The following is a 56057-nucleotide window of genomic DNA, read 5'->3' on the forward strand; positions in this document are numbered from 1 at the left end:
GTCGGTATCCGGGATTTCCCCGATCGCCACCCGGATTTTCCCGCCAGCGGGACTATATTTAATCGCGTTATCGAATAAATTCACGAAAACCTGTAACAGCCGCGAGCGATCGCCTTCTAGTATCCATTCCCCCTCTACCGGTCGTTCTCGGGTAATATTTTTTCGTTCCGCTAGGGGGGTGACGCTCTGCCACGCGGTCTCGATCGGTTCTTGGAGATCGAGGGCGGTATACTGGAGCGATCGACCGGAATCCGCCTGTAAATCACTGATTTCCAACCAATCGCGCACGAGGGAAATCAAGCGTTCTACCTCTCCGGCCATCTGTTCGATCCAGCGTCGTTCGGGATCTTGCAGGCGTTTCCGCAGGGTTTCGACGGTTAGGGAGATGGAGGTGAGGGGAGTGCGTAACTCGTGGGTGAGGTCGGAGAAAGCGCGCTCGCGAGTACGGGATAATTCGACGAGAGGCTGTTGATTTTCGATAAAAACGCCCACTTCCCCGTTCGGGAGGGGATAACCGTATCCTTTGAGGGAGACCGAGCGATCGCCGGACGGATCGGCGATGGAATTGGTGGGGTAGAATGTCCAGACGCGCTCGCGTTGGTTCTGGCTGTCGCGGGTTTCTTGGATGAGTTGGTCTAGTTCGTAGGAACGGACTAATTCGAGGAGGAGACGCACCTGTTCCGGTTGCCAGCGATCGAGGGTGAGCAGTTCGATCGCCTGTCGGTTACACCAGAGGAGTTGATTATCGGCATCGACGTGAAGATAGCCGACCGGCGCGCGATCGAGCAGGGATTTCTGAATGGCGAGGGTTTCCTCTAACTGCCGCGTTCGTTTTTCGAGAAACTGCAACTCGCGCCGCACGAGAGAGGTGACGGGAAAACTTCTTGCCAGCGTACCCGCATCGGACTGAGCGGTGAGTAGACGCTTTAATTCCCGATTCGAGCGGGAGATCTGCCAGTAACAGATCGCTAACCCCAAGACGATACCGAGAATAAAAGCGAAAAAAGTCATCGTTCGCCGGATTTTTACCGAAGTTGAATTCTTTAAATTCTATCGGTAAATCTCCCGATCGGGGGTTCGCCGATCACCCGAAACGATACCCGAAACCGCGGACGGTGATCAGGTATTCCGGTTGGCCGGGATCGAGTTCCAATTTCTCCCGTAACCAGCGGATATGAACATCGACGGTTTTCGTATCCCCGAGGAAATCCGGCCCCCATACCTGTTCGATTAACTGCTCGCGCGACCAAACCCGACGGGGATAACTCATAAATAGGTCGAGAAGGCGGAATTCTTTGGGGGAAAGGTTGATTTCTTCCCCGCGGACGATGACGCGACATTCTTGGGTGGAGAGGGTGACATCGCGATATTTCCGGACGGGGGCCGCGGACCCGGAAGTGAATCCCTGACGGCGGATCAGCGCGCGACAACGGGCGATCAGTTCCCGCATACTGAAGGGTTTGGTGAGATAGTCATCGGCCCCGACTTCTAGGCCGAGAACCCGATCGGTCTCGCTGGCTTTGGCGCTGAGGATGAGGATAGGGATGATATTCCCGTGATGGCGCAGGAGACGACAGATATCGAGGCCGTTGATGTGGGGTAACATGACATCGAGAATCACCAGATCGAGACGGGATTCGAGGTTGGGGTTATCGTTATTTTGAAGGATTTCCAGGGCCGATCGTCCGTCCTTGACACCGATCGCCTCGTAACCTTCTTCTTGTAGCGCGAGAACGATCATGTCCCGGATGAGATCTTCATCTTCGACAATTAAAATCCGATGGGGGGTAGGGAGGTCAGAATTGGGGAATAGGGCGGGATTGTCGAGCGTTAACATAAAATGATGGAATGGCTCCTCTTAGGTGATCCCATATCAAACTGTACCCGAAAACGGGAGTCGGAGGGAAATGTTATTACAATTATCTACCTGGCCCGAGGTGGAATCCTATTTAGAAAGATCCCGAGGGATTATTATCCCGATCGGTTCGACGGAACAACACGGGCCGATCGGTCTGATCGGTACGGACGCTCTCTGCGCGGAGGCGATCGCGAAAGGTGTGGGGGAAGCGGTCGCGGCGATGGTCGCGCCGACGTTGAACGTGGGGATGGCGTTACATCATACGGCGTTTCCGGGGACGATCTCCCTGCGTCCGAGTACGTTGATCGCGGTAGTTCTAGATTACGTGACCTGTCTGGCCCGCTCGGGATTCGATCGCTTTTTCTTTATTAACGGTCACGGGGGGAATATCGCCACGCTCAAGGCCGCTTTTTCGGAAACTTACTATCATCTGGAGTCGATCGATCGCGAGGTGAAATGTCAGGTGGGGAATTGGTTCGCGTGTCGATCGGTCTATCAACTGGCGAAAGAGTTATACGGGGATAAGGAGGGTTCCCACGCGACACCGAGCGAGGTGGCGTTAACGTGGTATCTTTACCCGGATTTTATTAAAAAAGCTTCGATGTCGGAAACGGTGGCTTCGGGTTATCCGATTTACGGTTCGCGCGATTTCCGGGAACATTATCCGGACGGACGGATGGGATCGAGTCCGGATCTGGCGACTCCCGAACACGGACGGCGGTTTTACGAGGTGGCGGTTAAGGAGTTGAGCGAGGCTTATTTACAGTTTATGGGTTAGATGGGGGGATTAGGAGTTTTCTGCGATCGAGATGAGATCTCCGCTTCGTTTAATCCGATTGCCCAAGGTTAGCCCCGTATCGGGGAACTGGCAAAACACCAATCGACGATCTGTTGTCCCAGATATTCCCATTCGGTGCGTAAGTCTGTATCGACCATTTGAGCGATTTTGTGAGGATCTTGTTTTTTCAGCCACTCGATAGAATCTTCTAAAAGTTTAGCTCCGAAACCACTGAAAATATAACACTCACATTCATCTTTTTTTACATTACATTTCCAATCCTCAATACATTCTTTGGCTATACGACTGGATAAAGTCGGTATGCTGCCGAGTTTTTCTTGCCAGAATTTTTTTATGGCTTGATTAGATGAGTTAGCAAGATGGAAAAATTTAGAACCTTCTTTTAGATGTAAGAAATTTCTAACTTCAATTCCAGAACTATCCGTGATAGATTCGAGAATTTCTAGGGCTTTACTACGTTCACGATTGGACTGACAAACCTCGGACAATATCGAGTTTGGTATTAAATTTTCAACCGCTCTAACCTTTAAAATAATAAGCTGTGTAAAAACAAGATTGATATCATCGATCTCTTGGATTTTTTGAGCGGTACCACCTAGATTAGCACTGGGTGAAAGTCTATCACTATCGACAATACAGAGACATAAATTTTTTCTTGAATTTTGATTTTTTTGATATTCAATGGCAATTAAACTGCCTCCTGCTCCTATCGGGGTGTAATCGATCGGTACACTCTTTAATTGTTTCCAGACACGAAAAACTTTCACGATAATTTCGTAAAATTTTGTATCTATATCATGTTCACACAGAAGGATTGTTTTTTGGATTTTAGCGGAATCATTAAAAAATCTCGCTGGGACTTTGATAATCTGTTTTCCTCCAGATAATTCTAGTTTTGGTTCTGGACAAGGTTCGAGAACTTCGATATACTTCGATACGACTTGAAGATTGGCATTAAATTCTACAGAATTATACAATTTTTGATAGATAGCTCGCTCATTCGCCGATAAATCAGCGCATTCCAGAACTGGCTTCAATGTTTCTTTCTTGGCGATAACTTTATGTTTTCCCTCTTTGATAGCGATCGCTAAATATCTCAGAGCTTCTACAATTTCCTCATTTAAGTTTTCGGTCAACGATCGATCGATTTTAATCAGCATCCTTTCTCCTTTTAACTATCCATATCCATTTCAAAAAATCCTAACGGCCAATCGACTAGATAGCCATCCTCATCAAAATGAGAGGTTTTTACCATAACGTTTCCTGATTGATGTTCGGTCTCGAAGAGAACGATATTAATATCATCCGCTTCAATTTTTTTCTTAGCGACTAAATCGCCTAACTTATTAATCAAGGTTTCGCTGTGGGTTTCTATCACTAAACGAAGATCGATTTCGTTATCCTTGGCCGCTTGAATGGAATCAACAAAAGCATTCGTCAACATTCCTTGTAGACGAGGATGAAGATGTAGTTCAGGTTGTTCAATAGCGAAAATAATAGGACTAGGGGCATTAAAGAAACTAGCGAGGACAGGAATGCCAGGAATTTGATACAAACTAGCTGGATTAGATGAAATCTTTCTCTTGATTTTTCGGTTTTTACTGAGTAGCCATAGTTGGGTTATCACGGGAAGAATTTGAGAGAAACCGAATCCAGTATCAACGATATTAATCCCATCTTCAGTTTTGGGTTTATTGCCTCCAGGGAAGAATGATTTAATTTTGAGAGACACGAGATCTAAGGTTTGAGAAAGAATGACTTCAAAGCCAAAATGCTGACGAGTCCAGCCTCGAAAATCCTGTAATTCTTCCTCCGTTAAACTGCGAATAAACATGAGCAAATTTTGACCACTAGGATCTAATTCATCTACAACAAGATCTTGATTTCTGTTATATCTAAAAATCGGATTTCTAAATGGGGCTATATAACTTACTTGTCTAAAAAAATCGCCTAAAGTGATATCACATTTTTCAAGAATGATTGGCAAAAATTTAGCGATTAATAAATTTTTAATTTCTTGAAAATCAGAATTTGTTATTTGCCAAGAAGAAATCTTTTGAAGGTTTAAAATATCAATATATCTATTTTTTTTAATGTCTTTTAACATGGCTTCAGAACTGCCGAGTCCTACAGAAAAAATAATTTTAGCAATGTTCTCCGCCGATTCTTCTGCCGATTCTTCTGCCGATTCTAATGATGTGTCGCGAGGTAATATATTTTTTATTTTTTGTTCCAATAATTTAACAATAGAAAAAAATACAATTGTTCGTCTCCAGCGAGAGTATACACGAAACATCTCCGACTCACGATCCTCGTTCAATATCTCTTTTATTTCTACGAGAAAAGGTAATAAGTTTTGACTGTCGGTTTTTCTAAATAACTGTTTACCTGTAAGTTGAAGGATATTCAAATCGTTAATTTCAAATCTTGATAAATAACCATCTTCTTCAAAATCCACTTGAACCTTGGAATCATTTAAATTTAAAATTATAGATTGTATTGTTGTTGATTGGGTATTACGAATTTCCGCAAGTTTGAGTGTCAATGATACGCTAATATCCTCTAAAATATTATTAATGGGAATCGGGTCAAACCCGAAGAAATCATAAGAACTACCAATATCTTGTTCGATCAAAAAATTAAATGAGAAGCTTATCCCTTCCTCGGCGTTATTTTGATGGGCATTCTCATAATTGCCAAAGTCAACTAGGCGACCATTCCATAAAATCGGGCCGGTGGTTCTAGTTTCTACACTCTGTTTCAGCAAGGGAAAAAGACGGAGAAATGTACTTTTGCCCGAACTGTTCTCACCGAGCAGGACGGTGATGGGCTTGATTTGAATATCTCCCGTGTCCGATAAACAGCGTAGTCTCTGAACTCGAATAGACTCCATGCTCTTTTCTCCCGCTGACTCTGTGACGCTTTTTCTCCAGGCAAACTTCTAGGCTTCTGTAAATCGCATTAGAAGGATGGCCGGAAACCTTAAACTAGAATCTCGATCGATCTACTTCGAGCATTCTACCCCATTCAAAAGCTGGCGGATCATTCGATTTCAAAAAATTTACAGTTAAACATGGTTTATAAGGGAACACTAACCCACCGCGTAATCCGTATAGGGACGGAGATAGGCGGGATGGAATCCGAGAACGATATCTTCTTTGTCCACTCCCATATCGACCAGTTCTTTCGCAATATCTACATCGGTAAAATTACATTGAATCCAGATTTTATTGTCTTTAATATCAAAGTGCATAACACATCCATAAACTCGTTTCTTTCCTTCCCATCCCATCCGAACTAATTGATAATGATCGTGTTCTGTGTCGAAAATGGCTTGGCTTTCAATCTCGCCGTAAGCGTATGAATAACTGGCGTATTCAGAAATAAGTTCTTTGATTTTATTTCGATAAAATTCTAATTTTTCCATTGAAATATAACTCCTTTTTCTGGATCGTAAACAATTAATTTTAAATTTTGAGATTGAATAATTGTTTGGGCGAATTCAAGCTTAAAAAAGCCATTGTACGCTTCTTCAGGAATTGCTAAATATAAAGTTCGATATGGCTCTTGAATGGTTAAAATTGTTCTATAGTTGATAAATTGACCTATGGCTAAATGAAAATCCGAAATGGTCGAACTTCCTAAAAAACTTTTGATTTCGACGGCGATGGTCTGTCCGTCTTTTTCAGCGGCGATTAGTCTTTCCGCCGCTAGATCGATATACATATCGACTCCACCGAAACTGAGATGGAGAGGATCGGCGGTTATCGTCCACCCGTCCTTTTCTAAAGCGATTCTAACTATACCGTGAAACTTATCTCTAGCGGACATCGATCGCTCCCATCTCTATCGTATCCTTTCCAGAAATCCGGCACGGGGTAAACATTCCCCGTACCGTAACTTTTTTAAGCGCCCTCGCGTAATTTATCCAAGACCGATCGATCTTCTAACGTGGAAGTATCGCCCGATATTTCCTGTCCCGAAGCTAGATTCCGCAGGAGACGACGCATGATCTTCCCGGAACGCGTTTTCGGCAGGACATCGGTAAAGCGGATATCTCCCGGACGGGCGATAATGCCGATTTCCTTGACGACGTGATCCTTTAATTCCTTCGCTAACTCGTTGCTAGAGTCGTAACCTCCCTCCAGCGTCACGAACGCGTAGATTTCCTCGCCCTTGATCTCGTCCGGTCGTCCTACCACGGCCGCTTCGGCTACCGCGGGATGGGAAACCAGTGCCGATTCAATCTCCATCGTTCCTAACCGGTGTCCGGAAACGCTGATCACGTCATCCACGCGACCCATTACCCAGAAGTATCCATCCTCGTCGCGACGGCTACCATCTCCCGCGAAGTAGAGATACTGCCCGTCGCGGGGGGCGATGTGTTCCCAGTAGGTACTGCGGAATCGATCGGGATTTTTATACACCGTTCTCAGCATACTCGGCCAGGGGTGTTTGATCACCAGATAGCCCCCCTCGTTGGTTCCGACGGGATTACCATCGAGATCCACCACGTCGGCGATAATGCCGGGGAAAGGACGCGTCGCGGAACCCGGTTTCGTGGGAGTCGCGCCGGGAAGGGGAGTGATCATGATACCGCCGGTTTCCGTCTGCCACCAAGTATCGACGATCGGGCATTTTTCCTTCCCGATCACCCGGTAGTACCACATCCAGGCTTCCGGGTTGATCGGTTCGCCCACGGTTCCCAGTAAACGCAGGGAGGAGAGATCGCGCGCGTTGGGAAGTTCTTCGCCCATTTTAATAAAAGCGCGGATCGCGGTGGGCGCGGTATAGAAAATATTGACCCGATATTTCTCGATCACGTCCCAAAAACAACCGAGATTGGACGGTCGTGGGACTCCCTCGTACATTACCGTCGTCGCGCCGTTGGATAGGGGGCCGTAGACGATATAGCTATGGCCGGTAATCCAGCCCACGTCGGCGGTACACCAGTAGACATCAGTATCCTTGAGGTCGAATATCCATTTGGTGGTCATGTGGGTGTAGAGGTTATAACCGCCGGTGGTGTGAACGACTCCTTTCGGTTTGCCGGTCGATCCGCTAGTGTAGAGGATGAATAGCGTATCCTCGCTGTCCATCGGTTCCGCGGGACAGTTGGCGGAAACCTGTTTTTGTAAATCGTGCCACCAGACATCGCGACCTTCTACCATCGTCACCGGTTCTTTGGTGCGTTGGACGACGAGGACTTTCTCGACGCTGGGGGCGGCGTTATCGGCGAGGGCGAGGTCTACCTGTTCTTTGAGGGCGACGACTTTATCTTTGCGGAAACCCCCGTCCGCGGTGACGACGACTTTCGCGGAGGCATCGTTTAACCGATCGCGCAGGGCATCGGCGCTAAATCCGCCGAAAACGACGCTATGGGGCGCGCCGATTCGGGCGCAGGCTAACATGGCGATCGCCGCCTCGGGGATCATCGGCATATAGATTCCCACCACGTCGCCTTTTTTCACGCCGAGTTCTTTGAGCGCGTTGGCGAACTGGCAGACCTCGCGATGCAATTGTTCGTAGGTGATGGTACGACTATCGCCGGGTTCTCCCTCCCAGATAATCGCCGCTTTATTACGTCTCCACGTCGCGAGATGTCTGTCAATACAGTTGTAAGAAATATTAATCTTTCCATCGACGAACCATTTCGCGAAGGGGGGTTGCCAGTCGAGAACCCGCGACCATTTCTCGAACCAATGCAGTTCTTTTTCGGCTAGATCCGCCCAGAACGCTTGGGGGTCGGCTTTGGCTCTCTCGTAGAGGGCTTCGTAATCGACGAAGCTTTTGATGGTCGCGTCGCGGGAAAATGCCTCGCTCGGGGGAAATTTACGGTCTTCCTGTAAAACGGATTCGATCGTTACTTCTGCCATAGGTAATGACGGGATAAATTCTCTTGCAATCCAGATTACCGCCTCGCGTTCCCCCCGGCGCTGTTGAAAGGATTTCTTTACCCCCCTGTTAAGGTTGGGAGCGATCGAGTTCCCGAGACTCCCGCGAGCGTTTCTTTCCCGCCCGAATTTCCTCTAGTACAATGGGCGAATAGCGCTTATGGGTGTGAGGGCTAGTTTAGGATGAAAATAACGAACCGAGCCTTATTTTCGGGGATGCCGTGGGTAAAAATAGCGATTTTTCTCGTCGTAACGTCGAGCGTGGCGATCGATAGAATCCTAGCCGGGGAAACCCGTTTACCCTCTCCCCCGGCGCTCAAAAAACCGGCCGCGAGAGCGATCGACCCAAAGCCCGCGGTTTCCCCGTCCCCCCGCTCACGGGAATACGTTTTTCAAGCGCCCCCTTCCGTCCGGCCCGCGACCGTTACCGATAGCCGAACTCTACCGATAAAACCCCCGACACGGGTAATTTCTAAACGAACCCCACCGACGGATCGATCGGACTCCGCGCGACGGGGGATCGTCAGCGATCGACTGTTTCTCGTGCGGGTATCGGCGAGTAGTACGGAGGCTCTAGCCCGAATCCAGAAAATCGAACCCTTCGCTTACATCCGTCCCGACGAGAACGCGATCGATGCCGGCATTTTCCAACAACAGAACCAAGCCGATCGACGGGTGCGAGAATTAGCCTCGATCGGTTTCAGCGCCAAAGTCGTCACGCGGTCCGGCGATTAGCGATCGGCGGTCAGCGAATCACCGTTACCGGCCGGGGAATCGGGAACCCGCGCCAACTCTTCCGTCGAAAGCGGATAGCCGATCGCTGAAAGCTTGGTGCTATCGCTCGTTCGCGCTTAATAAGTCGTTAAATTTCGAGGCTGTTATTCGCAGTATGCTGGGAATGAGCGACAACTATCGAGATCAGAGTTTACATCTATGCTAGAGAAAATCCTATACGCTGACTCCGGAACCGGCCACACCCAGGAAATGCTTCAAGCCTTGATGGATATCCCCGCGTTCCGGAAAGCCACGATTACCATCCTGCACGTTGTCCCCCCGCAAGTCACCACCGAAGCCCTAACCAGCAAGTGGGAAGAGGGAACGCGAGTGCTTGCCAAAATCCTCGAAGAAGTGAAGATCGATCCCGCGAAAGTCTCGACGATTCTCCGTCAGGGCGATCCCAAAGATACGGTCTGCCAGGTAGCCGACGAGATCGGCGCGGATCTGATCTTGATGGGATCGCGGGGACTCAAACGCTTGGAAGCCATCCTCGAAAATTCCGTCAGTCAGTACGTTTTCCAACTGACCAACCACCCGATGCTGTTGGTAAAAGACGATATTTACGTTAAAAAAATTAAGCGGGTGATGGTAGCCCTCGATAAATCTTCCACCGCCGATTACGCTCTCGATCTCGCGCTTTTCCTACTCCGGGATTATCCCGACGCGGAACTGATCCTCGCCCGCGTGAACCCCGACCTGAAACCGGAATACGCGCCCACCAGCCAGCGGGAGATGGAAGAGAATCCCGTTGTCGGCGCGGCCGCGGCCAAGGTGAAACGGATGAACGTTCCCTATCGTTGCGTGGTCGCGGGAGGGAAACCCGGCGAACAACTCTGCAAGATCGCGGAGGATTATAACGTCGATCTCTTGCTGTTGGGATCGCCCGATCGCCGTCCGTCGGTGGCCAAAACGCTACCGGATCTCGATCGACTCCTGGGAACCTCCCTCTCGGACTACGTGCGCGTGAACGCTAACTGTCCCGTCCTCCTAGCCCGAAAAGAAGGCGTGTAAAACGGACAACGGGCGCGAGGGAAAACCCCGCGCCTTGATTTTTGCTAAGATAAAAAAGGTCAACTAGCTTTTTAAAGCGTGTTAACAGTCAGAAATACGGGCTTTTGACCTTCTATCGTTTACCTGATTCCTCGCGGATGTCCGATCCTGGCTCTTCTCAAAGTGGACTCGGCCTGTGGTTCCAACGCTTGAGCGCGGCGGGTTTACTCGCGGGACAAGTGTTCTTACACCTTCTCAAAAGCCGTATTCATCGCCGCAATACCCTAGAACAGATGAACGTGGTCGGGCCGGAGTCCCTGACGATCTCCGTGGTGACGGCGGCTTTCGTGGGTATGGTCTTTACCATTCAGGTGGCGCGGGAATTTATTTTTTTCGGGGCCGGAAGTTATGTCGGGGGGGTGTTATCCCTGGCCCTGACGCGGGAGTTAGCCCCCGTTTTAACCGCGGTGGTGGTGGTGGGACGAGTGGGATCGGCTTTCGCCGCCGAGATCGGTACGATGCGGGTTACGGAACAGATCGACGCGCTGTATATGCTGAAAACCGATCCGATCGATTATCTAGTCATTCCTCGCGTGCTGGCCTGTAGTGTCATGTTACCGATCCTGACGGTGATCTCCCTCGTCACGGGACTGTTCGGCGGTTTACTGATCTCTAAGAGTCTCTACGGTATCTCTTACCCGATGTTCCTGCAATCGGTACAAAATTTCCTCGACGTGTGGGATCTGATCAGCGCCGTCCTGAAATCGATCGTTTTCGGGATCTTGATCGCGGTGATCGGTTGCAGTTGGGGGTTAACCACCACCGGCGGAGCGAAAGGGGTCGGTCAATCGACCACCACGGCTGTCGTTACTTCCCTCCTAGCCATCTTCGTCGCCAATTTTTTTATGTCCTGGCTTCTCTTTCAAGGAACTGGCAACGCGAGAGTCGGATAGGGGGATGGAGGAGATGGGGGAGATGAGGGAGATTAAAGAGAAAAAGCGGTCAGTGGTCAGCTATATCTCTCTTTAGATAGTAGCCAAGACGGAAAAACTCGCTCTTTGAAAGCCTCCTGACTCCTGCTTCCTACCTCCTGCCTCCTGACTCCTGACTCCTGACTCCTGCCTCCACCGAAAATTTCAATACTCAAACGTTTATCGCGATTATGCCGACTATTTTCGAGGTTACGAAACCGTTATACCCGATCGCTTTTTCCGCGATCCGCGGCCATTTGGAAGAAGCGCATCAAGTGCTATTGGATAAACTGAACGCGATCGATCGCTCCCGTCACGGATTTTGGGGCGCGTGGCTGATCTCGCAACTAAACGATACCTTTCAAGTGAACGATCCGCGTTTAGCGGTTAATCTTTGGGGGTTATCCTTTCCCAACCCGCTCGGACTGGCGGCCGGATTCGATAAAAACGGTCTGGGGGCGGGAGTTTGGGATAGTTTCGGCTTCGGTTTCGCGGAGGTGGGGGCGGTCACATTGGAAGGACAGCCGGGCAACCCCACCCCCCGTTTATTCCGTCTTCCCGACGATCGGGCCGCCCTGAACCGTATGGGAGCGAACAATCGCGGCGCGGCGGCTTTGGCCGAAACCCTACAGGCTTGCTGGCGACAACAACCGCGACGGATTCCCATCGGGATCAATCTCTGTAAGTCGAAAAATACGCCCCTAGAAGCCGCTCCGGGGGATTATCTGGGGAGTTTCCGCTATCTGTTCGATCGCGCGGATTATTTCGTCGTGAACGTCAGTTCGCCGAACACGCCGGGATTGCGTTCCCTGCAATCCGGGGAACAACTCGATCGCATTCTCGACACCCTCCAGACGGAAAATCAGGGTAGAAAGCCTTTACTGGTGAAAATCTCCCCGGATCTGGCGTTGGAAGAGATTAAAACGATTCTAGAGCTATCCAAGACCTATCGATTGGCGGGAATCGTCGCCACGAACACCACGATCGATCGATCGGGACTGAAAACCCGCGTCCTACCGCAAACCGGAAAATCGATCGAGGAGGAAGCCGGGGGAATTAGCGGCCGACCCCTGCGCGAGCGCTCTACCGAGATTATCCGCTTTATTTACCGGGAAACCCGCGGGGAACTGCCGATTATCGGGGTCGGGGGCATTTTCTCGATCGAGGATGTCTGGGAGAAAATCACCGCGGGGGCGAGTCTGTTACAGGTTTACACCGGTTGGTTATATCAGGGACCCTGGATGGTTCCGACCGTTTTAAAAGGATTGGGGGACAAATTAGCGGGAAAAGGGTTCGATCGTCTCGCGTCGGCCGTGGGAAGCGAGAATCCCCGGTAAACTTCCCGGAGCGTTTCCCGTGAACCATTTTGAAAAATAGGAGCGAGATCGGGTCCCGCTCCTATCCCTAAACTAATGGATGGATAACGATGAGAGAAGAACGCGGCCTTCAATAGGGTGCCACTAACGATACAGATACGGCATTTCCGGGAAGGGGTCGGTCTCCAGAAAGTCCGGGCTTTCGGGAATCTTCCGAATATCCGAATAAAAGTACCGTGAAATTCCGGTTAGATTGGTTGAACTTAAGAAACTATTGGCTTTTTCTACTTTTTTCGCGGCAGAAAAAGCCTTTTAGTGTCCTCATTTCCAATATCCATCTTTATCTTAAAAACGGTTACGGGGAAATTTCGGGTAGATTTCGGGTAGATTTCGGGCAGATTGTCCGGGGTCGGCTCGCGGGAGATCCAATTTCTCGCCCGTCGAGCGGGAGTCAAGAGCCGGAAGGGAGAATTGAGAAGGAGCGATCGCTACATTCGCGGAACCATCGCGATCTTTTCCCGAACCGTGATTTTTCCAGCTTTTAGAGGGTCAAAAAACCATGCTGTAGGAGGTCTAATCAACTTGAACCCGCTAATTCCGATGTTCCGAAGAGTGTATATCCATTCTGTCCCGATTTTCGAGCGCCCGCCGGCATAATTTTATCCTTTTCGATCGCTCGGTGACGGCCCGGAAACTAGATCTGCTTGAGTCGGTAGCCGAAACCGTGAACCGTCTCGATAAAATCGTCGGGAGCGCCGGCTTCCCGAAGTTTCTGCCGGAGACTTTTCAGGTGGGATTTGACGGTTTCCTCGGAGGGGGGATCGTCGAGAGACCAGAGGCGCTCGATAATGCCCCCCCGACTCAGCACCCGTCGCCCGCTCGATACCAGGAGTTCCAAAAGCGCGTACTCTTTGGGGGTCAAGCGTAACGGTTCGTTCTCGTAAACGACCTCGTAAGTGCTGGAATTCAATCGCAGGTCTCCCCAAGAGAGCCCCGGAGAGTCGATCGAGTTTCCCCGACGCAAGAGTACCCGTACCCTGGCGATTAATTCGGGCATCTCGAAGGGTTTGACCAGATAATCGTCGGCCCCGGCCTCCAAGCCTTTGACTTTATCGGTGAGGGTATCGCGGGCGGTTAAGATGAGAACGGGCAGGAAAAAACGGTTGGCTCGCAGTCGGGTACAGAGAGTGATCCCGTCCATTTTCGGCAGGGTCAGATCGAGGATGACCAGACTGTATTCTAGAGTTTGGAGCCAATCCCAGGCGGATTCCCCATCGGCCACCCGATCCACAACATAATTCAGATCGCTTAGGGCTTCCGTTAACATTTCCGCCATTCCCGTATCGTCTTCTACAATTAAAATTCGCATGACCGGAACTGATTTCGAGCGAACGTCTCAGGATGTCACGACCGATCCCGAACCGCGGGGGATGGGACGGCTATTTGTATCGCTGACTCTACCACAATCGATCGGTTGACGGTCAATAAATTTTCCAGAAACCCGATAATCCCGGTCGAGATAGTCGGGTAACATTTGAAGGCTTTCCGATCCCCCCTCGCGAGCGACTATGAGATGGTTTAACGAACGGCTCAAACTCCTCTGCGGTTTTAGTTTAGCGTTATCGATCACCGGGCTGGCCAACTTTTTCGCCCAGCAAAACACCCTGCGCTCGATCGAGAATACCGCGCGCGTCCAACAGGCGCGTACCGTTCTCGACACTCTCGAAGATCTTTTCGCCGCCCTGCTCGATAGTGAATCGGCGCGGCGGGGTTATATTATTTCGGGAAGCCGGTCGGAGTTACAGCGCTATTATCGAGCGATCGAGGGTATCGCCCCGAAACTCGATCGATTGGAGAGATGGTTCGCCGATAATCCCGTCGAACGCGGGAGAATCGAGGATTTGCGCGGGTTGGTCGCCCGAAGGCTCGCCCTGGCGGAGCGATCGATCCTCCTCTACCAAAAGCACCCCACCGATCGAGAACAACAGGCGCGCTGGCTGATCGCTAACGAGAAAATCCGTCTGGCCGTTCGCCAGATTATCGAGCGGATGAAAACGGACGAGCGACAACGACTCCACGCCTGGATCGAGCGATCGCGCGAGAGTATTCGCGACGGTCAGCGGGCGGAACTGATTAGCCTCTGTCTCGGGATCGCGGTTCTGTTCGCGACCTTCGCCCTACTTTACTGGCAGATGGTCGAGCGCGAGAGAGTGGAAATTCTCCAGTATAAGTTAGCCAAGGAAAAAGAACTCGGCGATCTGAAACTGCGTTTTTTTTCCCTGGTATCCCACGAATTCCGCACGCCGTTAAGCGTGATTCTCGGTTCGATTCACCTACTGACCGAGCGCGGTCAGGGATGGACGGAGGAGAAAAGACAGAAAAATCTTCAACGCGTTCAATCTTCCGCGAGAACGATGACCCGATTGTTGACCGATATCCTGACCCTGACGCGGGCCGAGGCGGGTAAGTTAGATTTCCGCCCGGAATGGATCGAGGTAGAATCGTTCTGTCTGAATTTGATCTCGGATTTCGAGGCTCTCGGGGAACTCGATCGCCCGATCGAATTCAGTAGTAACAATCCGGGATATTACGCCCGACTGGATGAAAAACTCCTGCAATCAATTCTCGGTAATCTGCTCTCGAACGCGATCAAGTATTCTTCCCCCCAAAAAACCGTTCACTTTCGCTTATCCTGTCAGCCGGAAACGGTGATCTTTCAAATTCAAGACGAGGGATGCGGTATTCCCCCGGAATCCCTACTCACTCTTTACGAACCTTTCTACCGCGCCCCGAACGCGAGAGAGATCGCGGGAACGGGGCTAGGATTGGCGGTGGTTAAACAATGTCTGGAACTGCACCGGGGGGAAATTTCGGTTAAGAGCCGGGTGGGAGAGGGAACGATCTTTACCGTCCAAATTCCCCGCGAGGTGGAGAGAGACGGGGAGAGAAACACGCTCCCCCCATCGGATTCGCGATAGTTAACACGCTCGATTTTGTTTAACCCACCGTTTTCTTGTCAGCTTTCCCGCGTCCTTTTCTAGAAGGAAAATCGACTTTTCGATCGAGGGAAACGCGGAGATCGGGGTCGCGATCTTTTTCCTCCCCTCTCACCTCGATCGAATCGGTTTTTAGGCCATCGCGGTCGTCATCCGACGGCAGGATTCCGCACAACGACGGCAGGATTCCGCGCAACGACGACAGTAATCGTTATCGTATTTCTCGCATTCCGACGCGCAATGATCGCAGATTTCCGCGCACACCTGACAGACTCGCCCGTGAAACTCGGAATCGCGAATCATAAAACGGGTACAGAGCGCGCAGATATCGGCACAATCGCGACAGGACGCGATACATCGAGCCATGATCTGCTCCATATCCCCGTACAGGCAAGCGGTCGCGCAATTCTCGCAATCTTTTAGACATTGAAAACAATCCTCGATACAGGTTTCTAACGAGGATTTACGGGATTGAGTGGCGGTCATAAATTCACCCCGGCAAATGAAACAAGCGCGGGACTAAGTATTCGGTATCTAGCCCCACGAATTCACTGTAAAAAACTATTTTCTCTCCTGTCTCTATCTCTCGAAAGAGATCTTTTTCTTTTTACAAAAAGCAACATCTTTTTCGCGAAATACCGACGGTATCTAGCGGAAATCATTGTTTAATCTAGAGCTTACCCCTCCTCGATGGTTGCCGATCGGGGACGGGAAGAATTGATCTTGACGTTAGGGAGTTCGATCGGAACTAGATCGTCTATATCTTTCGGTCGCGGCGAATCTCCCGCTAGTCGGTATTGTGGCGAACCGGGTATTTGTTAGGTTGCTTTTGAACTAGATAGTTAATTCAGAATCGAAATACACGCGATGGATAACGTTAAACGAATGAATGACGAAATTTCGGTCGCGACCGTCCAACCCGCGCCGGAAGATCTACAAGAGGCGGTCCGAGAAAATTATAAATCGCTCTTAAATTTGCGTTCCCCGGAGGAAGAGGGCGCGCTGAAAGACGAGTCCGAGAGAGCCGAGAGCGCGGGACTCGAATATCTCAATATTCCCGTCCGTCCGGACAGTTTAAACGAGGCTCAGGCCGATCGCATTCTCGAAGAGATCGATCGAATGCCGAAACCGCTCTTAATTCACTGTAAAAGCGGACTACGTTCCGGCGCGATGGCGCTCATGTATATCGCCACCCGCGAGGGAATCAGCGCGGAAACGGCGATGGACCGGGGGCGAAAAATGGGATTCGATTGTGACTCGTCCCCGCGGATGAAAGAATTTTTCCGGCATTACATTTCCGAACACGTTAGCGCGAAATAAATTCCCGCTACTGTACCCGATCGAAGCGGGAGGAATCCGCGAAATGGCACTCGTTTTAGAGCAGATCAATGTCGAGGGACTGGCCCAATTATCCTATCTCGTGGGGGACGATAAAGCCGGAGTGGCCGTGATTATCGATCCCCGTCGGGACGTGGATATCTATATACAGCGAGCTAGAGAATTAGGGGTAAAACCGATCGCCAGCGTGGAAACCCATATTCACGCCGATTTTGTCTCCGGTTCCCACGAACTGCGCGCGCGCTTGGGAATTCCCATCTACGGGGGGAAAAGCGACGATTATCAATTCGATTTACACCAATTGCAAGAGGGAGACACGATCGAGGTCGGTAGCGTCACCCTGCGCGCGCTCCACACCCCCGGCCACACTCCCGAACATATCTCCCTCCTCATTCACGACGCGAAACAGGGAAAAGAACCCTTCGGACTGTTTACCGGCGATACCCTGTTCAATCTCGATGTCGGTCGTCCGGATCTGTTGGGGGGTGGGACGGAAAAACGACTGGCGCGGGAGCTTTATCGCTCGTTATTCGAGAAAATCCTGCCTCTCGGCGATCGGATCGAGGTCTATCCCTGTCACGGAGCGGGATCGTCCTGCGGGAAGTCGATCGGCGATCGCCGTCATAGTACCATCGGTAACGAGCGGCTGTTTAATCCCGCGTTGCAAGAGCGATCGGAAGACGAGTTCGTTGATTGGTTGTTGGGGGATATGCCGGAACCGCCGCGCCATTACGCCAGACTGAAGAAAATCAACGCCAAAGGCGCGCCGGTAGTCGGTTGTTTGCCCACCCTACAACCGTTAAGCGCGTCCGAGTTCCGGCAAAAAATGGACGAGGAAAACACGCTAATTCTCGATACTCGATCGATTCTCGCGTTCGGGGGGGGACACGTCCGGGGAGCGATTAATATTGCCCTACGTCCCGCGTTTCCCAATTGGGTGGGATGGATGATTCCCCCGGAGCGCTCCCTACTGGTAATCGTGGAGAGCGAGCGGGATGTAAAATTGGTGACGGAGCAACTTTTCCGCGTCGGGTACGACCATTTAGCGGGTTATCTCCACGACGGGATGACGAGTTGGCAGGACGCGGGATTGCCGTTAGAGCGGGTGACGGAATGGACCGTCCACGATTTGAACCGACACCGACAGGACGAGAATCTTACCGTTCTCGACGTGCGCGGGGACGAGGAATACCGACAGGGATTTATACCGGGAGCCGAACATATTTTCGTCCCCCGTTTGGAAGAAAATCTCGATCGACTCGATCGGGATCGCGCGATCGCTACCTACTGCGGGAGCGGTTATCGCGCCTCGATCGCCGCCAGTATTTTACAGAAATCCGGGTTCGATCGGGTGATTAACGTGCCGGGATCGTGGATCGCCTGGAAACAAGAGAATTTACCGATCGAGAAGCCGGAACCGCGAGAAGCGACGGTATCGTGAATACCGAGCGGTAAACGGGCAATATCGGGCAATCGATAGAGAACGGGCTACCGATCGAGCGGGATTTTCCCCTATCCTAGAATTATCCCGCGTCGAACGTTAGCCGGAAGAATTCTTCTCTTCCAGATTCTCTATCATGCTTAAACTCTATCATTTACCCATCTCGTTCAATTCCCGCCGTGTTTGGATCGCTTTACTCGAAAAAGGGCTGGAATTCGAGTTAATTCCCCTGCGCTTGGATGGCGATCAGCTACAACCGGAATTTCTCGCTCTCAACCCGTTTCACCGTATCCCCGTGTTAGTAGACGGCGATTTTACCGTGATCGAATCTCTGGCGATTCTCGACTATTTGGAAGCGAAATATCCCACCCCGGCACTTTTACCGGCAGACCCTCGATCGCTCGCGAAGGTGAAAATGGTAGAGATGGTGACGCTGACGGAATTAATCCCGCAAATTACGCTTTTCTCACGGCAGAGCCTCTGGGGAACCGACATCGACGCGTCACAACTCGCGGCGGCGAAAGAACGAACCGCCACGGTATTGCGTTTTTTTGAATCTTTACTGGGAGATAACCCCTATTTCGCCGGGGAAATGTTCACGAGCGCGGAGATCGTCGCCGGGACGATCGTACCCCTCTTACATTATTTTCAGATAGATTTAAGCGATTACCCGCGATTATCTCGGTGGAGCGAGGGATTACTGCAACGGGAAAGCTGGCGATCGACCGCGCCGACTCCCGAACAGATCGAGGAGTTTAAAGCCACGCGGCCGACAACCTAAGATCTCTCGCGGAATTCAAAACTTGTCCTGTGGTTAGGGAGTCAGGAGTCAGGAGCCAGGAGTCAGGAGGAAGAATATTATCGTTAAAAATCTCCCCAAACACCCATTTATCTTGTATAGTCGTAGTTTTTGAAGTTTTTAGACCCTCAACAACGAATTGTGCAAGAGGTCTCCTAATTCTCGGAACTTTCGGCGATCGATCGATCCTCGCGGGGGAAAAATCGATCGCCCGTTTCCCTTTCCTCCCAAGCGTTGAGGAAAATCGCATTTACCGTATTGCCGACCACGTTTAACACCGTCTTAAACCCGTCCGTCAATCGATCGACCCCGGCAACCAGCGCCACCCCCTCCAACGGCAAACCGGCCGCGGATAACACCGTCGTCATGGTAATCAGCGCCGAACCTGGAACCCCCGGCGTACTGAAGGATACCAGTAACCCGCTCAAAGCGATCGCCAACACGAGAGAGGGCGTGAGCGGAACTCCGTAGACCTGAGCGATAAAAAGCGCGTTAAAACCCTGTAAAATCGCCGAACCATCCCGTTTTAAAACCGTTCCCAACGGAATCGCGAAACTGGCGATCTCCTCCGGTAAACCGTACTCCTGAATATCGCGCAAAACGACCGGCAACGCGGCGTTAGAACTGGCAGTACCGAACGCGAGCGAGAGAGATTCCGCGAGAAACGAGTAAAAACGCGCCGGTTTCGCCTTCAGGAACCACAGGACGAGGGTATAAAAACCGATCATCAACGCGCTGGACAAAAACAGCCCGAACACGTAAAAAAACAGCCTCGCCACCAATTCCAGCCCCTGCGTGGCGATAACCGAGGCGATGAGCGCGAAAACACCCACCGGCGCGACGTAGAGAACAACCGAGAGGATTTTCTCGCTAATAACGTAAAGACTTTCCAGAAAATCTACAAAAGGTCGCGCCTTCTCCCCGGCCGACGCGATCCCGGCGCTGAATAAAACCCCCGCGACGATCACCTGTAACAGATTGCCACTACCGAGCGCGGCGATCGGGTTCACCGGAATCAGACTCACCAGCCAATCGATCGGCGAGACAGGCGCGACACTTTTCACCGCCACCGTCTCCGAGAATCCCGCCATTCCCGCGCCGGGTTGCAACAACAACGCCATCCCCATCCCGATACCGAGCGCGAGGGAACTGGTCAGGACATAACCGCTCAAAAGTTTGACTAGGTATCTCCCGACCCGCGTGGCATTCTGAACCCGCGTGAGACCGAGGATAAGCGAGGAAAAGACGATCGGCACGACGACGAACTGGATTAACCGTAAAAAAGCCCGACCGGTGGGGTCGAGTAGATAGCGATCGAGCGGCCCGATCGCGGCTGGGAAAAAGCCGTGCAGTCCCGACCCGAAGACAATTCCCAGACCGAGGGCGATTAAGATGAGCGTGGATAGAGTCATCGTGTGAAGTGAGAGAGCATCCCCTTTAGGATATACATTCGCGCTCTCGTTTACTTCTCCGTTTCTATCGAAGCCGCGCTCTGTCCGAATAGAATCGCCCGACTTTCCTCGCTCACCACCGGACGCGACGCGAGGGAACGACCTTTCTCGTAGGCCCGGATCACCGCGGGACGGGATTCGATCGAACCGAACCATCTCTGCAAATGCGGGAAATCGGCGAGATTTTGTCCCTGTATTTGATGGGGAACGATCCACGGATAGCAGGCCATATCGGCGATCGAGTAATCCCCGGCGATATACTCTCGATCGGCTAACCGTCGATTTAACACCCCGTAGAGTCTGTTCGTTTCACGGGTATAGCGATCGATCGCGTAGGGGATTTTTTCCGGCGCGTACTGCCCGAAATGGTGGTTCTGTCCCGCCATCGGCCCCAGTCCCCCCACCTGCCAGAATAACCACTCCAGCGTCGCGAAACGGGTTCTCGGGTCGCTAGAGAGAAACCGACCCGTTTTTTCGGCCAGATACAGTAAAATCGCGCCGGACTCGAACACGGAAATCGATTCTCCGCCGTCCGCGGGCGATCGATCGACGATCGCCGGCATCCGATTATTCGGCGAAATTTTCAAAAAATCCGGTTTAAATTGGTCGCCCGCGCCGATATTCACGGGGATAATCTGATAATCTAGCCCGGATTCCTCTAGAAAGATAGTAATCTTGTGGCCGTTGGGAGTCGGCCAGTAGTAGAGATCGATCATGATTTGCCTCCCATACTCCGAATTCCACTCAATAACATCCACAGTCCCGCGACCGTGATAGCGATCGCCAGACCGCCTAAAATCCAATCCATTACCGAGTTCGTTTCCATTAATACTCTCCGTCCGCGGGAAGCTCGATCGCACCCCGACCCGCGCCCATTCTACCATCTCCGCCGGTTCCGCGATTTTTCCCGATTCCCTCGCGTACAATGGAAGAATTCGGAGACCCGATTTCTTGACCCGAAATAACCGGTATCGCGCGTGATCGACTGGAACCCTTACCTAGAATCGATTTGTAACGATGATAAATACGCCCGATGGTGGACGGCTTACACCATAACGGACGTAGCCGGAAAAACACGCCTCCCGAAAACCGCCCCCCTGCTAACGGATTTACGGGTACAAACCATCGCGCCCCCACGAGAAAATCGCGAGGAAAACGAAGAAAAACCCGAACGTCTCCCCGTATTAGAAGCTTTACAGAAATACGCGCGCGATCACGTCCTCTTACGCGGTCGCCCCGGTTCCGGCAAATCCACGGTCTTAGCGCGATTATTATTCGAGAAAGCCGAAGAATCGAAAATTTTACTCGCTAATAATCCGAATCCTTCTAAAATAATCCAAATTCCTATTCTAGTCGAGCTTCGGGATTATGAAACCTCGATTTTCGATCTTATCCAGCAATTCCTGGAATGGCACGAACTGGAAATCGACAAAAACACCCTTGAAAATTTTCTCCGAGGACAGAACCCGATAATTCCCCTACTCTTGTTTGACGGGATCAACGAATTACCCTCGGATTCGGCGCGGCGGTCTTTACAGCGATTTCGCCAGAAACACACCAGAATCCCGATGATTTTCACCGCACGCGATCTAGCTATCGGTGGCGAACTCAATCTCGAAAAAAAGCTAAAAATGCTACCTCTCACCGAACCGCAGATGCGCGAGTTCGTCCGCGCCTATCTGCCGGAAACAGGCGAGAGAATGCTGGAACAGTTGGGAAATCGCCTTTGGGAGTTCGGGAAAACTCCTTTACTGTTATGGATGCTGTGTTGGGTGTTCGAGTACAAAAAACAAATCCCCGCGAATTTAGGATTGGTTTTCCGCGACTTCATGGAAAATTTTGATAGATACAAGCGAGAGAGAGAAGGAGTCCAAATTTCCGACGATTTGCGTCGTTGGCACGAGCGACTATTACAACATCTAGCTTGGATGATGACGGTAGGAGAAAGCCGGACAGAAATTAAACTATCGATTTCTCGGCAGGAAGCAGAAAATATATTAATAGAATTTCTACGGGGGAAAGTTTCTCATCCTGACAATACCGCTTTAGAGTGGCTAGAAGAGTTACTGAAATATTATTTGATTCAGGTAACACCCGATAAACGAGGTATAGAATTTCCTCATCAACTCATTCAGGAATACTACACCGCCGAAACTCTCTTGCAGGAGTTGCCCCGTCTGACCCCTGAAGAGTTGCGGTGGGACTATTTGAATTACCTCAAATGGACGGAACCCATCGCCTTAATGTTGGGGATGTTGGACAAAAAAGCGGAAGCGATACGGGTGGTGAAATTAGCCCTAGCGGTTGATTTTAAGTTAGGAGCGAGGTTAGCGGGAGAGGTTAACACGGATTGGCAAGAGGAAACCGTCACTTTGGTGATGCGAACGGATTATCCCGATATAGTGAAAGTTTGGTCATTAGGAAAAACAAAATCCGAGGCTTCGATACCGATTTTAATAGAATTTATGAAAAAGCATGAATTCAATCAAGATTTTCGTAGATATGTTAATGCCGCGTTGTCTAAAATCAACTCAGAAAGAGAAATTCCTTTTTTGATAGATTTATTAGATGTAGTCGATAGTTCTAATGAGCTACTCAAATTTTCTATCGTATATCATTTAAGTCAATTTGATTCAGAAATAGCTATTGAAGGTTTATTGAAGGCTTCACGGGATAACCGGTTAATTATTCGACATGAAGCTAAAAAAGCATTGATTGATAAAGGATATTCTGTTTATTTAAATGATGATCTAATTAAAGTATCGCCACCACGTATCGTCTTGAAATTTCCCGAAGATGATACTTGTATTCCTGAAATTCAAAAACTAGGAGATAAAGGAAGCTTCGATGATATATTTGAACTGATTACATCATTAGAACATCCTAATCATAATGTTCGTCATTACGCACTAGACTCCATTAGAAAAATTAATGCAAGATCATCCATCCCCCTTTTAATCCAATCTATAACAAACGAAGCCTTGATCATGAATAATGATTTTCCATTGATGAATTTACAGAAACTAATATACACTTTAAAGGTAATACAAGAAAAACACAAAATTTATCAGCCCGTTAAGGCAATGACAGATGATAACGAGATCGATACTCCTGCCCCTGAAACCCTCCAACCTTCTCCCACGTTTATCAACTATTATGATTTCAAAGGAGCTACCATCGGTAATGTCGCTGATAAGGTGCTAGGAAACCAACAGAATATCTCGTCTCAACCCAATGATACCCAACAACAGGAGGATCGATCGTGATTCAGCAACTTCCCAACACCCAAATCGCTATTGATACACTATCGAAAAAATTAAACGATTCTATCCCGCAAATTCGCGCCAAAGCCGCCGAAGCTCTCGGGAAAATCGGCGCTCATCGTGTTGCCGATACATTAATCTCTCATTTACAACAAGAAAATGATAGCGATGTTCGCCTCAGTATTATCAGAGCGTTAGGAAATATAGGAACGGAATCCGCGATTCCCGCTTTAGCGTCCTGTTTATCTGACGCTAACTCAGATATTCGGGTAAACGTCGCGGAAGCACTCGGAAAAATCGGCAATGAAAAAGCGGTACAATACCTCATTCAATCCCTCACCGACTCGGACGCGAAAGTTCGCACCACGGCAACCATCGCGCTCGGTGAAATCGGCCTAGAAGACGCGATTCCCCACATCGCGAAAGTTTGTTCCGATGAGGATGATAACGTTCGTCTAAGTGCCGTTGACGCGCTCGGAAAAATCGGTTCTCGTTACGCTTTGAACTAATATGGCACTGAGTGCGGAATCTCTAGACCTTATTATCCAAACCCTCGCGACCAGATTATTCACGGACAAAAATTCGGCTGTTCGGATTAAAGCGGCTCGATCTCTAGCAAAACTCGCCAGCGAGAAGGCGATTTCTCCTCTCTGCCAAGCATTAAATAGAGAAGAGGATCTAGAGGTCGCTTTCGAGATCATAGATGCTATCATTATGATTAATGACCTATACACCCTTCCCCCGATGTCAGACACCCCAAAATACGATCTTCGAGGCGCGAATATCGGTAGCTTCGCCGATACCGTACAAGGAGATCAGAAATCGGTTCAACACAACTACGCCCCACCCCAAAACCTCGCCGAATCCGCGCGAGAAATTCAAGAACTTCTCGCCCAACTCTCGCGAACTTATCCCACCGATACCGACACCGAGAAAGAAATTTTCGTAGCACAAGTTAACGAAGAAGTCAAGAAAAATTCTCGCCTTCGGAGTATCTTACTCGTCGGGGGAATCGAACTCCTTAAAATCCTCTGTCCCCCCCTCGGAATCCCGATCGAAATGGGACGGAAATGGCTAGAAACCGCCCGAGAAAACCAACCCTAGAACCCTAACTTCTCCAACACCGATCGAGTCGAAACAACGTGTCGATCGAGTCCCAATCGCTCCGGACTCACCCCCACCGCCAACGCGACCAACTGGGAGAAATGTAGCACGGGTAAACACAACTTCCGGCCGATCGATGCCTCCACTTCCGGCTGTCGCGAATCCAGATTCAGATGACACAACGGGCAAGGTGTCACCAAACAATCCGCCCCCGCCTCGATCGCCTCCTGAATATGATTTCCCGCCATTTGAAAAGCTTGCGAGGTCGCGTAACTCGACAGCGGCCAGCCACAGCACTGCGTCCGACCCTTATAATAAATCGGGTTCGCTCCGATCGTCCGAAACACCTTTTCCATCGACTCCGGGTGAAAGCGATCGTCGTGGGGTAGCGTATCCTGCGCCCGGAGCAGATAACAGCCGTAAAAAGCCGCACAATTCAACCCCGACAGTTTCCGCGTCACCGCGCTCGCCAGAGTATCCAACCCGTAATCCCCGACGATCGCCCAGAGAAGATGGGTGACTCTCGTGGTTCCCCGATAGGGAGAACAATGCTCTTTCTCTAAAAATCCGTTAACTTGGCTCAAATAATCGGGATCGTTTGCCTGAGACTCCTTCAATCGCTCGTCTACATGGCCGATCACCCCCTGACAGGTGCTACAGTGCGTCAGAAGCGGCAGGTTCAACGATTCCGCGAGGGCGATATTACGAGCGTTCACCGTATCCTCTAACAGTTGCGAATCTTCCTTAAAGGTTCCCGAACCGCAACAGGCGGATTTTTTCAATTCGACCAATTCGATACCGAGAGCTTCAGCGAGCGAGGCGGTAGATAGATAGAGTTCCCGACACGCGCCCTGGGCGACACAACCGGGAAAATAGGCGTATTGTAGCGTTCGAGCAGACATTCAACGATTCGGTTAACAACGGGATCTATCTACGATCTTGAAACACGCCTCTCCTATCCGGCGAAAGTCATGGAATTTCTTAACACCAATCCGGGCGAGTCCCCTTCGGGTCTCCCTTGTCGATCGCCCGCGGACACGGGAAAATAAAAGAAAAATCTGTCTTCATTCCGGGTTCGAGACATGGGCGAGATCGATGACTTACTGGCGAGTCTGAAAGCGGAATATGAAGGGAAAACGTCCCCGACTCCCGCGAAAGTCGATCGGGAGATCGATCGACCGCGGGCGGAAGTGAAAACCGATCCCCCCCCCGTACCGCCCTCGACAAGCGACCCGATCCTACAGGAATTACAACGAGAATACCGGGAACGGGAAATGCGGGAAGCGATCGAGAGGGAAAAGGAGAGAGTTCTTCGCGAACAACGGAAACGAGCGGCGCTACAAGAGAGAGCGAAAAAATGGCTAGAAACCCTCGATCCGAAATCCGAGGAAGGACGCTGGTTCGAGGAATTTTCCTACTCCCACGAGTCCCGCTTAGAGGCCGCGACGATCTATCTAGACGCGTTGCGGGAAGTGGATGGCTAGAGCGATCGAGAGCGATTTTCCCCAAAAAAAATGTAGGGTGGGTCAGCGTAGCGTAACCCACCGAAAAACATCTAGAGCGAGATAGATTTTTCCAAAAAAGCGGGAGAAGGGCGATCGTGGCGATCGCTCCTCTCCGGAACTCCCCCCTCTACTTACCGGGCTGAACGGGGAATCCCTGACGCTGCATCATTTCCACCGCTTCCGGACTCGGTTGGAAGTCGAGTCCCACGGTCGAACTCGCGTTATCCTCCAGGATTTTGGGACTGAGGAGAATAATGACCTCGGAGCGACCGATCTCATTGTTCCGGCTCCGGAATAACGCCCCAAGAATCGGAATATCGCCTAAAATCGGCACTTTAGTCTCGTTAACGCGATCCGTTTCTTGAATCACCCCCGACAGAACCAAGGTTTGTCCGTCTCGCAAGCGAACCAGACCGGACGTTAATTCCCGTCGGATCAGCGGGGTAAGTCGGTTAACCGTTCCCTGACCGCTATCGAACAAGAACGAGGTTCCGGGAGCGGCGATCGTCGGGCTAACCGAGAGATTGATATACCCGTTGTCATCGATCTGATCGACATTAACCGCGAGGGTTAACCCCGCGTCGGCGAGGACGGGGGTCGTCGTTCTCACACCGCTCAGGGGATCGACCTGGGTGTTAACACTTTCCAGCACTTTCTCGGTGAGTTTGACGGTGGCCTGTTGCCCCTCTTGAACGACCAGAGAGGGATCGGTGAGGATTTTCGCGTTACCGCTGGCGATCTGCGCGTCTAGGGCCATCTCGAAGCTGGAAAAAAGGTTATTGTCGGCCGGATTGCCGATCCGGACGTTCAGGTTGCCGTTTATTTGTCCCGCGTAACCGTTCACGAAACCGAAGATGAAACTACTGTTAAACGTGTCCGTATTCTTAAGGTTCACGTCGATGACTTTCACGTTGACCACTACCTGACGGCGACGCGCGTCGAGTTGGGTGAGCAGGGTAGTGGCGACCTGTACCAGTCGGGTTTCGCCGATCAGGGTAATGGAGTTAAGGCGATCGTCGGCGGCCACCCGTAACCCGGTTAGGAGTAGGGGGGCTTTCGCCCCCTCGGTATTCTGGGGGGCGAGCGATTCTAGCGTCGAGGGGATCTCCCGGCGACCGATCACCCGTCCGGTGAGGGGATCGACGATATCCTCGGTTTTCGAGACCAAACGCTGGAATTCCGCTCCCTGAGTGGCGAGAAAGGTGGCGGCGTTATTCGCTTTCACCTGATTGAGGCGTAGGGTGCGGCTGATCAGATTCCGGGCTCCCTGGGGTAATCGCGCGCCGACATAGATCGTCTGCCCTTGGATATTCCCCTGCAATCCCGAGATCAGGAGGACGGAATTAAAGATATTCTCGACCGATTCGTTGGCGAATTCCAGGGATACGGTCTGCGCGGTCGCGTTGGCCTCGCCTTGGGCGCCGGTGAAAACGACGTTATACCCCGCGTAGTTTGCCAGGGTCATCAATACTTCCCGGACAGAAGCCTGGCGGAGTAAGAGACGGGGGATGTTCAGATTTCTGTCGTTGGCGAATTTCACCCGATCGGCGCTGGCATCGATATTGGAGATGGCGATGTCGCCGATCGGCGGGGCGACCGCCCGCGGTAGGGTGGGGTTACTGGAAGCGGGAGAGCGGGGATTGCCCTGAATGATAATCTCGGGATTGGGAACTAGAGGGGAACCGGGGTTTTGGGCGACGGATCTTCCCGGCGATCTTCCGGCATCGGGAGAGCGATCGCGTCCGGAGGCATTTTCCCGGTTCACGTCGCGGGTTACGGACGATTTCGAGGGAGATCGATCGAGGGTCGAACCGGGGGAGAGATCGGTCTGTCCCGCCCGGGCGATCGAGGGTTGGGCGAGCAATAACAATGTGGCGATTCCTGGAACGGCCAACGCGTAGCGATTCTGATTCACGTTTTTGACTCCTCACCGAAATAAATAACGAAAGACAGGTTTGATAGCGTGGGAACGAGCGAGAGATCGGTCGTTTACTTCGCGGGTTGCCCCTGTTGTCCCTCGGGAGGGGGAGGGGGGGCTAATTTGGCGAGTTCTTCCGGCGTTAACGGAACGATCATATCGAGAAGAAACGTGGCCGTCACCTGCTCCTTGCTCTTATCGACCGGTTCGACGCGTACCGGGCCGGTCTTAACGTTGACGCGATACGATCGCCCTCCCTCGGCGTTCCGAACGTTAACATCCTGTACCGGGCTGTTCTTGAAGTCGAGGCGATACAGGCGCCCTTCCTCGACGGCCTGAATGTTGATATTTTTCAAGAGAATCAAGGGTTGCAGTTGTTCGAGATCCTGTAATACCTCGTGAATGTTCACGTATTGTCCTTTTAACTGAACGTTAAAAGTCTGACGTTTGAGTTTATTGTTCACTTCGGCTCCTAGAGAACCGTCGGCGATCGGCGTGGCGCTCGTTCCCTGCGGTTGGAAACTCACCAGGGATACGTTTCTCGACCGGAAAATCCGGCTGATATCGAGGAGGAGGGTATCGAGCGCTTTCGCGTTGCCGAAGAGGGAAATAATTTGTTTTTTCAGGGCTTCTTTTTCCCGCAGTTGCGCTTCTACTTGCTGGAATACCGCCGGGGAAACGCCGCCTCTCTGTTGCTGTACCTGTTGCTCTTTTCCGGTTTTATCCGCTTGTAATTGTTGGAGAGCTTGGTAAGTGGGAAGTACCCAGTTCATCAGTAAGTAGCCGGAAGCGAGTAATCCCCCGATGCCGACGGCTATCCCCGAGACCTTCGGGGTAAAGGTGATCCCGAAGGCGGTCGGGTAATTGGCTAGTTCCTCTAGCTCGCGATCCTCGTCGGCGATGTATTCTTCGGTGAAGGTCATGGTTGCAAGGCTCCTTGTTGTTTGAGGGTTTCGATGCGGGTGACGACCCCCACGGCCCGGTTCCGGGCGATATTGGCGAGTTGTTGCGATACGGGAGTATCTTTCAGTTCCGTGACGATCGAGTATTGAACTCCTTGCGGGATCGTGATTTTGACGTTCGATTTCTCTTTTTCGAGCGGAACGAGAATATCCGCGAGCGCGGCGTTCTCGATCGCGGTTTTTTCGGCGTTCAAGAAGGGAGAGCCTTGCAGGGTCAGGAGATAATGATTGACCGCCTCGTAATTCCGGGCGATCCCGGAGATTTTGATTTGGGTTTTCGGCCCGGTTTGACCGGGATCGGGGGGGAGATCGACTTGTTGAATGCTTTTGACCTGCACCGCGGGGGGGGTTTGTTGGCTAATTTCCTGCACGATCGCCGACCAGGGGCGGATTCGATCGAAAACGCTCACGAGCGCCCGGTTTTCTTGCTCCAGAGCCGCCAATTGAGCTTTCATGCCCTCCAGTTTTTTGGTCTGTCCCTGTAACTGGCCGAGTTCGGCATCGAGAGACCCGATCTGGGCTTCCGTTTGCGTTTTCTGCCAGTTCACGAAGAATCCGAGCAGGGAGGTGAGGGCCAGTAGCCCGACCCCGACCCCGATCCCGATCAAGATCGGTTGTTGTTTGCGGAGATCGATCCCGCTGGGGATTTTGGCGACCGAGGCGGTTTTCACCCGCTCGGCCAGGTGGCGATCCTTGAGAAAGTTAACGTCTATGCTGTACATGATGGTTTATACCTCCCGTAGTCCCAAGCCGAGAACGGTTCCTAGTCCGGGTCGTAACGTGTTCGGGATCTCCCGATCGAGATCGATCGACAGGGCCGAGATCGGGTCGATCGGCATGGTGGGAACGCTTAACCGCTGGGTGAAGAATTCATCGAGTTGCGCGAGTCCCCCGCCGGGCCCCGCGAGCAGTAACTGGGCGATTTCCAGATCGTCACTCTGGTTGAGATAGAAGTTGATCGATCTCCTCAGTTCATCGGTCAGTTCCCCGAGGACGCGCATCAGGGCGGTCATGCCGGGGTTGGTCGAGGCCCCGGAACTGGTCGTGGTCGAACTCAGGCTATCGAAGCTGTTGATCGGGATGGTCATCCCCAGCAAAATCTCGGGATTTCGGGAGGTGGGTAGGTTCATCGCCCGCGAGAGGGCGGTTTGCAGTTGGAAAGTCCCGATGGGAACCGTCCGCGAGAATTGGGGAACGCCATCGACGACGATGGCGATCTCGGTATTGTCGAATTCGATATCGACGACGACGGCGGCCTCGTTGGAACTAAATTGACGCAGTTGCTCGCGGATCGTCCGGATCAGCGCGAAACTATTGATCTCCAAGATATCTACCTGTAATCCGGCCTGGTTGAACGTGTCCACGTAGGAATCGGTAATTTCCCGCCGCGTGGCCACCAGGAGTACCTGGATTTTTTCGATCCCGTCCTCATCTTGAAAGGAACCGAGTTTTTGAAAGTCCAGATCGACTTCCTCGCGGGGATAGGGCAGATACAGGGCGGCCTCGTGGTTCAAGACCATATCCCGCAATTCCGCGTCGTCCAGTTCCGCGGGGATCGGGATGATCCGGATGATCGATTCGCGCATCGGCACTCCCGTGGCGATACGCTTGGTTTTGATCTTGTTTTCCTTGAGAACTTCCTGAATTAGTTCGGCTAGGGCGGGGGCATCGACAATCTTGCCCTCCTCGAAGATCCCCTCGGGAATCTCGGCCGTGCAGAATTTGTCGAGTTTGTACCCCTGTCCCTGCTTGGCGAGTTGAGCGATATTGATCCGCGCCGGGGTGATCTCTAATCCCACGCCTTGGGATTTTTTCGTCAATAACTTTTTAAATAGACTTACCATAGACTCTTTCGGCGGTCAGTATTTCGATCGGGTTGGTAGAGAACGAGACAACGGTTAATCTCCTAATTTTCCTCACGGAAATCAGGTCTTACCGAGACTCGAAAAAATCTTTCGTCACTCGGTATCGGGCGCCCGGATCGGGCGGGTAGGGAGGAGGAGAAAAGCGCGTTTTCGCACGAGAACCCACCCTAGACAACGGGTTAGGATAGGGTTTTGCTTCTTATTAGCGTGGGAGAGAAAGAGCCTAGTCTCGTGAATCTTGTACAATATTGTACCCACATTCTAGACGAAGATCCAAGTTCGTACAAAAAAGTTAGCACGATCGGGCTGATTTCTCGGGACAGACAGTATCTTCCCCCTCAGAGTACCCACGTCCCCCGGCCAAAATTAACATCGGCCGGAAAAATCCACGATCGGGAATCCCGGTCTCGGGCGCCGTGCTGTAATGGAAGAAAGTACCCCCGACGAATTCTATGGTTTTTGAACCCGGATTCCGGTTGGCCGGACGCTACGAACCGCGCGAGCGTGTCGGCCGGACGGCGGCCGGCCGCCAGACCTGGTTAACGCTCGATCGCGCGACCGACGAGCCGGCGATCGTGAAATTGCTGGCTTTCAGTCCCGAGATGGCCTGGGACGAGTTGAAACTGTTCGAGCGCGAGGCCGAGGTTCTCGCGTCTCTCGATCATCCCCGTATCCCCCGTTACCGGGACTATTTTTCTATAGATAAGTCCGAGGGGGGAGGCAATCCGTGGTTCGTTCTCGTGCAGGATTATATCGCGGGCGGGTCTCTCGGCGATCGATTGGAGAGAGGGGAACGGTTTTCCCCCGAACGAGTCCGCTCGATCGCCGAACAGGTTCTAGAAATCCTGATCTATCTCCACGCTCTCTCGCCCCCGGTGCTTCACCGGGATATTAAACCGAGTAATTTAATCTTAAACCCGGAAGATCGGGTGTATTTGGTAGATTTCGGGGCGGTACAGTCCCGCGGGGCGATGACGGGGGTGACGTTTACGGTGGTCGGGACGAGTGGCTACGCGCCGTTAGAGCAGTTCTGGGGTCGCGCGGTTCCCGGTTCCGACCTTTACGCGTTGGGGATGACGTTAATTCACCTGTTGACGGGGATCGCGCCGATCGATCTCCCCCACGAGAACTCGCGGGTACGATTTCGCGATCGGGTGAGTGTTTCGGGGGATTTTCTCGATTGGTTGGAAATGATGACCGAGAGTGCCGTGGAGAAGCGATTTCAGGGCGCGGGAGAGGCGTTATCGGCGCTGAAAAACGGACTTTCTAGACGATCGAATCTCGCTCGATCGCGTCATATCCCTAAACCCGCGGATAGTCCGATCCGTCTCGCTCGTCGAGGGCAAGAGATGGAGTTATTTCTCGCGTGGAAAAATCAACCGTTGTTAACGTTTTCGGTGGGGGGATCTCCTTCTACTATTCTTTTGTTGTTTTTCGGTTGCCTGGGAACCGTGCCGTTGTTAGTGTTCGGATTGCCTCTGTTGTTGCTCTTCGCGTTAAGCGTCGGGCTAATCAATTTGTGTGGTCGCTATCTCATCAGCACTACCGTAGAGTTCACGCCCGCTCGGGTCTCGATCCGGTATAAGCTCCTTCAGTACATTTATCGGACTATTACTTTTAACCCGCGAGATGTTATGGGGGTTTTTCTCCATAGCAAAATGGATAACAGTATTTTTCAGATCCGTTTACGGACGCGAACCGATAAGTATTCGATCGGCCATAATCTCACGGAGGATGAATGTGTTTGGTTGGTGGCGGAAATTCAAGACTGGTTAGATTCTTTGAAAGAATAGGAACGGGAAAAATTTTATGGCGATGGAGTTAAGCGGTGTGGTTCCTTTCGGACGTTCTTTCGAGGAATACGTCCGGATGTTCCAATTATCGGAAAGGGATTTACAAGGGAAAATTATCGGGGTCGGGGACGGGCCGGCGAGTTTTAACGCGACCGCGACGGAGAAAGGATTTTCTGTCATCTCGATCGATCCGATCTATACTTTTTCGGGAGCGGAAATTCGAGAACGTTTCGACGCGGTGGTGGACGATATTATCGAACAGGTGAAAGCGACCCCGAACGATTGGGTTTGGTCGTACCATACCTCGCCGGAACATTTACGAGAAAATCGCGTTCGCGCTCTGGAAACTTTTTTAGAAGATTACGAGCGGGGAAAAGAATCGGGACGTTATCGGGTGGGGGAATTGCCGAAACTCGGTCTCGCGGAGGATAGTTTCGATCTCGCGCTCTGTTCTCATTTTCTGTTTCTCTATTCGGATCATTACGATTATGATTTTCACCTCGATTCGATTCGGGAGATGTTACGGGTTAGTCCGGAGGTGAGGATTTTTCCGTTATTGACGTTACGGTTACAAAGATCGCCTTATCTCGATCGAGTGGTTCAGGATTGCCGTACAATGGGCTATCGTGTCTCGATCGCTCCCTCGGATTACGAGTTTCAGAAAGGGGGAAACGAGATGTTACGAATTAGTAGAGGTTAGAAAGCGTGTTTACCCTCGGGGATGTGTTTTGCGAAATTTCAAAATGTTCCTCAAAGAACATTTTTGCTTCGGTCGATCGAGGTTCTGTCTAATTTACCGATTCGTTCTTTCTCCCGCTAAACGTGTGAATCTATAAAAATTTATGTTGATTGAAATCCAGTATAAAGTCGCTTCTTTGTTAGTATATCAAGGGGTTTTTCAGAACCCGATCGGGCGGGCGTTTACCGAGTTTATCGAGGGTGGATCGGTTCCGGAGGCGCTGAAAGCCTACGGGAAATGGTTTACCGCGCTCGCGGATAAAAATCAAAGTTGGTCTGATTTTTTGATCGAACAGATTGTACTCGATGATAATCCGTTTAGTCGGCAAGTGCAGACCGCTGAATTAACGGATATTTCTCCGTCTCTACTGTTGGCGACCAAACACGATCTATCGATTCTTCAAGAGCTTTATCGATTGACTCCCGCTCATTTTATTCAAGGGATTACCGTGGAGGGGGAAAATACGATCGAGCTTCCCGATTGGCAGGTCGAAAACCGATCGGATAGTTTTTTACATTCTTCTGAAAATTGGACGGAATCGCTCGATCGATTAGCGAGTTACTATCGAGAGAAGGGAACGGGGATTTTCGCCCAGTATCGGGCTTTTCGCTGGCGAGAGGGAACTTTACAAGGGATTCCGTCCCCGGACCCGATCGATATCGCGGAGATTGTCGGGTACGATTCTCCGAAAGAGATGTTACTGAAAAATACGGAGTTTTTACTCTCGGGTTATCCCGCTTTGAATGTTCTTTTATACGGGAGCCGCGGATCGGGAAAATCCTCGTTGGTCAAGGGTTTGTTACAAAAATATAGCGAGCGGGGATTGCGCTTGATCGAGGTGGCGAAATCGGAGTTAAAGGATTTACCGATCATTGTCGATCGACTGCGAGATCTCCCGCGAAAGTTTATTATTTTCGTGGACGATCTTTCTTTCGAGGAAGATGATGAAGCGTTTAAAGCGTTGAAAGTGGTTTTAGAGGGAAGTGTGACCGCGAGACCGAGAAATGTGGTGGTTTACGCGACCTCTAATCGACGGCATCTAGTTCGGGAATTTTTCGGAGATAGACCGCGGCCGATCGAGGGGGAAGAACTCCATACTTGGGATACGGTACAGGAAAAATTATCCTTTAGCGATCGCTTCGGATTGACGCTCACGTTTGAACCCGCGGATCAGGAAAAATATTTAGCGATCATCCACCATCTCGCGGGGTTAGCGGGGTTAGAAATCGAGCGGGAAGATCTAGAGTTTCGGGCGAAACAATGGGCGACCCGTCATAACGGTCGATCGGGCCGTACCGCGCGACAATTTATCGATTTTCTGACGGGAGAAGCGCGAGGTTCGCGGTAAGGTTTCGTCGGGGAGAATATCGAAGACGAGAACTTTTCCCGTACCTCCCGGTCATAACCGCCTATAATGAAGCGATGAGAAAGACGATCCCGATATCACCCCGATCGGTTTGACAACTTCTAGCAATACGGATTCGATTCTATACGGCGGGTTATCTTCACTTCCGAATTCTATTGATTTTCATGAACGATCGAACTTCTTTAAAATCCCTGCTTCTCAACCTCGACGGCAGAACCTATCAAGCGTATAAAGACATCAAGGGAAGTTACCGCTTCCCCGAATTTATCTTAATTATCGAGCGAGTGCAGGGCGATCCGTTCGCCAGTCCCAGCAAATTGATCGCGAAAATCCCCAAATCCGTCGCGGGATTTCCCGAAACCCTCTACAGTAATCGGATTCGGGAGATCGCGTTCCGGGATTATCTCACCCGTCAGTTCGATCGGGTGTCGCGGGGGATCGGTCGCGATCGGGGTTCGGGGAAAAGTGGCTTAATCACGATTCCCCCGATGGGACAGGAAATTTTAGAGAGGACGACGGTATTAATTAACGAAAATGATTTAGAAATTCGCTTTTTAGTCGGATTACCCGCGCGGGGACGCAGTATTCTCGGTCGTCAGGCCGCCGAATTGTTATGCGAGGACGTGCCGGACGCGATCGACGCTACCCTGAAATATCACCGTCTTTCCGAGAAAAATATACGGGAACACGTCGAAACCGCCGAGGACGCGGATTATATCCGCGCCCATCTCGTCGAGAGGAATCTAATCGCCTTTATCGCGAACGGATCGATTCTTCCCCGTCGTAGCGGTATCGATGACCGTCCTCTGGTGGAAGACGCGGTTCCTTTCCAATCCCCCCCCGGTTTGGAAGTCGCGTTTACCTGTCCCAATCGCGGGGAAATTAAGGGGATGGGAATCGCGGAGGGAATCACGCTGATCGTCGGGGGGGGATATCACGGGAAATCGACTCTCCTACGGGCGATCGAACGGGGAGTTTATAACCATATTCCGGGGGACGGGCGGGAATTCGCGATTACTAACGCCACCGCGGTCAAAATTCGGGCTGAAGATGGTCGGAGCATCGCGGGAGTGAATATATCCCCGTTTATCAAGAATTTACCGGGGGGACGTTCGACGACCGGTTTTTCCACGGCGAACGCGAGCGGTAGTACGTCCCAAGCGGCCAATATTATCGAGGCGCTGGAAGCGGGGACGGAGGTATTGTTAATCGACGAGGATACCACCGCGACGAATTTCATGATCCGCGACGCGCGAATGCAGAAGTTAATCGCGTCGGAAAAAGAACCGATCACGCCGTTTATTGACAAAGTACGCTATCTTTTCACGGAATACGGGGTCTCGACGATCCTGGTGATCGGGGGAAGCGGGGACTATTTCGAGGTGGCCGATCGGGTGATCGCGATGGAGGATTTCCAACCCCGCGACGTGACGGAAATCGCCAAAGAAATCGCCCTAGAGCATCCGATCCCCCGATATTCGGAGGGTGGCGATACTTTCGGCGATCTGACTCCCCGGATTCCCCTACCGGATTCGATCGATCCCGGTCGCGGCCGCCACGCGGTCAAATTCCGGGTGCGGGATGTGGACGAGGTAGCTTTCGGGACGGAGGATATCGATCTGGGCGCGATCGAACAGATCGTCGATCCCTGTCAACTCCGCGCGATCGTCGCGGCGATCGTCCACGGTAAGGAGAAGGGGTATATCGATCGCCACACCTCTCTTCCCGCGATTCTCTCCGCGATCCTACAAGATATCGAGAACGATGGACTGGATATTTTAACGGAATTTCCCCAATGCGATCTGGCGATGTTCCGTCGTTTGGAATTAGCGGCGGTTTTAAATCGTCTCCGCACTTTACGGGTTAAATAAAATTCTCGCGGTATCGCGGGGGAAAGGAGCGATCGAGGCACTATAGCCACCACTTTGCTACTCGCTTTCATCGATGAATTAGCGGGAAGATATGATTTCTCGATCATCAACGGTACACGCTCCTCCCGCTTCAAACCGGAAACTAGAAGAGCGATCTCCCGTTCGTATTTCACTATCCTAGCATCGCGCTCCCGTCTCTCGATCGAACGAAAAGCCCTCGCGCGGGAAACCTCGTCGAATCACGAGCGGGTTTCGTTCTTTCCCGCGATTAACTATTCGAGCGTCGCCGTAATTTTTCGAGTAAGGGATCGAACGCGAATTTTTTAAAGATAATTTCCAGTCGGGTAAAAACAATCACGTAAATCGTTAGTAATACCATCGCGATCGTGAACGAAATGAAAACTTTTAAATAAGGATTAACGGTTAAAAAGCTTGTCAGATTAGGTAATAATACTAGATACAGGGGTTGATGAATGAGATAAATTTGATAGGAGTAGATGCCTAATAAAGATAGAAAAAACAAAGATTTTGACAGAATTTTGGTTTTTTGAATTTTATCCGCCTGAATTAACAGGAAGTGAATCAAAATTATCAGAAAAGGAGTGAAAAACATATCGAATCCCAACTTATATACGGGAGTTATATGATGTAGGGTTAACGCGATGTATATCGTCAATCCAATTCCAAATAAGCCGATACTATATTTATAGTCTACGCGACGAAAAAATCCTTTTTTATAGTAAATCAATCCCCAATACAATCCTAGGACAACCTGAAAAAAATAACTTCCCACAAAATTGTTCTGAAGGAAGTAAAGATAAATACTTTTTTGGTCAGGGGCCAGAAAAAATAAACAGACGATTTTAGTTAAAACACCTATCGCGATTCCCAACAGCAAGATATTTCGTTTTTTTCTCCCCGCGATCTCGAAAACTATCGGGATCAATAGATAGGCTTCTAAAAGTACCGTAAAAAACCAGAAGCCGGGATTGATGTCTTGGAAGCGATACGCGGCTAATCCCAGAAAACTTAACGTGAATTTAATAGGGTCGAACCGTTGTATCGGCAAGAAGAAATAATAGAGCGATAGCGTTAAAATAACCGCCAAGATATAGCTTGGATAAATTCGTTCGAGTCTTTTAATCAACCATGATTTCCAATCTATTTTAGCGGTTTCAAATCGCTCCAGATCTATTTTTTTCGCCAGCATATAGCTGGTGGTAAAACCAACAATGACAAAAAAGATATCGACCCCCGCGTATCCTAACTTCGCTCCTTGTTCGTCTACAAGAACGATCGGGGGAATTCTCTCCGGATAATTTTGAAAAAAATGAAAGGCCACGATGCCTAGGATAGCTAATCCTTTCATTCGATCGAGCCAATCCAAACGCGCGCCGAGCGATTTTTGATCGGGAGGCATAATCGGATATTCAATGGGAACGAATCGTGAGCGTAAAAGGATAATTGACTGACAGAGCTTTTCTCGTAAATCGCGTGGAATGAAGTGAAAATCGACGATCGACGATTCGTGGCTCGTTTCCCGATCCCGACCTACCAATGTACAGGGGTTTCGAGATTTTTGTCCGTCAATCCGTAGAGAAAGTCGCTAGGAAAATTCGGTAAGGGTATCCTACCGTGAGCGTCCTTTCTCCGTCAAGTCTACTCAGTCGAGCCTCGATACTCTTCGATCGCTATCTTCCGCCTCCCGCCGTCCGATCAACCCGTATTTCTCATCCCGGCCGCGATCCCGTTAATCGTCATCAACGCGCCGCGGAGAAGTTCCTCGCGGGAGTAGCGGAAGTGGATCACGCCCGATCGAGCCTGGTTATTATACTGACGTAACCGCTTCAGTAGAGAGACTTGCAGGAAACCGAGGGGAATGATCGTGCCGTTGCGTAACTGAACCGATCGCTGGAGACCGGGATCGTTGTCTAACAAACGTTTCTGTCCGGTGATCTGGAGGACGATCTCGCTGGTACGGTGATATTCCTCCTTGATGCGCTCGAACAGGCGCTCGAAACGCTCGCGATCCTCCGGCGCCGATAGTTCGTGAACGTAATGGTGGGCGATTTGCAGATCCACCTTCGCCAGCGTCATTTCCGCTTTCGAGATCACCATCTGGAAAAACGGCCATTTGTGATAGAAATGTCGCAATAACTCCAGATTTTTCACCGGGCGCTCGTCGAGAAAATTCTGTAACGCGGTTCCCAACCCGTACCACGCGGGCAGGAGAAAACGCGTCTGTGTCCAACTGAACACCCAGGGAATCGCCCGCAGGGTGCTGAGATCCTGCTGTCCGCTCTTACGACGCGCCGGACGGGAACTGATCTGCAAAAGGCTGATTTCGGGGATAGGAGTGACCGAGAGGAAGAAATCGAGAAAATCCGGCTCCTCGTAGATCAGCGATCGGTACACCCGTCGCGCGTCGCCGGATAGTTCCTCCATGATGCGATTCCACGGTTCGAGATCGTCGAAACCACTACCCAGCAAACTCGATTGAATCACCGCGGTGACGACCGTTTCCAGGTTATACAGCGCCAATTCCGGGAGGGAATATTTCGACGCTAACACCTCACCCTGTTCGGTGATCTTGATGCGGCCGTTGACGGTTCCCCGCGGTTGCGCGAGGATCGCGGCGTAGGAGGGGCCGCCCCCCCGACCGACGGAACCGCCGCGCCCGTGAAAGAGACGGAGATCGATGCCGTATTCGCGCGCTACTTTTTGCAGGGCTTTCTGTGCCTTATGAATCTCCCAGTTACTGCTTAAAAATCCCGAATCTTTATTACTATCGGAGTAACCGACCATGATTTCCTGTAGGTTACTCGGTTGCAGGAGCGGGGGTTCGATCGCCACTTCCTCCCCGTTGAACTTGGCGAGATGATCGTAGCCGCCGGCTAACATCGCCCGGTACAGCGGCAACTCGAACAGCGATCGCATGATGTCCGGCGCGTGTTGCAGGTCGTCCACCGTCTCGAATAGCGGCACGATCCGCAGGGCGGCGCGGCTGGTCGCGGGATCGTACAATCCGGCTTCCTGAGCGAGTAACAGCACTTCCAGCACGTCGCTGGCATCGTTGGTCATGCTAATAATGTAGGTCTGACAGATGTCCAGACCGAACTCCTGCTGGAGACCGCGTAACATGATCAGCGTCTCGATCGTCTCGCGGGTGCGTTCCGAGAAGGGCATCTCGCGCGGGATCAGGGGGCGGCGGGTTTTTAATTCCGACACCAACCACGAGATCCGTTCTACCTCGCTCAGTTGGCTGTAGGGTCGATCGAGAACCCCCATATAGGCGGCGATTTCCTCGATCGCGTCGGCGTGGCGGGTCGATTCCTGGCGAAAATCAAGCTGAGTGAGGGTAAAGCCGAAAATTTCCACCTGGGAGATCAGGGTATTGAGTTCCTGACAGCTTAATTTCGTGGCCGCGAGAGAGTGGGCGATCAGTTGCAACTCTTCCAGAAATTCCGCGCCGGAGCGATACAGGTTCGGCTCGTTGACCTTGATCAACAGTTGCCGTTCCTCGGGATCGGCGAGGCGATTGTTCCGATCGCGCGTGTTCTCCAATCGTTTTTGAATAAACGCCAATTTTAAGCGGTAGGGTTCCTGTCGGTAGCGGATCGCTAACTGGCTGTAGATCTCCGGCATTTGCTGTTTATCGCGCTCCAGGGAATCGAGCAGTTCCGGGAGAACGTCGCACCAGTGTTGGGAGGGGCTTAAAATGCTGGTCAGGTCGCGGATGGCGAACAGGTATTTTTCTAAAACCACGTTGCGCTGGTAACAACAGGTCGCCCAGGTGACTTCCGGGGTAACGGAGGGGTTCCCGTCCCGATCGCCCCCCACCCACGATCCGAAATGACAGAAGTTACTTTTCGGGGGGGTGAGTCCGGGGAACGTGGCTTTCAGGCTCTGTTTGAGACGGAGCGCCAGTTGGGGCAGTACCTCGAACAATACCTCGTCGAAATAGTGGAGGGCGTAATCGACCTCATCGAGTACCGTGGGCTTGAACTGGTGTAGTTCGTCGGTGCGCCACCACAGCCGGATTTCTTCTTTTAGCTGTTCGGTCGCCTCCCGCGCTTCCCAGGACTGGCTCAATCCCATGCTCCGCGTGAATTCTTCGGCCCGATCGAGTTTGAGGAGGATACCCGATATCCGGCGCTGTTTGCGACGGATGGTGTGGCGCACGATTTCCGTCGGGTGCGCGGTGAACACGAGGCTGATATCGAGTTGGTCGAGAAGGCGCTGGATCTCTTGCGGGGGAACGTTGAGGTGTTTGAGATGGGGGAAAAGCCAGTGGAAAAGGCCGGTTTTCGGGTTGCGGGAATCGGCCTCGTTGAGGGTTTTTTCCAACCAATCCGCGCCGACAATGGTAGCCAGAACGCTTTTTTGCGGGGTTTCGGCGGAAGAGCGCTCTTGTTCTCCCGCTATCACCGATCGACGTAAAAGTTGTTGTACTTTCTGCTCGTAGTGCTGTTCGATGATATTGATTAACTGGAAATACAGGGCGAAGGCGCGGGTTACTTTGATCGATTCGTTGAGTTCGAGATCCTCGATCATCTTGGTGATTCTCGATTCCGGGATCGTCCGCGTTACCTGTCCGTCGGGAGCGCAAAGATCCCGGAGCGATTCGAGCAGATCGACTAACTCCTGACCGCATTCGGACACTAACACCTCTTTCCAGAGTTCCTCGACCAATTTGAGGCGTTGTTCTAGAAGCAGATTGAATTTGTCGATGAAGTCTAGCTCTGGTCTACGAGACAGTTCAAGCGCGCTCATAAGTCGATGGAGATAGGTGGGAGATTCGGGATCGGGGAGCCAGGAGAACGTAACCCTTTCTACGGCCGGAGGATTTTTTTCAGCACGCGAACCGTAAAAAGTCAAGGGGAAAGCGGAAGCCATCGGAAATCTCTCGGTTCGACCTTCCTCGCGGCCGGCTCCTGCCCCCAATTATATAGAATGTCGTTTCAATAATCACCCTTTCTCGGATTCCGCGCCGTTCTCGCTCACGCTTCCCGGAACCCGCAAAACCGGCAATCGATCGCCCCGAAAGATTTCCTCGCTCGTTTTCCCGACCTCGATCGCCCACCGCGAGAGCGATCGAACCCCCAGATAGGTGAGCAGAAAGGGACCGGCCACCGCGCTAACCCAGAGATTCATCTCGTGTTTTTTCATAGTGATTTCATTCTAAAGGGGGACGACGTTTGACGCGGCGGATCGGTAAATTGGCGATCAACGCGGTCGATCGTTGATCGCTCTCTAAAATGAGTTCCGTTTCGTCCAGATCGAGTTCCACGTAACGACTGACGACTTCTAAAATTTCCTGACGCATCATATGGAGGAGTTCGGGGGTGAGATCGGCCCGATCGTGGGCGAGAATGAGTTTTAAACGCCGTTTCGCTTGTTCTCCACTCGGGGAAGAGCCGCGCCACGATAGTAGTTTATCGATCAGTTCATTCATAGGTCAATCCGTTGAAAGAGGTAGGCAAAGGACACGGGAGATAGGGTTTCAAGTTCCCGCCGGGGGAAATCACGATCGAGAGCGGGGAACCGATCGGGACGCTCGGGAATTCAGCCCCCGAAAAGACGACGACGGATACGGGCGAGAAAACCATCCTGACCGGCCATGAGATCGAGAAAGGGAACGTCCTGGCCCTGTAAGCGTCGGGCGATATTTCTAAAGGCTATCGCGGGGATGGAGGTTTTTTCTTCCAATACTAAGGGTTCCCCCTTGTTGGTGGAAATAATAATCCGTTGGTCGTCGGGAACGATCCCTAAGAGCGGGATCACCAACAGGTCGAGAATATCCTCGACACCGATCATCTGGTTGAGTTGGATCATTTCCGGCCGGAGACGGTTGACGATCAGGCGGATGTTTTTGATATCTTCACTTTCTAATAATCCCACCACCCGATCGGCGTCGCGAACGGCGGCCATTTCCGGGGTGGTGACGATGATCGCTTCCTTGGCCGGGGCGATCGCGTTGCGGAATCCCCCCTCGATCCCGGCGGGACAGTCGATGAGGATATAGTCGTAAACTTTCGAGAGTTTATCGACTAGCTCTTTCATTTGCTCGGCGTTGATCGATTCTTTGGTTCGATTTTGCGCCGCGGGCAGTAACACGAGATTGTCCTGACGTTTATCTTTGACGAGGGCTTTATCGAGACTGCACTCTCCGGCCACCACGTCGAGAGCGGTGTAGACGATGCGCTGTTCTAAGCCTAGCAATAAATCTAGATTTCTCAATCCGAAATCGGCATCGACGAGGGCTACTTTACAGCCGAGTTGAGAGAGCGCCGATCCCAAGTTCGCCGTTACCGTCGTTTTACCGACACCCCCCTTACCGGAGGTGATTACAATTACACGAGCCATAGTTCTTCCGTTAAGAATAGAAAAGTATACAGGTTAGGGAGCCTCGATCGGGGTTCGGGAATGTTCGTTCTTCGATTATTTTCGTCTGAACCTTTAATTTTCGAGCCGATATGTTCGCGGATCGAAGGGATTGTCCCGCCTCGATCGAGAGCTTCAGCGTTCTTTTTCGACCCAGCCACCCCGATCGAGAAACGTGTAGGTTTTGGAAAAATTATACGCCCCGATGATCCGGATATTCTGTTCGCTCACGCAAGCGATTTCCGGTTCGATCCGATCGGGAGAAAGGGACGGGGCCCGGGCGACGAGATCGGCGATCCGCAGTTGGGTGGGTTCCATGCGAAGGCAGAAGATCACCGCGGTGCGATCGCCCCGGGCCCCCGCGTGGGCCACTCCCCGCAAACTGCCACAGATGTGAATATCGCCATCGGCGACGATCGCCCCCCCCGGATTCACGTCTCCCACGAGGATCACGGTTCCGGGGTGACGGATCTCGATTCCCGATCGGATCGTGGTTTTCAGGTATAAAGGTTCCGCGACCAGGGACAATTTCGGGCGTTCCTCGCCGAGAAAATCGGGATTTCCCCGCGCCTGCTCGACGTTATACCCGGCCGTGGCCGCCGCGACCGCCGTTTGCCGACGGCCGGTGCCGATGGTGTGCAGTTCTAGATCCGCGTCCTGTAGCGCGTTGGCGATCGATTGCAGTTGTCGGGTGTCGAGGAGGCGATCGCCGGCCAGCAGATGCACCCGCGTTCTCGCGGGCCAACTCTGACCGGTATTTTTCAGATAGTATTTCAATCCCGCCACGATCTCCGCCCAGTCGTTAGCGGTTTCTTCACGTCCCGCTTTCGGCAAGATCAGGACTAATTTATCGTCCTCGCTTTTGAGATGGATCTGCGCGTATCTTTCCAGCACCGAAGGCGGTAATTCTTCAGCAATTTCGGCTTCTGTCGTGTTTTCGGGGGATACCGGTTCCTCGATCGATTCCGCGAGGTTTTCCGGGGTGGTTGATTCTTCCATATATCGAGAGAGAAGAGAGAGTTAGGGAGATGGGGGGATGGGGAGATGGGGAGATTTTTCGGGGAAAAGACGAAGGGGAAAAGGGAAAAAATTACTTTCGGGCTTTTCACCTTTACCCTTTACCCTCTCCTCGTTACTCCCGCTTCCCGGCCCCCACGGAATCCAATCGTCGGTAAACGGTCGCGAGTCCCGTCGCGTCACCCACGTTACCGGGAAAGAGGACGACGGGTAAATTCGGGAACAGGGGATGATCGGCCCCGGTACGCACCATCGAGACACCGGGGAGAATCTGACCGAGAAGGCGCGCCGATCGCAGGTTTAAACCGGTACTGAGAACATCGTTAGAGGTGATTCCCCCCTTACTGATGAGAAAACCGATGTCTTTCGGCAAACCTTTGACGATATCCATTAAAAGCGCGGAAACGGCGATCCCGAAATCGAGACGTTCCTCCACGGTATCGAAGGTGAGTTCCTGACGACTGGTGTAGATGACGGGGGTTTGTCCTTTTTCGTGAATATCCTTGACTTTTTTGAGAATTTGTGCTAGTAGCTCGTCACGGGAATCGGGATGATCCCGGAGACGGGTAACATCGATCTCGACCCCGACGGTATTCGGTTGTTCCAGTAACGCGGCTAACTGTTGCGTCGTTTTCTTGACGTGGGAACCGACGACGATCGCCCCACCCTTGTCAGTAGGTTTGTACTGTCCCATCTCGGTCGCGGCGATCGGTTGCGGCCCCAAATTCGCCAGAGAAGTCAGAATACTGGCCGCGGAACGGAATAGGAAGCGTTTTCCCGCGCTCGCGGCGGTTAATAGGTCACTGGCGAAGCGATCGAGATCGGCCTGAACCTCGCCATCCACGACACAACATTGATTATTTTCCAGCTTTTGCAGTCTTTCTAGACTTCCCCCGCGGATATCATCGAGTAAAAACCGTTCTACTTCCGCCGCTTTAATTTTCCCCTTGGTTTTCTCCCCCACGTAATCGGGGAGATAACTGTAATGGTAGGCGAACACGGAATCGCGGGCGAATTCCGTCTCGTGGACGGGAGTGGGAATCCCATCGATAATCAGATAGTGAACGCTGTCTTTAGTAATCCTTCCCCCCTCGAAAAAGGCGGGAATCAGGAAATGAGCGTCGAAACCGCCTAATTCCTCGGCGATCGTGTCGGTCTCGATCGGGTAATGTCCCCGTAAGGTAGAATCCGATCGACTGACGACGAGAAAATCCTCGATTCCCTCGGCCTCGATCGCTTCTTTCAGGTTATGACAGACCTCTCTCGTCACCGATTCCGCGTTTTCGGGCGTTAACGCTCTTGTATTCGTCAAAATAAAGAAAATCGGCGCGTTATCTCGCAATCCTAACCGCAGGGTTTCCACGTCCCACCGCATCAACAGAAGACAACTATGCACCGTTTGGGAACCTGTCGGGTCATCATCTAAGACTATAATTTTAGGCCGTTTATCGCTCATGAATATTTATCGGGGACTGCAAGGGATGGGGGATCGAGACGATCTGGTAACAGTTTATCGGTTTTCGGGACTCCTTCTCGCGGGAGTCACCGCGTCACCGCGTCACCGAGTCAGAAGGTGAGGGGGAGGCAGGAGGTGAGGGAGAAATTATAGTGATTACTTCCTCTATAAATTCATTACTTTTATTACTTCTCCATCTCCCCCATCTTCCCCATCTTCCCCATCTCCCTCCTCTCCTCCTCTCCTCCTGCCTCCTGCCTTCTAATGAAACAAGCCCAAATTAGGATAAGCTATACCATGATTCCTACAGTGACGAAGTTAAGCGCGGGAGACTTCCCTTTGAACACGTTCATTCACCCTACGGCGGTTATTCATCCCACGGCGAAACTCGACCCTAGCGTTACCGTCGGTCCCTACGCGGTTATCGGGGAAAATGTCTCGATCGACGCGAATACAGTGATTGACGCTCATGTCGTCATCGAGGGGCCGACCAAAATCGGCAAAGGAAATCATATCTTTCCGGGAGCGGTCATCGGCGCGGAGCCGCAGGATTTAAAGTATAAAGGGGGAGAGAGCCGGGTCGAGATCGGGGATAACAATCAAATCCGCGAGTTCGTCACTATCAATCGCGCGACGGAAACCGGGGAAGTTACCCGCGTGGGGAACAATAATCTCCTGATGGCTTACGTCCACGTCGCCCATAATTGCGTTCTCGAAGATAACATTATTATCGCCAATAGTGTCGCCCTGGCGGGTCACGTTCACATCGAGTCGAAAGCGGTGATCGGTGGCGTGTTAGGTGTGCATCAGTTCGTACATATCGGCCGGATGGCGATGTTGGGAGGGATGAGTCGGATCGATCGAGATGTTCCCCCTTTCGTATTAGTAGAGGGCAACCCGTCCAGGGTTCGCACCTTAAATCTCGTCGGTTTACAGAGGGCCGGTGTTACCAACGAGGAAATGGCTTTACTCAAGAAAGCTTTCCGAATTCTCTACCGTTCCGATCTCACTTTAACCGAGGCGATCGAACAATTATCCCTCCTTCCCGACAACGAGTATATCCAACACCTGCGCCAATTCCTCCACCTCTCCACCACCGGCGAAAAACGTCGCGGGCCGATTCCGAGTAAGTAGAAAGATGGGGGAGTTGTTGGGAAAAGGGGAAGGGGGAAAGGCGATTTTTAACCCTTTTATCTATTCTTCTGCCTTCTGCCTCCCGCTTTTCGGTGGGTTACGCTTCCTAACCTACCCTAACGTCAGTTCGGGATCGGAATTTGACGATTTTTCGGTGAGAAGCCGAGTCTTATTCGGGGGACTAGCCCCCCGAACCCCCCACCGGTGGAGGGGTGCCTCCCCCGGACCCCCTGCACAAGGCCACGCGCGACATCACTTCGAGTTGACAAGATTTCGGGATGACTCGAATGAGAGGATCTCGATTCGAGTCATCCCGAACTGACGTTACCCTACACCCCACACCCTGAATATCACGAAAATCCTATGCGTATCTTTATTAGTACCGGCGAGGTTTCTGGAGATTTACAGGCCGCGATGTTAGTCGAATCGCTGTTTTCTCTGGCGAAAGAAAAGGGGATAGATTTGGAGATCGTCGCGCTGGGGGGCGATCGCATGGAGGCCGCGGGCGCGACAATGATCGGAAAAACCACCCGTCTCGCTTCGATGGGATTGATCGAGTCGATTCCCTTTATCCTACCCACCCTACAACTCCAAAAACGGGCGAAAGAGTCCCTTCGATCGAACCCTCCCGATATTCTCATCCTGATCGATTATGTCGGGCCGAACGTGGCGATCGGTAGTTTCGCGCGAGAAGCGTTGCCGGATTTGCCGATCGTTTACTATATCGGCCCGCAGGTGTGGATCTGGTCGGAGGAAAATATTCCTTCCGCAAGTTTACGCGCGAAAGCGGAACGTCTCTTTAATACGAAGAAATTAATCGAGATCACCGATCGACTGCTGGCCATTTTCCCGGCCGAGGAACGGTTTTTCAAGGCCAAGGGACTGCCGGTAACGTGGGTGGGACACCCGTTAGTCGATCGCATGGCCGACCCGCCGAAACGCCTAGAAATGCGTCAAAAATGGGGAATTCGCGAGGAGGAAACGGCGATCGCCCTTCTCCCGGCTTCTCGTCAACAGGAATTTAAATATCTCGTTCCCACCGTCTGCGCCGCCGCTAGACAGTTACAGGACAAGTTAACCGATGTACGTTTCCTAATTCCCGTCCCTTTAGCTTTATATCGCCCTAGAATGGAGGAATTAGTTAAAGAATACGGGTTAAACGCGACGATTTTAGAGCGGGATCAGACCCTAGAGGCGATCGCGGCCGCCGATCTCGCGGTGGCTAAGTCGGGAACGGTAAATCTAGAGATCGCCATGTTAAACGTGCCGCAGGTGGTCGTGTATCGTTTAAGCCCGATTACCGCTTGGATCGCCCGAAATATCATGAAATTATCGGTTCCCTACGTTTCCCCGGTCAATCTCGTCCTGATGCGGGAAATCGTCCCCGAATTGCTACAGGAAGAAGCTAATACCGAACGGATAGCGGCGGAATGTCTCGATTTATTATTAAACACTCAACGCCGCGAGAAAATGCTTTTAGAATACGCCGAAACGAGGGAAGGATTGGGAACGGTGGGAACCTGCGATCGGGTGGCGCGGGAAATCTTTCAAATGGTGGGGAAACAGTAGGAATATTTCCGAAAACGTCCTTACTCGAAAGATGAGGATGCGGGAGCGTTTGTTAATCGATAACAAGCTTTTAAAAGGGTTAAAAGCCTAACAAACCGCGAGACCGTCATATTGACGCGTTAAAGGGGAATGGTAAGCTAGGACAATATCTTCTCTAGGGACTCCTTTTTCTAATAACTCGTTAGCGACTCCCACTTCTGTTCCATCGTATTGAATCCAGATTTTATCGTCCTCTAAATCGATAGGAATTAACGCGCCATAGACACGCTCTTCCTCGATCCATCCCGCTCGGAGAAGTTGATAGCGATCGCGCGTCTCATCGAAGAGCGGTTTCATTTGAATTTCACCGTGAGCGGGTTTAATCTCGCTATGTTCGATGAAGATTTCTCGCGCGATTCGCCGATAATAATCTAGTTTATCCATGTTAGAAAAACGGAATTTTCGATCCCTTAAACCCCTAACGCCATCAACTCCTCGGAGAGATCGAAATTCGCCGTCACCGATTGCACGTCATCGAGCGCTTCTAACGTGTCGATCAGTTTGATTAGGGAACGGGCCCGATCGCTGTCGTTCACCTCGATCGAATTATTCGGAATCCAGCGGATCTCTATCTCTTTCACCGGAAAACCGTACCCTTGTAAGGTTTTATTGAGATGATCGAGATTCACCACTTCCGTGAACACTTCCGCGCCGGTTCCCTCTTCCTCGTCGTCGAAGATCTCGTAGGATTGCGCCCCCCCTTCTAGCGAGGCTTCTAGTAACTTTTCCTCCTCGATCGAACCCTCGATCCGGATCACCCCTTTCTGGTCGAACATCCAGCCCACACAGCCGGTTTCACCCAAATTCCCGCCATTTTTACTAAAAGCCGCCCGTAGATCCGCCGCGGTACGATTGCGGTTATCGGTGAGCGCTTCGATGAGAATCGCCACCCCTCCCGGCCCGTACCCCTCGTACCGGATTTCCTCCAAAGCCGAACCGCTATCGAACGTTCCCGCGCCTTTAGCGATCGCCCGATCGATATTCTCGTTGGGAATCCCCGCGGCCCGGGCTTTCTCGATCGCCGTCCTTAGCTGGAAATTGCCCGCAGGATCGGGAATTCCGTTCCTCGCCGCCACGATAATCGCCCGCGAGAGTTGGGTGAACGTCTTACCTTTTTTCGCGTCCATCCGCGCTTTCTGTCGTTTAATATTCGCCCACTTACTATGACCGGCCATAATCTTTTAGGAGTCTGGAGTCAGAATTCAGGAGTCAGGAGATAGGGAGTTCGGAGTTCGGAGTTCGGAGTGGGAAATCAAGATAGAGAGGGGCTAATTTCGGGAAAAATGGAGATTTTCGAGAAATTTACTCCTCTACTCCCTACTCCCTTCCCTCATGCCTTCTGCCTCCTGCCTCCCGCTTTCTTCAAGCTAATCCTTTCGAGGCTAACCATTCCCGATTATAAAGCCTAGATTGGTAACGCGCGCCACCGTCACAGAGAACGGTCACGATCGTGTGTCCGGGCCCCAACTGTTTCGCCAACGCTACCGCCGCGCCGACATTAATCCCCACCGAACCGCCCATGAAGAGGCCGTCTTTTTGAAGGAGTTGATACACCACCCGAAGCGCCTCCGGATCGTCGATCTGGATCGCGTCATCGATCGGCGCGCCCTCCATATTCGCCGTTACCCGACTGTTTCCGATGCCCTCGGTGATCGAACTGCCCTCTATCTTGATCTCTCCCGTTTTCGCGTAACTATACAGACCGCTACCCATCGGATCGGCCAACACGCACCGCACGTTCAGATTCTGGTCCTTCAAAAACATCGCCACCCCCGCGTAGGTTCCCCCCGTCCCGGTAGCCGCCACCCACGCGTCAATCTTGCCGTCGGTTTGTTCCCAGATCTCCCGTCCCGTCGTCTCGTAGTGGGCGCGACGGTTAGCGAGGTTATCGAATTGATTCGCCCAGATCGCGTTTTCCATCTCGCTCGCCAATCTTCCCGACAATCTCACGTAATTATTGGGATCTTTGTAGGGAACCGCGGGAACGGTACGCACTTCCGCGCCTAGCGTCCGCAGGAGGTCGATTTTCTCCTGAGATTGCGTGTCGGGAATGACGATCAAACATTTATAGCCTTTCGCGTTGCAGATATGGGCCAGCCCGATACCCGTATTACCGGCCGTTCCCTCTACCACCGTCCCGCCGGGTTTTAACAGTCCCTTTTCCTCGGCATCTTGAATGATGTATAAAGCCGCCCGATCCTTTACCGAACCTCCCGGATTGAGAAATTCGGCTTTTCCCAAAATCTCACATCCCGTCTCTTCACTAAAACTATCTAGGCGAATCAGCGGGGTATTCCCCACCGCGCCAACGAAACCGTCTTTAATATCCATAACGCTCGCTATCTCGTGGTCGGTATTGAAACCTAAATTTTATCGATCGTGCTGTTCGTAAGCGGAGACGATTCTCTGTACGAGCGGGTGACGTACCACATCCGCGCGCGACAGATGACAGAACGCGATCCCCTCCACTGATTTTAAGATTTTTTGAGCGGCGAGCAAACCGGATTCTTGATTTGCGGGCAGATCCGTCTGGGTAACGTCTCCAGTCACCACCATCCGCGACCCGAATCCCAAGCGGGTTAAGACCATTTTTAACTGCGCCGGGGTGGTATTCTGCGCCTCGTCCACGATCACGAACGCGTTCGCTAACGTCCGTCCCCGCATATAGGCGAGAGGCGCGATCTCGATCTTTCCCCGTTCCATCAGGTCGGGAATTTTCGCGGGTTCGATAAATTCGTACAGCGCATCGTACAGGGGACGCAGGAAGGGATCTACCTTCTGTTGGAGATCTCCGGGTAAAAACCCTAATTTTTCCCCGGCTTCCACCGCGGGACGGGTGAGAATGATCCGTTCTACCTTGTCTTCTAATAGGGCGCGAACGGCGAGAACGGCGGCGAGAAAGGTTTTTCCGGTTCCCGCGGGGCCGATACAGAAGGTGATATCGTGGGATTCGATCGCCTGAATATATTGACGCTGGCGGAAGGTTTTCGCCCGGATTAGCTCTCCGCGTCGGGTGCGCGCCAGAACGTTCTTTTGCAGTTGCTGATACTCGTCCGATCGCCCGGTATCGATCGCTTGGAAGGCGGTCATAATATCCGCCTCGGAAATATTTTTCGCGTCCTCCCATAACGGGGTTAGGGAACGCACGATCGAGGTCGCCCGTTCCACGGGGGTCGCCTGTCCCGCGATTCTCAATTCCATACCCCGCAGAACCAGACTCGCCCCGGTCTGTCGCGATAATAGTTTTAAATTCGCTTCCTGATGGCCCGCTAGGGCGATCGCGCTCTCTATACTGGGAAATTCAAACGTTTGAAGGGCTTCTGTCATGTTTAAGCGGCAGGGACGGGGGGAGAACGGGCAATCAGAGGAAAAACGATCGATGATTTTTGCCTCTGACCTTATCTTAACTATCCCGGTTCCCGATTCCCTATACCCTTAGCTCTACCGTTCGATCGATTACCCTTTGGCGAGTTCTACCACTTTGGCGAACGCGGCCGGGTCGAGAACCGCTAATTGCGCTAACATTTTGCGGTTGATGAGAATATTCGCTTTCTTTAGCTGGCCGGTGAGTTGGCTGTAGCTGACTCCCTGTTGACGGGCCGCGGCGTTGATGCGGGTGATCCAAAGACGGCGGAAATCGCGTTTGCGTTTGCGGCGGTCTCTATAGGCGTTCCGCAGGGCTTTCATCACCTGCTGGTTAGCGGTACGGAAAAGCTTCGAGTGAGAACCGCGGAAACCTTTGGCCAGTTTGAGAATTTTCTTGCGTCGTTTGCGGGCGACGTTCCCCCGTTTTACCCTAGTCATGATTATCCCTGTGAAATTTTCCGAAATCTTACAAATACGGCAACATCAAACGTACTTCCTTCTCGTCCCGTTCGTGAACGAGCGCGATATTCGACAGACGACGACGTTTGCGCTCGGCGCTCTTATGATCGAGAAGGTGGTTTTTGAAGGCTTTACGACGTTTGATCTTTTTGCCGCTCCCCGTGGCCTCGAATCGTTTGGCCGCCGCCTTCCGCGTTTTTAGCTTCGGCATAACTGTAGTTATTAAATCGACACAATCACTAATACTATCACGGGTTGGGGCATTTTTACAAGTTTCGGGCGACAAAAAAATTGGGGAGGTGGGAAAATCGTCCATAACTCGATGATTATGATGGCGATTTACGATTTTCCCGCCCTCCCTTTCACTCGGGATATTAACCGGCAACGGTCGCCCGAGTGAGTTGAACGGCCTCTAAGATAAGGTGACTCTCTTCATCGGAGAGAAAGCTTTCTAAAACTTTCGCCATCGTCTGATAGGTGAGATTGGCGGGACGCTGATCGCGGAAAGCTCGCACGACGATACTATCCCAAACGAGGTAATCGTCGCGGAGACGTTCGAGGTCGTCGAGGAGGGTGGCGATCGAGATACAGCGTAGCGCGTGTTGTCGGTCGCGTTTACAGACGGCGGACACATCCCGATCGCCGCGACGGTAGAGATTCGGATCGATCGCTTTCAGGTCGGATTCGAGTTGCTCGTCGATTTTCCCGTGTATTCCTTCGAGTTTCTCGTACAGGGAGATCCTGTCGTCCGCGGAATCGAGATAGTCGTGGAGGAATTGGAGTTCGTTGTGGTCGGCGTAGCGGCCGTCCACGTCGATGCTTAGTCGCTTGAGCTTGGTTAGCATATCGGGGATTTCTAGTGTGAAGTTATGAAAACCGTCGCTCTCAGGATGCCCAAAATCCCGATCGAAATCATCTTTTTCTGGCGATGTCGGCAAAATTTTTTCGGTTGGCCGGCGATCGGGGGACGGGGGACGATCCCCCTCTCGGAAGATCTTCAGAATATTCATCGATTCGCCGGACAAAAAGTTCTTCTAGAATGATAAGTAGATATACGAGAGGAAATATACTCATGTCCAGTGGGAAGTTCGAGACACCGGCATCATTGTCCGATCGAGAGTTGGAGATTCTCGATCTGGTCGCGGGTGGTTTAACGAATCAGGAAATCTCCGAGAGGTTGGAGATCAGCAAGCGCACGGTAGACAACCACATCAGTAATATCCTGACGAAAACGAAAACCGATAACCGCGTGGAGTTGGTACGCTGGGCCCTACAGTGGGGGAAAGTGTGTCTGGACGATATTAACTGCTGTGTGCTTCCCTCCGCGACCGTTTCCGTTACCGCCGATGAAAAGGCTTCCTAACGCTCTCGGATTCCTACTGGTGGGTATTCTCGGTACGGGGGGATGTAGTGACGCGGGTTTCGTGACCCCCCCGCAACAACTTCTCGGTTCGGCGCTCAACACGCCATCGGCGGAAGAGAATCCCCGTTTCTCCTATGATGGTCGGTATCTGGTCTTCGCGTCCGATCGACAGAATCAGCGGACGATCTACCTGTTCGATCGAGTCGCCAATCGTTTGGTTCCCCTGCCGGGACTCAATCAACCGAATACCTATCAGGACGAACCGGATATCAGCGCGGACGGTCGGTATATCGTCTACGTTTCCGAGGGGTCGGGGAAACCGGATATCTACGTCTACGATCGCCAGACGTTACAGGCGACCAATCTTACGGAAAATCTTCTCGGGGAGAAACGCCGGCCGACGATTAGCGGCAACGGACGTTTGATCGCTTTTGAAAGTAATCGTTTCGGTCAGTGGAACGTGGAAATTTTCGATCGGGGGGTAGACATCCCAGTGTCTCTGCCGTCGGAGAATCCCTCCCCCGAGAAGTAATCACACGAGGACGGGAGGCACGCGATCTTCGACCGGGAGGAAACGGGCGATCGCTTCCCAGGCGAGGACATCTTCTAAAATCGTCTGATATCCTTTGACATTCGGGTGTAATCCGTCATCCATCACGCGGGAGCGACACCAATCATCGCCGCGGGACATCCAGAGGTCGAATAAATCGAGATAGGGAATTTCTCTTTCTAAACAAGCTTGTTTCGTGGCTTCTTTAAAACGATACTGATCGAGATGATTAAAATAAAAACAATCTAAAAAGGGCATTTTCCGCTCGTCCACGGGAACCATGCCGATGTAGAGGACGGGACAGAGCGATCGGGCCCGATCGAGTAAATCTTCTATCTGGGAGCGGAATAGATCGAGATCGGTGTAGGTGCGTCCGTCCGGCCGGCCGAGTCGCGCGCTATCGTTGACCCCGACGGAGAGGAGGATTCGATCGGGGACGCGATTGCGGATTTCCCCCCGGAGACGGAATTCCTGTTCTAAACGCTCGGAGACTTGAAGCGCTCGATCGCCCCGGATACCGAGATTGTACAGGACGTGATCGGAACCGCCCATCCAGAAACGGCGCAAGCGTTCCACCCAACCGCCACCGATGGGATCGCCATAACCGTACACCAAGCTATCGCCTAACGCCACGATCTTGAGCGGGTACGCTTTGGCGGTCGCGGATTGTCCGGTCGGGGAACTAGAGAGAGTTCGCATAGATTGTTCGTGGGACACGGTTTCGCTTTTAGTTGTACACGATTTCGGACATTTCGACCGTGTAATATATTACATTAGCCCGGAGCGGAAACTAGGGGAAAAAAAACGATCGATCGCGAGGATCTATCCGGGGCCGGAGGGGCGATCGTCGAGACTGTCAACTCCCGAAAAGGGCGAGATATAATGGGAGTTTTCTGAAAAGGAGTTTACCCCCATGCAGAAAAGACAGGCTTTCGACTCCACTCACGTCGTCTATCGGGCCGAGGAATTGATGAAGGCCGCCTCTAACCGCTATCGTATAACCGTACAGGTAGCTCATCGGGCGAAAAAACGTCGTTACGAGGATTTCGAGAGTCCCGTGGAAGATCCGCTGATGAAGCCGACGATCCGGGCGATTATCGAGATGTCCGACGAGTTAACCCAGCCGGAAATTATTAGTGAATAGGAGAGACGAGAGGATGAAAAGGAGGGTTTTCACGAGAGGATCGATCGGTCTGCTGGTGGCGATCTCGATTTCGGCGCTCGGTTCGCGGGTCGATTCCCAAACCCTCCGTCCCGAAGCGGCCGCGAAAAAGGTCTACGAACAAGTTCCCAACATCCCGCGCGAGAATACCTACACCCGGAAGGAAACCGGGGCGATCGATCCCGAGAATACGCTCATTAGCCGACTGATCCGTTATCATCAGGATGTTAAAAAACGCTTCACCACCACGCGTCTCGATTGGCAATTAACCCTCGCGGATTATCTGGGCGCGAACGAGGTCATCGTAGAGGAACGCTACCCCGGCCAGAATACCCTGACCGTTAACCCGATGAAGAGTGATGTTAAAGCGATTCAATCCTTAAACCGTCGCCAGAGGGAAGCGATCGTGACGGCGCTCGTGATTCTTTACAATCCCGTGGAAAATACTCCACCGACCCCCACCCCGCAACCTTCCCCGAGTCCGAGTCCGAGTCCCCTTCCCTCTCCCCGTACCCCTTCCCTCTCCAAACCCGGAGACGCGA

General features: G+C 51.8%; 58 protein-coding genes (2 of these 58 cut by a window edge). 24 read left to right on the forward strand and 34 right to left on the reverse strand.

Annotated elements, in window-relative coordinates:
* Window positions 1-1011, reverse strand: partial view of a sensor histidine kinase gene (locus V0288_RS02460; protein WP_332863424.1) — the 5' portion only. It extends 294 nt beyond the left edge of the window; only the first 1011 of its 1305 coding nucleotides appear in the window; the start codon lies at window positions 1009-1011; its stop codon lies off the left edge, out of view.
* Between the two features lie 73 nt (window positions 1012-1084).
* Complete coding sequence (locus tag V0288_RS02465; RefSeq protein ID WP_332863425.1) at window positions 1085-1837, reverse strand: response regulator transcription factor; 753 nt, start codon at window positions 1835-1837, stop codon at window positions 1085-1087.
* Between the two features lie 70 nt (window positions 1838-1907).
* Between V0288_RS02465 and V0288_RS02470 the strand changes: the two genes are divergently transcribed.
* The gene (locus tag V0288_RS02470) at window positions 1908-2636 is read left to right on the forward strand and encodes a creatininase family protein (RefSeq protein WP_332863426.1); all 729 of its coding nucleotides are present in this window, start codon (window positions 1908-1910) and stop codon (window positions 2634-2636) included.
* A 68-nt stretch (window positions 2637-2704) separates the two neighbouring features.
* Here the strand turns inward: V0288_RS02470 and V0288_RS02475 are convergent, their stop codons facing one another.
* The 5 genes from V0288_RS02475 to acs form a co-directional block, all read right to left on the reverse strand.
* Window positions 2705-3817 (reverse strand): hypothetical protein, encoded by a 1113-nt coding sequence (locus tag V0288_RS02475; protein WP_332863427.1) that lies wholly within the window; start codon window positions 3815-3817, stop codon window positions 2705-2707.
* Between the two features lie 11 nt (window positions 3818-3828).
* The gene (locus V0288_RS02480) at window positions 3829-5550 is read right to left on the reverse strand and encodes an AAA family ATPase (RefSeq protein WP_332863428.1); all 1722 of its coding nucleotides are present in this window, start codon (window positions 5548-5550) and stop codon (window positions 3829-3831) included.
* A gap of 198 nt (window positions 5551-5748) precedes the next feature.
* Entirely contained in the window at window positions 5749-6084 is a 336-nt protein-coding gene (locus V0288_RS02485; RefSeq protein WP_332863429.1) for a XisI protein, read from the reverse strand.
* Complete coding sequence (locus V0288_RS02490; protein ID WP_332863430.1) at window positions 6072-6488, reverse strand: XisH family protein; 417 nt, start codon at window positions 6486-6488, stop codon at window positions 6072-6074. The genes V0288_RS02485 and V0288_RS02490 overlap by 13 nt, the downstream gene beginning before the upstream one ends.
* Before the next feature lie 74 nt (window positions 6489-6562).
* Window positions 6563-8533, reverse strand: a complete 1971-nt coding sequence (gene acs, locus V0288_RS02495) for an acetate--CoA ligase (protein ID WP_332863431.1) — start codon at window positions 8531-8533, stop codon at window positions 6563-6565.
* 201 nt (window positions 8534-8734) lie between these two features.
* On the opposite strand from acs, the gene V0288_RS02500 reads away from it, so the two are divergent.
* The 3 genes from V0288_RS02500 (at window position 8735) to V0288_RS02510 (ending at window position 11271) form a co-directional block, all read left to right on the forward strand.
* Complete coding sequence (locus V0288_RS02500; protein WP_332863432.1) at window positions 8735-9286, forward strand: hypothetical protein; 552 nt, start codon at window positions 8735-8737, stop codon at window positions 9284-9286.
* Between the two features lie 198 nt (window positions 9287-9484).
* Window positions 9485-10339, forward strand: coding sequence for a universal stress protein (locus V0288_RS02505; RefSeq protein ID WP_332863433.1), 855 nt, complete (start codon window positions 9485-9487; stop codon window positions 10337-10339).
* Window positions 10340-10476: 137 nt separating this feature from the next.
* On the forward strand, window positions 10477-11271 hold the full coding sequence (locus V0288_RS02510; RefSeq protein WP_332863434.1) for an MlaE family lipid ABC transporter permease subunit: 795 nt from the start codon (window positions 10477-10479) through the stop codon (window positions 11269-11271).
* A 56-nt stretch (window positions 11272-11327) separates the two neighbouring features.
* On the opposite strand, the gene V0288_RS02515 is transcribed toward V0288_RS02510, so the two are convergent.
* The gene (locus V0288_RS02515; protein WP_332863435.1) at window positions 11328-11465 is read right to left on the reverse strand and encodes a hypothetical protein; all 138 of its coding nucleotides are present in this window, start codon (window positions 11463-11465) and stop codon (window positions 11328-11330) included.
* Window positions 11466-11480: 15 nt separating this feature from the next.
* Between V0288_RS02515 and V0288_RS02520 the strand changes: the two genes are divergently transcribed.
* Window positions 11481-12626, forward strand: a complete 1146-nt coding sequence (locus V0288_RS02520) for a quinone-dependent dihydroorotate dehydrogenase (protein ID WP_332863436.1) — start codon at window positions 11481-11483, stop codon at window positions 12624-12626.
* Between the two features lie 673 nt (window positions 12627-13299).
* Here the strand turns inward: V0288_RS02520 and V0288_RS02525 are convergent.
* Together V0288_RS02525 and V0288_RS02530 are read right to left on the reverse strand one after the other, a co-directional pair.
* Window positions 13300-13974 (reverse strand): response regulator transcription factor, encoded by a 675-nt coding sequence (locus V0288_RS02525; protein WP_332863437.1) that lies wholly within the window; start codon window positions 13972-13974, stop codon window positions 13300-13302.
* A 27-nt stretch (window positions 13975-14001) separates the two neighbouring features.
* Window positions 14002-14139, reverse strand: a complete 138-nt coding sequence (locus tag V0288_RS02530; RefSeq protein ID WP_332863438.1) for a hypothetical protein — start codon at window positions 14137-14139, stop codon at window positions 14002-14004.
* Window positions 14140-14173: 34 nt separating this feature from the next.
* Here V0288_RS02530 and V0288_RS02535 point away from each other — a divergent pair, with 34 nt between their 5' ends.
* Complete coding sequence (locus V0288_RS02535; RefSeq protein ID WP_332863439.1) at window positions 14174-15583, forward strand: sensor histidine kinase; 1410 nt, start codon at window positions 14174-14176, stop codon at window positions 15581-15583.
* Between the two features lie 150 nt (window positions 15584-15733).
* On the opposite strand, the gene V0288_RS02540 is transcribed toward V0288_RS02535, so the two are convergent.
* Window positions 15734-16087, reverse strand: a complete 354-nt coding sequence (locus V0288_RS02540) for a four-helix bundle copper-binding protein (RefSeq protein WP_332863440.1) — start codon at window positions 16085-16087, stop codon at window positions 15734-15736.
* Between the two features lie 399 nt (window positions 16088-16486).
* On the opposite strand from V0288_RS02540, the gene V0288_RS02545 reads away from it, so the two are divergent.
* The 3 genes from V0288_RS02545 to V0288_RS02555 all read left to right on the forward strand — a co-directional run bounded on the left by V0288_RS02545 (window position 16487) and on the right by V0288_RS02555 (window position 19161).
* Window positions 16487-16921 (forward strand): protein tyrosine phosphatase family protein, encoded by a 435-nt coding sequence (locus V0288_RS02545; protein ID WP_332863441.1) that lies wholly within the window; start codon window positions 16487-16489, stop codon window positions 16919-16921.
* A gap of 43 nt (window positions 16922-16964) precedes the next feature.
* On the forward strand, window positions 16965-18380 hold the full coding sequence (locus V0288_RS02550; protein ID WP_332863442.1) for an MBL fold metallo-hydrolase: 1416 nt from the start codon (window positions 16965-16967) through the stop codon (window positions 18378-18380).
* Between the two features lie 136 nt (window positions 18381-18516).
* Entirely contained in the window at window positions 18517-19161 is a 645-nt protein-coding gene (locus V0288_RS02555; protein ID WP_332863443.1) for a glutathione S-transferase family protein, read from the forward strand.
* 173 nt (window positions 19162-19334) lie between these two features.
* Here the strand turns inward: V0288_RS02555 and V0288_RS02560 are convergent, their stop codons facing one another.
* Genes V0288_RS02560 through V0288_RS25045 form a run of 3 tightly spaced genes read right to left on the reverse strand, consistent with a single transcriptional unit; the run spans window position 19335 to window position 21456 of the window.
* Entirely contained in the window at window positions 19335-20591 is a 1257-nt protein-coding gene (locus V0288_RS02560) for a dicarboxylate/amino acid:cation symporter (protein ID WP_332863444.1), read from the reverse strand.
* Window positions 20592-20641: 50 nt separating this feature from the next.
* A complete protein-coding gene (locus tag V0288_RS02565) occupies window positions 20642-21346 on the reverse strand; it encodes a glutathione S-transferase N-terminal domain-containing protein (RefSeq protein WP_332863445.1) in 705 nt (234 codons plus the stop codon).
* Window positions 21343-21456, reverse strand: coding sequence for an NAD synthetase (locus V0288_RS25045; RefSeq protein ID WP_422661874.1), 114 nt, complete (start codon window positions 21454-21456; stop codon window positions 21343-21345). Before V0288_RS25045 ends, V0288_RS02565 begins: the two co-directional genes overlap by 4 nt.
* Before the next feature lie 151 nt (window positions 21457-21607).
* On the opposite strand from V0288_RS25045, the gene V0288_RS02570 reads away from it, so the two are divergent.
* From V0288_RS02570 to V0288_RS02580, 3 genes are read left to right on the forward strand one after another with little or no spacing between them, the layout of a single operon-like run.
* Window positions 21608-23896 carry an NACHT domain-containing protein gene (locus V0288_RS02570; RefSeq protein ID WP_332863446.1) on the forward strand — a complete coding sequence of 763 codons (2289 nt, stop codon included), beginning with the start codon at window positions 21608-21610 and terminating at the stop codon, window positions 23894-23896.
* Window positions 23893-24402: a HEAT repeat domain-containing protein gene (locus V0288_RS02575; protein WP_332863447.1), complete on the forward strand. Its 510-nt coding sequence runs from the start codon at window positions 23893-23895 to the stop codon at window positions 24400-24402. Before V0288_RS02570 ends, V0288_RS02575 begins: the two co-directional genes overlap by 4 nt.
* A 1-nt stretch (window position 24403) precedes the next feature.
* A complete protein-coding gene (locus V0288_RS02580) occupies window positions 24404-24997 on the forward strand; it encodes a HEAT repeat domain-containing protein (protein ID WP_332863448.1) in 594 nt (197 codons plus the stop codon).
* Here the strand turns inward: V0288_RS02580 and V0288_RS02585 are convergent.
* Window positions 24994-25899 carry a CoB--CoM heterodisulfide reductase iron-sulfur subunit B family protein gene (locus V0288_RS02585; protein WP_332863449.1) on the reverse strand — a complete coding sequence of 302 codons (906 nt, stop codon included), beginning with the start codon at window positions 25897-25899 and terminating at the stop codon, window positions 24994-24996. The genes V0288_RS02580 and V0288_RS02585 overlap by 4 nt on opposite strands.
* 180 nt (window positions 25900-26079) lie before the next feature.
* Between V0288_RS02585 and V0288_RS02590 the strand changes: the two genes are divergently transcribed.
* Window positions 26080-26481 (forward strand): salt stress protein, Slr1339 family, encoded by a 402-nt coding sequence (locus V0288_RS02590; protein ID WP_332863450.1) that lies wholly within the window; start codon window positions 26080-26082, stop codon window positions 26479-26481.
* A gap of 148 nt (window positions 26482-26629) precedes the next feature.
* On the opposite strand, the gene V0288_RS02595 is transcribed toward V0288_RS02590, so the two are convergent.
* From V0288_RS02595 to pilM, 4 genes are all read right to left on the reverse strand, one after another.
* Complete coding sequence (locus tag V0288_RS02595; RefSeq protein ID WP_332863451.1) at window positions 26630-28417, reverse strand: type II secretion system protein GspD; 1788 nt, start codon at window positions 28415-28417, stop codon at window positions 26630-26632.
* Between the two features lie 74 nt (window positions 28418-28491).
* Window positions 28492-29343, reverse strand: a complete 852-nt coding sequence (locus V0288_RS02600; RefSeq protein WP_332863452.1) for a hypothetical protein — start codon at window positions 29341-29343, stop codon at window positions 28492-28494.
* Window positions 29340-30104 (reverse strand): PilN domain-containing protein, encoded by a 765-nt coding sequence (locus V0288_RS02605; protein WP_332863453.1) that lies wholly within the window; start codon window positions 30102-30104, stop codon window positions 29340-29342. The genes V0288_RS02600 and V0288_RS02605 overlap by 4 nt, the downstream gene beginning before the upstream one ends.
* 6 nt (window positions 30105-30110) lie before the next feature.
* A complete protein-coding gene (gene pilM, locus V0288_RS02610; protein ID WP_332863454.1) occupies window positions 30111-31226 on the reverse strand; it encodes a type IV pilus assembly protein PilM in 1116 nt (371 codons plus the stop codon).
* Window positions 31227-31699: 473 nt separating this feature from the next.
* Here pilM and V0288_RS02615 point away from each other — a divergent pair, with 473 nt between their 5' ends.
* The 4 genes from V0288_RS02615 (at window position 31700) to V0288_RS02630 (ending at window position 37016) form a co-directional block, all read left to right on the forward strand.
* Window positions 31700-33040 carry a serine/threonine protein kinase gene (locus V0288_RS02615; RefSeq protein ID WP_332863455.1) on the forward strand — a complete coding sequence of 447 codons (1341 nt, stop codon included), beginning with the start codon at window positions 31700-31702 and terminating at the stop codon, window positions 33038-33040.
* A 16-nt stretch (window positions 33041-33056) separates the two neighbouring features.
* Complete coding sequence (locus V0288_RS02620) at window positions 33057-33740, forward strand: SAM-dependent methyltransferase (RefSeq protein WP_332863456.1); 684 nt, start codon at window positions 33057-33059, stop codon at window positions 33738-33740.
* Window positions 33741-33882: 142 nt separating this feature from the next.
* Window positions 33883-35127 (forward strand): ATP-binding protein, encoded by a 1245-nt coding sequence (locus tag V0288_RS02625; RefSeq protein WP_332863457.1) that lies wholly within the window; start codon window positions 33883-33885, stop codon window positions 35125-35127.
* A gap of 182 nt (window positions 35128-35309) precedes the next feature.
* Window positions 35310-37016, forward strand: a complete 1707-nt coding sequence (locus V0288_RS02630; RefSeq protein WP_332863458.1) for an ABC-ATPase domain-containing protein — start codon at window positions 35310-35312, stop codon at window positions 37014-37016.
* Between the two features lie 268 nt (window positions 37017-37284).
* On the opposite strand, the gene V0288_RS02635 is transcribed toward V0288_RS02630, so the two are convergent.
* From V0288_RS02635 to V0288_RS02665, 7 genes are all read right to left on the reverse strand, one after another.
* On the reverse strand, window positions 37285-38436 hold the full coding sequence (locus tag V0288_RS02635; RefSeq protein WP_332863459.1) for an acyltransferase family protein: 1152 nt from the start codon (window positions 38434-38436) through the stop codon (window positions 37285-37287).
* Between the two features lie 296 nt (window positions 38437-38732).
* Window positions 38733-41789: a phosphoenolpyruvate carboxylase gene (gene ppc, locus V0288_RS02640; RefSeq protein ID WP_332863460.1), complete on the reverse strand. Its 3057-nt coding sequence runs from the start codon at window positions 41787-41789 to the stop codon at window positions 38733-38735.
* Between the two features lie 195 nt (window positions 41790-41984).
* Window positions 41985-42185, reverse strand: coding sequence for a hypothetical protein (locus V0288_RS02645; protein ID WP_332863461.1), 201 nt, complete (start codon window positions 42183-42185; stop codon window positions 41985-41987).
* A gap of 7 nt (window positions 42186-42192) precedes the next feature.
* A complete protein-coding gene (gene minE, locus V0288_RS02650) occupies window positions 42193-42471 on the reverse strand; it encodes a cell division topological specificity factor MinE (protein WP_332863462.1) in 279 nt (92 codons plus the stop codon).
* A gap of 110 nt (window positions 42472-42581) precedes the next feature.
* Window positions 42582-43382 carry a septum site-determining protein MinD gene (gene minD / locus V0288_RS02655; RefSeq protein ID WP_332863463.1) on the reverse strand — a complete coding sequence of 267 codons (801 nt, stop codon included), beginning with the start codon at window positions 43380-43382 and terminating at the stop codon, window positions 42582-42584.
* Window positions 43383-43535: 153 nt separating this feature from the next.
* Entirely contained in the window at window positions 43536-44399 is an 864-nt protein-coding gene (gene minC, locus V0288_RS02660; RefSeq protein WP_332863464.1) for a septum site-determining protein MinC, read from the reverse strand.
* Window positions 44400-44532: 133 nt separating this feature from the next.
* Entirely contained in the window at window positions 44533-45873 is a 1341-nt protein-coding gene (locus tag V0288_RS02665; RefSeq protein ID WP_332863465.1) for a four-carbon acid sugar kinase family protein, read from the reverse strand.
* A 297-nt stretch (window positions 45874-46170) separates the two neighbouring features.
* Here V0288_RS02665 and lpxA point away from each other — a divergent pair, with 297 nt between their 5' ends.
* Window positions 46171-47007, forward strand: coding sequence for an acyl-ACP--UDP-N-acetylglucosamine O-acyltransferase (gene lpxA, locus V0288_RS02670; RefSeq protein ID WP_332863466.1), 837 nt, complete (start codon window positions 46171-46173; stop codon window positions 47005-47007).
* Between the two features lie 363 nt (window positions 47008-47370).
* Window positions 47371-48576 (forward strand): lipid-A-disaccharide synthase, encoded by a 1206-nt coding sequence (lpxB, locus tag V0288_RS02675; protein WP_332863467.1) that lies wholly within the window; start codon window positions 47371-47373, stop codon window positions 48574-48576.
* Window positions 48577-48663: 87 nt separating this feature from the next.
* Here lpxB and V0288_RS02680 read toward each other — a convergent pair whose 3' ends face one another.
* From V0288_RS02680 to V0288_RS02710, 7 genes are all read right to left on the reverse strand, one after another.
* Window positions 48664-48999 (reverse strand): XisI protein, encoded by a 336-nt coding sequence (locus V0288_RS02680; protein ID WP_332863468.1) that lies wholly within the window; start codon window positions 48997-48999, stop codon window positions 48664-48666.
* A 26-nt stretch (window positions 49000-49025) separates the two neighbouring features.
* Entirely contained in the window at window positions 49026-49790 is a 765-nt protein-coding gene (locus V0288_RS02685) for a YebC/PmpR family DNA-binding transcriptional regulator (protein WP_332863469.1), read from the reverse strand.
* A gap of 187 nt (window positions 49791-49977) precedes the next feature.
* Window positions 49978-50946 carry a cysteine synthase A gene (locus V0288_RS02690; protein WP_332863470.1) on the reverse strand — a complete coding sequence of 323 codons (969 nt, stop codon included), beginning with the start codon at window positions 50944-50946 and terminating at the stop codon, window positions 49978-49980.
* 39 nt (window positions 50947-50985) lie between these two features.
* Window positions 50986-51942, reverse strand: a complete 957-nt coding sequence (locus tag V0288_RS02695; RefSeq protein WP_332863471.1) for a PhoH family protein — start codon at window positions 51940-51942, stop codon at window positions 50986-50988.
* 129 nt (window positions 51943-52071) lie between these two features.
* Window positions 52072-52419, reverse strand: a complete 348-nt coding sequence (gene rplT, locus V0288_RS02700; protein WP_332863472.1) for a 50S ribosomal protein L20 — start codon at window positions 52417-52419, stop codon at window positions 52072-52074.
* Window positions 52420-52447: 28 nt separating this feature from the next.
* Window positions 52448-52651 carry a 50S ribosomal protein L35 gene (gene rpmI / locus V0288_RS02705; protein ID WP_332863473.1) on the reverse strand — a complete coding sequence of 68 codons (204 nt, stop codon included), beginning with the start codon at window positions 52649-52651 and terminating at the stop codon, window positions 52448-52450.
* Window positions 52652-52814: 163 nt separating this feature from the next.
* Window positions 52815-53285, reverse strand: a complete 471-nt coding sequence (locus tag V0288_RS02710; protein ID WP_332863474.1) for a globin family protein — start codon at window positions 53283-53285, stop codon at window positions 52815-52817.
* A gap of 45 nt (window positions 53286-53330) precedes the next feature.
* Between V0288_RS02710 and V0288_RS02715 the strand changes: the two genes are divergently transcribed.
* The 3 genes from V0288_RS02715 to V0288_RS02725 are packed head-to-tail and all read left to right on the forward strand — an operon-like array spanning window position 53331 to window position 54335.
* Entirely contained in the window at window positions 53331-53483 is a 153-nt protein-coding gene (locus tag V0288_RS02715; protein WP_332863475.1) for a hypothetical protein, read from the forward strand.
* A gap of 29 nt (window positions 53484-53512) precedes the next feature.
* Window positions 53513-53803 (forward strand): photosynthetic electron transport-dependent transcriptional regulator PedR, encoded by a 291-nt coding sequence (pedR, locus tag V0288_RS02720; protein WP_332863476.1) that lies wholly within the window; start codon window positions 53513-53515, stop codon window positions 53801-53803.
* The gene (locus V0288_RS02725) at window positions 53787-54335 is read left to right on the forward strand and encodes a TolB family protein (RefSeq protein ID WP_332863477.1); all 549 of its coding nucleotides are present in this window, start codon (window positions 53787-53789) and stop codon (window positions 54333-54335) included. The genes pedR and V0288_RS02725 overlap by 17 nt, the downstream gene beginning before the upstream one ends.
* Here the strand turns inward: V0288_RS02725 and V0288_RS02730 are convergent, their stop codons facing one another.
* On the reverse strand, window positions 54336-55052 hold the full coding sequence (locus V0288_RS02730; RefSeq protein WP_332863478.1) for a GDSL-type esterase/lipase family protein: 717 nt from the start codon (window positions 55050-55052) through the stop codon (window positions 54336-54338).
* Between the two features lie 214 nt (window positions 55053-55266).
* On the opposite strand from V0288_RS02730, the gene V0288_RS02735 reads away from it, so the two are divergent.
* Both V0288_RS02735 and V0288_RS02740 read left to right on the forward strand, forming a co-directional pair.
* The gene (locus V0288_RS02735; protein ID WP_332863479.1) at window positions 55267-55497 is read left to right on the forward strand and encodes a DNA-directed RNA polymerase subunit omega; all 231 of its coding nucleotides are present in this window, start codon (window positions 55267-55269) and stop codon (window positions 55495-55497) included.
* A 13-nt stretch (window positions 55498-55510) separates the two neighbouring features.
* Window positions 55511-56057: the 5' portion of a hypothetical protein gene (locus tag V0288_RS02740; protein WP_332863480.1), read on the forward strand. It continues 14 nt past the right edge of the window; only the first 547 of its 561 coding nucleotides appear in the window; it begins with the start codon at window positions 55511-55513; its stop codon lies beyond the right edge, outside the window.

Origin of the sequence: Pannus brasiliensis CCIBt3594, assembly GCF_036688125.1 — a bacterium.
Taxonomy (GTDB): Bacteria; Cyanobacteriota; Cyanobacteriia; order Cyanobacteriales; family Microcystaceae; genus Pannus; species Pannus brasiliensis.

What these genes read in the sequence shown, in the direction of transcription:
- V0288_RS02645 (WP_332863461.1), bottom strand. Translation starts at nt 42,185, where the DNA reads ATGAAAAAACACGAGATGAATCTCTGGGTTAGCGCGGTGGCCGGTCCC.
- V0288_RS02550 (WP_332863442.1), top strand. Translation starts at nt 16,965, where the DNA reads ATGGCACTCGTTTTAGAGCAGATCAATGTCGAGGGACTGGCCCAATTA.
- V0288_RS02490 (WP_332863430.1), bottom strand. Translation starts at nt 6,488, where the DNA reads ATGTCCGCTAGAGATAAGTTTCACGGTATAGTTAGAATCGCTTTAGAA.
- V0288_RS25045 (WP_422661874.1), bottom strand. Translation starts at nt 21,456, where the DNA reads ATGGAAACGAACTCGGTAATGGATTGGATTTTAGGCGGTCTGGCGATC.
- V0288_RS02600 (WP_332863452.1), bottom strand. Translation starts at nt 29,343, where the DNA reads ATGACCTTCACCGAAGAATACATCGCCGACGAGGATCGCGAGCTAGAG.
- lpxA (WP_332863466.1), top strand. Translation starts at nt 46,171, where the DNA reads ATGATTCCTACAGTGACGAAGTTAAGCGCGGGAGACTTCCCTTTGAAC.
- V0288_RS02605 (WP_332863453.1), bottom strand. Translation starts at nt 30,104, where the DNA reads ATGTACAGCATAGACGTTAACTTTCTCAAGGATCGCCACCTGGCCGAG.
- minE (WP_332863462.1), bottom strand. Translation starts at nt 42,471, where the DNA reads ATGAATGAACTGATCGATAAACTACTATCGTGGCGCGGCTCTTCCCCG.
- pedR (WP_332863476.1), top strand. Translation starts at nt 53,513, where the DNA reads ATGTCCAGTGGGAAGTTCGAGACACCGGCATCATTGTCCGATCGAGAG.
- V0288_RS02625 (WP_332863457.1), top strand. Translation starts at nt 33,883, where the DNA reads ATGTTGATTGAAATCCAGTATAAAGTCGCTTCTTTGTTAGTATATCAA.
- acs (WP_332863431.1), bottom strand. Translation starts at nt 8,533, where the DNA reads ATGGCAGAAGTAACGATCGAATCCGTTTTACAGGAAGACCGTAAATTT.
- minD (WP_332863463.1), bottom strand. Translation starts at nt 43,382, where the DNA reads ATGGCTCGTGTAATTGTAATCACCTCCGGTAAGGGGGGTGTCGGTAAA.
- V0288_RS02615 (WP_332863455.1), top strand. Translation starts at nt 31,700, where the DNA reads ATGGTTTTTGAACCCGGATTCCGGTTGGCCGGACGCTACGAACCGCGC.
- V0288_RS02520 (WP_332863436.1), top strand. Translation starts at nt 11,481, where the DNA reads ATGCCGACTATTTTCGAGGTTACGAAACCGTTATACCCGATCGCTTTT.
- V0288_RS02735 (WP_332863479.1), top strand. Translation starts at nt 55,267, where the DNA reads ATGCAGAAAAGACAGGCTTTCGACTCCACTCACGTCGTCTATCGGGCC.
- pilM (WP_332863454.1), bottom strand. Translation starts at nt 31,226, where the DNA reads ATGGTAAGTCTATTTAAAAAGTTATTGACGAAAAAATCCCAAGGCGTG.
- V0288_RS02475 (WP_332863427.1), bottom strand. Translation starts at nt 3,817, where the DNA reads ATGCTGATTAAAATCGATCGATCGTTGACCGAAAACTTAAATGAGGAA.
- ppc (WP_332863460.1), bottom strand. Translation starts at nt 41,789, where the DNA reads ATGAGCGCGCTTGAACTGTCTCGTAGACCAGAGCTAGACTTCATCGAC.
- V0288_RS02725 (WP_332863477.1), top strand. Translation starts at nt 53,787, where the DNA reads ATGAAAAGGCTTCCTAACGCTCTCGGATTCCTACTGGTGGGTATTCTC.
- V0288_RS02690 (WP_332863470.1), bottom strand. Translation starts at nt 50,946, where the DNA reads ATGGATATTAAAGACGGTTTCGTTGGCGCGGTGGGGAATACCCCGCTG.
- V0288_RS02685 (WP_332863469.1), bottom strand. Translation starts at nt 49,790, where the DNA reads ATGGCCGGTCATAGTAAGTGGGCGAATATTAAACGACAGAAAGCGCGG.
- V0288_RS02465 (WP_332863425.1), bottom strand. Translation starts at nt 1,837, where the DNA reads ATGTTAACGCTCGACAATCCCGCCCTATTCCCCAATTCTGACCTCCCT.
- V0288_RS02630 (WP_332863458.1), top strand. Translation starts at nt 35,310, where the DNA reads ATGAACGATCGAACTTCTTTAAAATCCCTGCTTCTCAACCTCGACGGC.
- V0288_RS02585 (WP_332863449.1), bottom strand. Translation starts at nt 25,899, where the DNA reads ATGTCTGCTCGAACGCTACAATACGCCTATTTTCCCGGTTGTGTCGCC.
- V0288_RS02525 (WP_332863437.1), bottom strand. Translation starts at nt 13,974, where the DNA reads ATGCGAATTTTAATTGTAGAAGACGATACGGGAATGGCGGAAATGTTA.
- V0288_RS02710 (WP_332863474.1), bottom strand. Translation starts at nt 53,285, where the DNA reads ATGCTAACCAAGCTCAAGCGACTAAGCATCGACGTGGACGGCCGCTAC.
- V0288_RS02580 (WP_332863448.1), top strand. Translation starts at nt 24,404, where the DNA reads ATGGCACTGAGTGCGGAATCTCTAGACCTTATTATCCAAACCCTCGCG.
- V0288_RS02635 (WP_332863459.1), bottom strand. Translation starts at nt 38,436, where the DNA reads ATGCCTCCCGATCAAAAATCGCTCGGCGCGCGTTTGGATTGGCTCGAT.
- V0288_RS02535 (WP_332863439.1), top strand. Translation starts at nt 14,174, where the DNA reads ATGAGATGGTTTAACGAACGGCTCAAACTCCTCTGCGGTTTTAGTTTA.
- V0288_RS02730 (WP_332863478.1), bottom strand. Translation starts at nt 55,052, where the DNA reads ATGCGAACTCTCTCTAGTTCCCCGACCGGACAATCCGCGACCGCCAAA.
- rpmI (WP_332863473.1), bottom strand. Translation starts at nt 52,651, where the DNA reads ATGCCGAAGCTAAAAACGCGGAAGGCGGCGGCCAAACGATTCGAGGCC.
- lpxB (WP_332863467.1), top strand. Translation starts at nt 47,371, where the DNA reads ATGCGTATCTTTATTAGTACCGGCGAGGTTTCTGGAGATTTACAGGCC.
- V0288_RS02590 (WP_332863450.1), top strand. Translation starts at nt 26,080, where the DNA reads ATGGGCGAGATCGATGACTTACTGGCGAGTCTGAAAGCGGAATATGAA.
- V0288_RS02510 (WP_332863434.1), top strand. Translation starts at nt 10,477, where the DNA reads ATGTCCGATCCTGGCTCTTCTCAAAGTGGACTCGGCCTGTGGTTCCAA.
- V0288_RS02680 (WP_332863468.1), bottom strand. Translation starts at nt 48,999, where the DNA reads ATGGATAAACTAGATTATTATCGGCGAATCGCGCGAGAAATCTTCATC.
- V0288_RS02530 (WP_332863438.1), bottom strand. Translation starts at nt 14,139, where the DNA reads ATGTTACCCGACTATCTCGACCGGGATTATCGGGTTTCTGGAAAATTT.
- V0288_RS02620 (WP_332863456.1), top strand. Translation starts at nt 33,057, where the DNA reads ATGGCGATGGAGTTAAGCGGTGTGGTTCCTTTCGGACGTTCTTTCGAG.
- V0288_RS02715 (WP_332863475.1), top strand. Translation starts at nt 53,331, where the DNA reads ATGCCCAAAATCCCGATCGAAATCATCTTTTTCTGGCGATGTCGGCAA.
- V0288_RS02695 (WP_332863471.1), bottom strand. Translation starts at nt 51,942, where the DNA reads ATGACAGAAGCCCTTCAAACGTTTGAATTTCCCAGTATAGAGAGCGCG.
- V0288_RS02560 (WP_332863444.1), bottom strand. Translation starts at nt 20,591, where the DNA reads ATGACTCTATCCACGCTCATCTTAATCGCCCTCGGTCTGGGAATTGTC.
- V0288_RS02565 (WP_332863445.1), bottom strand. Translation starts at nt 21,346, where the DNA reads ATGATCGATCTCTACTACTGGCCGACTCCCAACGGCCACAAGATTACT.
- V0288_RS02505 (WP_332863433.1), top strand. Translation starts at nt 9,485, where the DNA reads ATGCTAGAGAAAATCCTATACGCTGACTCCGGAACCGGCCACACCCAG.
- rplT (WP_332863472.1), bottom strand. Translation starts at nt 52,419, where the DNA reads ATGACTAGGGTAAAACGGGGGAACGTCGCCCGCAAACGACGCAAGAAA.
- V0288_RS02665 (WP_332863465.1), bottom strand. Translation starts at nt 45,873, where the DNA reads ATGAGCGATAAACGGCCTAAAATTATAGTCTTAGATGATGACCCGACA.
- V0288_RS02545 (WP_332863441.1), top strand. Translation starts at nt 16,487, where the DNA reads ATGAATGACGAAATTTCGGTCGCGACCGTCCAACCCGCGCCGGAAGAT.
- V0288_RS02470 (WP_332863426.1), top strand. Translation starts at nt 1,908, where the DNA reads ATGTTATTACAATTATCTACCTGGCCCGAGGTGGAATCCTATTTAGAA.
- V0288_RS02540 (WP_332863440.1), bottom strand. Translation starts at nt 16,087, where the DNA reads ATGACCGCCACTCAATCCCGTAAATCCTCGTTAGAAACCTGTATCGAG.
- V0288_RS02485 (WP_332863429.1), bottom strand. Translation starts at nt 6,084, where the DNA reads ATGGAAAAATTAGAATTTTATCGAAATAAAATCAAAGAACTTATTTCT.
- minC (WP_332863464.1), bottom strand. Translation starts at nt 44,399, where the DNA reads ATGGAAGAATCAACCACCCCGGAAAACCTCGCGGAATCGATCGAGGAA.
- V0288_RS02480 (WP_332863428.1), bottom strand. Translation starts at nt 5,550, where the DNA reads ATGGAGTCTATTCGAGTTCAGAGACTACGCTGTTTATCGGACACGGGA.
- V0288_RS02500 (WP_332863432.1), top strand. Translation starts at nt 8,735, where the DNA reads ATGAAAATAACGAACCGAGCCTTATTTTCGGGGATGCCGTGGGTAAAA.
- V0288_RS02555 (WP_332863443.1), top strand. Translation starts at nt 18,517, where the DNA reads ATGCTTAAACTCTATCATTTACCCATCTCGTTCAATTCCCGCCGTGTT.